General features: G+C 55.0%; 36 protein-coding genes and 1 pseudogene. 18 read left to right on the top strand and 19 right to left on the bottom strand.

The genetic code is table 11. The annotated features are described in order from the left end of the window. Positions 1 to 234 precede the first annotated feature (234 nt). Positions 235 to 1971, bottom strand: a complete 1737-nt coding sequence (locus KYK14_RS10695; RefSeq protein WP_208308920.1) for an APC family permease — start codon at positions 1969 to 1971, stop codon at positions 235 to 237. Between the two features lie 156 nt (positions 1972 to 2127). Between KYK14_RS10695 and KYK14_RS10690 the strand changes: the two genes are divergently transcribed. Beyond that, complete coding sequence (locus KYK14_RS10690; protein WP_219158827.1) at positions 2128 to 3360, top strand: acyl-CoA dehydrogenase family protein; 1233 nt, start codon at positions 2128 to 2130, stop codon at positions 3358 to 3360. Between the two features lie 88 nt (positions 3361 to 3448). After that, on the top strand, positions 3449 to 3793 hold the full coding sequence (locus KYK14_RS10685; protein ID WP_219158826.1) for an HIRAN domain-containing protein: 345 nt from the start codon (positions 3449 to 3451) through the stop codon (positions 3791 to 3793). A gap of 10 nt (positions 3794 to 3803) precedes the next feature. Here KYK14_RS10685 and KYK14_RS10680 read toward each other — a convergent pair whose 3' ends face one another. Both KYK14_RS10680 and KYK14_RS10675 read right to left on the bottom strand, forming a co-directional pair. Further along, the gene (locus tag KYK14_RS10680) at positions 3804 to 4265 is read right to left on the bottom strand and encodes a DUF4268 domain-containing protein (protein WP_219158825.1); all 462 of its coding nucleotides are present in this window, start codon (positions 4263 to 4265) and stop codon (positions 3804 to 3806) included. Continuing rightward, on the bottom strand, positions 4249 to 5937 hold the full coding sequence (locus tag KYK14_RS10675; RefSeq protein ID WP_219158824.1) for a glycosyltransferase family 39 protein: 1689 nt from the start codon (positions 5935 to 5937) through the stop codon (positions 4249 to 4251). The genes KYK14_RS10680 and KYK14_RS10675 overlap by 17 nt, the downstream gene beginning before the upstream one ends. Positions 5938 to 6268: 331 nt before the next feature. Between KYK14_RS10675 and KYK14_RS10670 the strand changes: the two genes are divergently transcribed. After that, the gene (locus tag KYK14_RS10670; RefSeq protein WP_219158823.1) at positions 6269 to 6928 is read left to right on the top strand and encodes an HAD family hydrolase; all 660 of its coding nucleotides are present in this window, start codon (positions 6269 to 6271) and stop codon (positions 6926 to 6928) included. Positions 6929 to 6932: 4 nt separating this feature from the next. Continuing rightward, entirely contained in the window at positions 6933 to 7964 is a 1032-nt protein-coding gene (locus tag KYK14_RS10665) for a UbiA prenyltransferase family protein (RefSeq protein ID WP_219158822.1), read from the top strand. A gap of 105 nt (positions 7965 to 8069) precedes the next feature. Here KYK14_RS10665 and KYK14_RS10660 read toward each other — a convergent pair whose 3' ends face one another. Next, positions 8070 to 9065, bottom strand: coding sequence for a hypothetical protein (locus tag KYK14_RS10660; protein ID WP_219158821.1), 996 nt, complete (start codon positions 9063 to 9065; stop codon positions 8070 to 8072). 301 nt (positions 9066 to 9366) lie between these two features. On the opposite strand from KYK14_RS10660, the gene KYK14_RS10655 reads away from it, so the two are divergent. The 4 genes from KYK14_RS10655 to queG all read left to right on the top strand — a co-directional run bounded on the left by KYK14_RS10655 (position 9367) and on the right by queG (position 12686). Next, positions 9367 to 9777, top strand: coding sequence for a DUF4332 domain-containing protein (locus KYK14_RS10655; protein ID WP_185281255.1), 411 nt, complete (start codon positions 9367 to 9369; stop codon positions 9775 to 9777). 207 nt (positions 9778 to 9984) lie between these two features. Further along, a complete protein-coding gene (ruvB, locus tag KYK14_RS10650) occupies positions 9985 to 11031 on the top strand; it encodes a Holliday junction branch migration DNA helicase RuvB (RefSeq protein ID WP_219158820.1) in 1047 nt (348 codons plus the stop codon). Positions 11032 to 11251: 220 nt separating this feature from the next. Then, positions 11252 to 11599 carry a nuclear transport factor 2 family protein gene (locus KYK14_RS10645; protein WP_219158829.1) on the top strand — a complete coding sequence of 116 codons (348 nt, stop codon included), beginning with the start codon at positions 11252 to 11254 and terminating at the stop codon, positions 11597 to 11599. A 100-nt stretch (positions 11600 to 11699) separates the two neighbouring features. Further along, entirely contained in the window at positions 11700 to 12686 is a 987-nt protein-coding gene (gene queG / locus KYK14_RS10640) for a tRNA epoxyqueuosine(34) reductase QueG (RefSeq protein ID WP_185281253.1), read from the top strand. On the opposite strand, the gene KYK14_RS10635 is transcribed toward queG, so the two are convergent. The 5 genes from KYK14_RS10635 to KYK14_RS10615 all read right to left on the bottom strand — a co-directional run bounded on the left by KYK14_RS10635 (position 12675) and on the right by KYK14_RS10615 (position 16683). Continuing rightward, positions 12675 to 12866 (bottom strand): hypothetical protein, encoded by a 192-nt coding sequence (locus KYK14_RS10635; protein ID WP_185281252.1) that lies wholly within the window; start codon positions 12864 to 12866, stop codon positions 12675 to 12677. The genes queG and KYK14_RS10635 overlap by 12 nt on opposite strands. Positions 12867 to 13074: 208 nt before the next feature. Continuing rightward, positions 13075 to 13965 (bottom strand): ferritin-like domain-containing protein, encoded by an 891-nt coding sequence (locus KYK14_RS10630; protein WP_219158819.1) that lies wholly within the window; start codon positions 13963 to 13965, stop codon positions 13075 to 13077. 20 nt (positions 13966 to 13985) lie between these two features. Further along, positions 13986 to 14729 (bottom strand): ferritin-like domain-containing protein, encoded by a 744-nt coding sequence (locus KYK14_RS10625; protein ID WP_219158818.1) that lies wholly within the window; start codon positions 14727 to 14729, stop codon positions 13986 to 13988. Between the two features lie 160 nt (positions 14730 to 14889). Continuing rightward, a complete protein-coding gene (locus tag KYK14_RS10620; RefSeq protein ID WP_208308933.1) occupies positions 14890 to 15903 on the bottom strand; it encodes a ferritin-like domain-containing protein in 1014 nt (337 codons plus the stop codon). Positions 15904 to 15945: 42 nt separating this feature from the next. Continuing rightward, positions 15946 to 16683: a ferritin-like domain-containing protein gene (locus KYK14_RS10615; protein ID WP_208308934.1), complete on the bottom strand. Its 738-nt coding sequence runs from the start codon at positions 16681 to 16683 to the stop codon at positions 15946 to 15948. 491 nt (positions 16684 to 17174) lie between these two features. Here KYK14_RS10615 and KYK14_RS10610 point away from each other — a divergent pair, with 491 nt between their 5' ends. Continuing rightward, entirely contained in the window at positions 17175 to 18683 is a 1509-nt protein-coding gene (locus KYK14_RS10610) for a BatD family protein (protein ID WP_219158817.1), read from the top strand. Between the two features lie 109 nt (positions 18684 to 18792). After that, positions 18793 to 19884, top strand: a complete 1092-nt coding sequence (gene aroC / locus KYK14_RS10605) for a chorismate synthase (protein WP_219158816.1) — start codon at positions 18793 to 18795, stop codon at positions 19882 to 19884. Between the two features lie 183 nt (positions 19885 to 20067). Here aroC and KYK14_RS10600 read toward each other — a convergent pair whose 3' ends face one another. Then, a complete protein-coding gene (locus KYK14_RS10600) occupies positions 20068 to 21396 on the bottom strand; it encodes an HTTM domain-containing protein (RefSeq protein ID WP_219158815.1) in 1329 nt (442 codons plus the stop codon). 36 nt (positions 21397 to 21432) lie between these two features. Continuing rightward, the gene (locus KYK14_RS10595) at positions 21433 to 22773 is read right to left on the bottom strand and encodes a sodium:proton antiporter (protein ID WP_219158814.1); all 1341 of its coding nucleotides are present in this window, start codon (positions 22771 to 22773) and stop codon (positions 21433 to 21435) included. 242 nt (positions 22774 to 23015) lie between these two features. Between KYK14_RS10595 and KYK14_RS10590 the strand changes: the two genes are divergently transcribed. Continuing rightward, a complete protein-coding gene (locus tag KYK14_RS10590; protein ID WP_185281241.1) occupies positions 23016 to 23636 on the top strand; it encodes a NifU family protein in 621 nt (206 codons plus the stop codon). 150 nt (positions 23637 to 23786) lie between these two features. Then, entirely contained in the window at positions 23787 to 25187 is a 1401-nt protein-coding gene (locus KYK14_RS10585; RefSeq protein ID WP_246601787.1) for a sulfatase-like hydrolase/transferase, read from the top strand. A gap of 134 nt (positions 25188 to 25321) precedes the next feature. Here KYK14_RS10585 and secDF read toward each other — a convergent pair whose 3' ends face one another. The 4 genes from secDF to rdgB form a co-directional block, all read right to left on the bottom strand. Next, positions 25322 to 28312 (bottom strand): protein translocase subunit SecDF, encoded by a 2991-nt coding sequence (gene secDF, locus KYK14_RS10580; protein ID WP_185281240.1) that lies wholly within the window; start codon positions 28310 to 28312, stop codon positions 25322 to 25324. 134 nt (positions 28313 to 28446) lie between these two features. Then, entirely contained in the window at positions 28447 to 28818 is a 372-nt protein-coding gene (locus KYK14_RS10575; RefSeq protein WP_219158813.1) for a hypothetical protein, read from the bottom strand. Between the two features lie 228 nt (positions 28819 to 29046). After that, positions 29047 to 29667 (bottom strand): uridine kinase family protein, encoded by a 621-nt coding sequence (locus KYK14_RS10570; RefSeq protein ID WP_185281238.1) that lies wholly within the window; start codon positions 29665 to 29667, stop codon positions 29047 to 29049. Between the two features lie 98 nt (positions 29668 to 29765). Next, the gene (gene rdgB, locus KYK14_RS10565; protein ID WP_219158812.1) at positions 29766 to 30350 is read right to left on the bottom strand and encodes an RdgB/HAM1 family non-canonical purine NTP pyrophosphatase; all 585 of its coding nucleotides are present in this window, start codon (positions 30348 to 30350) and stop codon (positions 29766 to 29768) included. A gap of 241 nt (positions 30351 to 30591) precedes the next feature. On the opposite strand from rdgB, the gene KYK14_RS10560 reads away from it, so the two are divergent. The 6 genes from KYK14_RS10560 to KYK14_RS10535 all read left to right on the top strand — a co-directional run bounded on the left by KYK14_RS10560 (position 30592) and on the right by KYK14_RS10535 (position 36338). Then, entirely contained in the window at positions 30592 to 30837 is a 246-nt protein-coding gene (locus KYK14_RS10560; protein ID WP_185281236.1) for a type B 50S ribosomal protein L31, read from the top strand. A 285-nt stretch (positions 30838 to 31122) separates the two neighbouring features. Continuing rightward, a complete protein-coding gene (locus KYK14_RS10555) occupies positions 31123 to 32358 on the top strand; it encodes a GlmU family protein (protein ID WP_219158811.1) in 1236 nt (411 codons plus the stop codon). Between the two features lie 73 nt (positions 32359 to 32431). Next, positions 32432 to 33568 carry a DNA polymerase III subunit gene (locus tag KYK14_RS10550; protein WP_219158810.1) on the top strand — a complete coding sequence of 379 codons (1137 nt, stop codon included), beginning with the start codon at positions 32432 to 32434 and terminating at the stop codon, positions 33566 to 33568. Between the two features lie 210 nt (positions 33569 to 33778). Continuing rightward, positions 33779 to 34714: a hydroxymethylbilane synthase gene (gene hemC, locus KYK14_RS10545; protein ID WP_219158809.1), complete on the top strand. Its 936-nt coding sequence runs from the start codon at positions 33779 to 33781 to the stop codon at positions 34712 to 34714. Between the two features lie 34 nt (positions 34715 to 34748). Next, positions 34749 to 35405: a peptidylprolyl isomerase gene (locus tag KYK14_RS10540; RefSeq protein WP_219158808.1), complete on the top strand. Its 657-nt coding sequence runs from the start codon at positions 34749 to 34751 to the stop codon at positions 35403 to 35405. Between the two features lie 15 nt (positions 35406 to 35420). After that, a complete protein-coding gene (locus KYK14_RS10535; RefSeq protein WP_219158807.1) occupies positions 35421 to 36338 on the top strand; it encodes an SDR family oxidoreductase in 918 nt (305 codons plus the stop codon). Between the two features lie 528 nt (positions 36339 to 36866). On the opposite strand, the gene KYK14_RS10530 is transcribed toward KYK14_RS10535, so the two are convergent. From KYK14_RS10530 to KYK14_RS10515, 4 genes and pseudogenes are all read right to left on the bottom strand, one after another. After that, a complete protein-coding gene (locus tag KYK14_RS10530) occupies positions 36867 to 37529 on the bottom strand; it encodes an ABC transporter permease (protein ID WP_219158806.1) in 663 nt (220 codons plus the stop codon). Between the two features lie 134 nt (positions 37530 to 37663). Beyond that, positions 37664 to 38707, bottom strand: a complete 1044-nt coding sequence (locus KYK14_RS10525; RefSeq protein WP_219158805.1) for an ABC transporter permease — start codon at positions 38705 to 38707, stop codon at positions 37664 to 37666. A 16-nt stretch (positions 38708 to 38723) separates the two neighbouring features. Beyond that, complete coding sequence (locus KYK14_RS10520; RefSeq protein WP_219158804.1) at positions 38724 to 40436, bottom strand: ABC transporter substrate-binding protein; 1713 nt, start codon at positions 40434 to 40436, stop codon at positions 38724 to 38726. A 74-nt stretch (positions 40437 to 40510) separates the two neighbouring features. After that, positions 40511 to 40792 (bottom strand): annotated as a pseudogene (locus tag KYK14_RS10515) (hypothetical protein); the annotation flags it as partial.

Here is a 40792-nt window from a genome sequence, read left to right as displayed (position 1 = left end):
GGCTACGCGCAATTTCCTAGCGTCGGTAGGCGTCAACTTCTAGACCACGGATTCGCTCGGCTTTATCGGATGACACGAATTTTGTGGACGGTTTTCCTTTCCGAAAAAGCGCCCATTATCAACAAAAAAGCCTCGCAGTTTGCGAGGCTTTTTTGTTGTCTCCTGTACGGTGATAAGTTGGAGGAATCGTCCACAAAATTCGTGTCATCCGATAAATCCGAGCGAATCCGTGGTTCAGATAATCAAGCGCACGCCGCCCAACTCAGAAATCTGGTAGGGGAACCGGTCGCCGGGGGAGCCGATAAACATGAAGTTTTTGGGGATGTTCCACTCCTGCGAGAGCTGGTCGATGAGGGCGGGTCCGAACTGGCCTTTGAGCGGTACAAAGTCAATCACGATTTCCTCGTAGGCACGGTCTAACACTTTAATATCGCGGAGCAAATCCTGGGAAAATGTTTCGCCCTCGCGTAGCAGCGTCACAATTTTAAGACGGTTGGTAAACTCGTTTTCGACCACGTAGGACATGACTTTGTTGAGGTTCGATACGTTGTCGCCCTTGGTGAAGAATACGAATTCCTGGCGATTTAGCTCGTGTAGCTGCCGCTTAATGGTAACCTGCGTGAGGCGCGAAACGCGGGGCGAGTGTTTGGCAAACGACTCGGCGCCGGCTAGAATAAGGTTTAGAATGGCCGTGCGATTCAGCATGGCCGCCACCACTAGCATGGATGGCACGAAGTATTGCAGGAAAACCACTAAGTAATCGGGCCGGATGCGGATGTTGCCGTACAGCGCCGTGACAACGCCCACCAGCGCCAGCGCCACCGTAACGACACCTGCGTACACCGGCCGGGGTAGGTTGGGCCGCTTGCGCTTGAGCAGGAAGTTACCCAACGCGAAAAAGGCCATTACCGACAGGAACGAAATGGTGTATACGCCCGCCAGCGGCCCCAACTCGCCGTTCGTAATCAGCAGAACCGATATACACAGCAGAAAGAAGGTAATGAGGATGATGTAGTTGCTTTGGCGCTTGTTTTCTTTCAGAAAGAACTGGGGTAGGATGCGGTCCAGGGCCATGCGCTTCATCAGTCCGCTCACGCCCACAAAACTGGTGAGCACGGCACCGCTGAGCACCGCCACGGCATCCACCGAAATAAGGGTAGCCAGCCAAGGGCCGCCAGTAGTGGTGCCAAGGTAGGAAAGCAAAGTTTCAGTGTGCTCACCCACCTCGCCTAGCGGCAGCGCAGCCACGGCCAGCAAGGCCAGCAGGGGGTTGAACACCGTAACCACCACCCACATATTGCGCAGCGTTTTCTGAAATACGCCCTCAGCTTGCTCCTCCACAAAGTTGGCCGAGCTTTCAAAGCCCGAAATGCCCAGCATAGCCGCGCTGAAACCCAGGAAAAGCGCCGATGAGAGGCTCCCTTGCAATGGCATGTGCCAGTTTTCAACTAAAGTGCTCAGCCCATGCGTAAACAAATACCACCCTGTGACGCCCACCAGCAAGGTGAGTGAGAACAAATGCAGCACAAAAATGCCCACAGCCACCACCGCCGACTCAGAAATGCCTAGGATGGTGAGTAGTAGAAAGAAACCCAACAGCAGCACCGTGGCCGTGATGATAGGTAGGCCGTGCCAAAGCGTGTGCAGGTAGTGCATAGCCTCGGAGGCCGAAATAACGGCCGTAGCCATGTAAGACAAGATAGTGAGACAGGCGGCCACGGCCGCGTTGCGCTTGCTGGTAGTGTTCAGGAGCACGTTGTAGGCGCCCCCATTGAGGGGTAGGGCGCCCACGACCTCGCCATAAATGCGACGGAATAAAAACAGCACGCCTCCTACAATCAGCAGAGCTACCCACGCGTATTGGCCCGCATACGCAATAGCCAATGCCGACACGTATAGGCAGGAAGAGGATATGTCGTTGCCACAGATAGCAGTGGCTTCCAATTCGTTTAGTTTTTTCTCGTGGCTCATCGGGTATAGCGTAGGAGGGGATAGAAGGTGTACGGGGGTAGGCGGGTAAAAGGTGGGAAAAGCTCGGCCGGCACTTGCTTCCTGCTTGGTTTACGGGAACAATTTGCCCCTTCGCAATTGCTTATATTTGACAACTAAACCCCACCCCGCTAGTCTATGTCTTCCCAAGCCGATATCCTCTCGCCCCAAAAGAAAGCCGACCGCGCCCACGGCTCCACCAATGCTGCTGGCTTCACCGACTATTTCGACCTCGATGGGTTGCTCACAGAGGAGCACAAGCTCATTCGCCAGACCATTCGGGACTTTGTGAAGCGGGAGATTTCGCCCAATATCGAGCGCTGGGCGCAGGAGGCGCATTTTCCCTCCGAAATCGTACGCGAGTTTGGCGAGGTAGGTGCCTTCGGCCCTACCATCCCCACGGAGTACGGCGGCGGTGGCCTCGATTATATCAGCTACGGCCTGATTATGCAGGAAATCGAGCGCGGCGACTCGGGGATGCGCTCCACGGCCTCGGTGCAGGGCTCGTTGGTGATGTTCCCGATTTACCAATACGGTTCGGAAGAGCAGAAGCAGAAGTTCCTACCCAAGCTGGCCTCGGGCGAATGGCTGGGCTGCTTCGGCCTGACGGAACCCGACCACGGCTCCAACCCCGGCGGTATGGTCACGAAGTTGGAAGACAAAGGCGACTACTACCTACTAAACGGGGCCAAGCTCTGGATCAGCAACTCGCCAGAGTGCCAGGTGGCCGTGGTGTGGGCCAAAAACGAGGAAGGCCGCATCAAAGGCGTGATTGTGGAGCGCGGCATGGAAGGCTTCACTACCCCCGAAATCCATAACAAATGGAGCCTGCGCGCCTCCTGCACCGGCGAGCTGGTGTTCGACAATGTGCGCATCCCCAAAGAAAACGTGCTGCCGAACGTGGAAGGCCTCAAAGGCCCGCTCTCCTGCCTCGACTCGGCCCGTTTCGGTATTGCCTGGGGTGCCATTGGCGCGGCTATTGATTGCTATGAGTCGGCTCTGAAGTACTCTTTGGAGCGCGAGCAGTTTGGCAAGCCCATCGGTGGCTTCCAGTTGCAGCAGCGCAAGCTGGCCGAAATGCTCACCGAGATTACCAAAGCCCAATTGATGGCCTGGCGCCTGGGCGTGCTCAAAAACGAAGGCAAGGCCACGTCAGCACAAATCAGCATGGCCAAGCGCAACAGCGTGCACATGGCGTTGGAGGTAGCCCGCGAGGCCCGCCAGATCCACGGCGGCATGGGCATCACGGGCGAGTACCCCATCATGCGCCACATGATGAACCTGGAATCAGTAATTACCTACGAGGGCACGCACGATATTCACCTGCTGATAACGGGGGCGGATATTACGGGGATTCAAGCGTTTAAATAACGTTTGAATGGGCGTTGGGGAAGTTGGCGTGGCTGTACTTCCCAGCATCCGCCTATATTAGCCCATCCATTTATTTGATCTGACCTCTATGGCTGCCGCACCTGCTACCCCTGCTTCGCCCTTGGTTTTGCTTGAATGCCTGATTGCCGGCACCTCCCACCGCGAGGGGCTAAAGGCCTACGAGCCGCAGCTACAGCTAGGCCAGGCCCTGACGCTGGAACGCGAAGCCGATAGCTCTTACGACGACTGGGCCGTGCGCGTGTACACGGCCGGCCCCGAGCCGATGTGGCTCGGCTACCTCCCCGAAGGCCGCAACGAAACCGTAGCCCGCCTTCTCGACGCCGATTTCGCGCTGGCTGGCCGCCTCACCCACAAAGCCTGGGAAGACGAGTGGCTGTACCTGGAAATGGAAGTAGTCCTACCCATTCAATAGGTGTAGTGCCTCACCGCAAGTCGTCGAAGGCGTACTGCGCAGTGCTCCAGAACTCGTCTAGGGCTACCAGACGCGGTTTGAAGAAGGAAATCAGTCGGGGCCAGTCGTCGCGGTTGAACAGGTTGACGGGCGTCAGCTCCTGATAGATGCGTGCTATAGGCTGGCCGTTGGCGTCCTGCGTTGCGGGCTCCCAGGTCCAGGCTTCGCCGGTGGCTTCCTCCAGCCACCGGCGCACCTCCTTCAATTGCTCGTAAAACAGCTCCCGGATGCCGGCATCTGGGTGGGTAAGCTCAATGCCAATGCTGGCCCGGCGGCCGTCGGCGTGCATGCGGAAGTAGACGTGCTTCAGGCCGGTTTTGTAGTTGATCCAGTTGGTAGGCAGCCCTTCGGCCGACGGAACCGGGGCCATGTATTGCCCAAAGGTGGTCCAGAAAGCCTGCCGGAGCTGCGTAACTTCAGTTTTGCTGTACATGGGGGGTAGAGCGGCGGCGGGGTAGGCCAAACAGGTTTGCGTGCGTAGTACGCATCTGGTAGGAGGCCTGCCGCGGCCGGTGAGTGGTCGTCATGATACGGCGGTTGAGCCGCTGAAACAGTACGGTGTCGCTTTCTAAGTAGTACCAGGCGGGCTTGCCATCGTAGTCGCCAATAGTACCCTTGTACAGCTCATCGTACACCAGCCAACCCCGGTGGCCCTGGGTGGCAGCGGCAAACTCATCAGCTGTTTTATCGATGTAGGTAGGAATGCTGCGCGAAGCCGGCCGGTAGTCGTGGCCCAGTACGGCGTTATATTTCAAAGGGTAGGCGAGCTTATAATAGCGGTAAGGCGGCACGTGGTTCCAGTTCAAGTACACCACATCGCCGGGCTGATACCGGTCATTTATGAACTGAAAAGCCTCCCGGAAGTACGATTTCTTATAGCCGCCAAACAATCCTGGGTCGGCTAGCTGGCGGGCCGAAGCCGCTAATGGCGGCAACAGCAGCAGCAGAGGTAGCACCCACTGCCAACTCGCTTTCACACGATTCCCAATAGCCGCGCAGCCACTGGCAATAAACAGAATAAACACCGGCGCCAGAAATACAATCAGACGCTCATACACCGGATACTTGCGTAGCGCCGAGGCAACCACCGTGAGCAGAATGGCAAACAGCAACACCAGAAACAGTTGCCGCTGCCGCCGAAAAAGCACAAAAGCACCCACCGCCAAACACCCCAGCGGCACGAGGCGCAACACCAGGCGCGGCAGCGTGCTGCCAAGGGTGCGCAGGTCTAGCAGCAGACCAAGGGGGTAGTCCAGCGCCATGTAGAGCTGGTAGAAAGGCCACCGCACAGCAGCCCGCGTAGCGGCTACGGGCATAAAGGCGTCCAGCGTTTCAAACCAATACACCAGCCAGCCCGACTCAGTATAGCGGCCCGTGAAGAGCAAATAGTTGAGCGCGAAGCTGAGCAGCCAAGCGGTAAATGGCACCAACTGTCGCCAGAAGCGCGGCCAGTCGCGGTGCCACAAGTGCCATAGGCTTAGGGCACCGGCAATGGCCATCAGTATAAAGATGCTGGCGTAGGAAAACCACACCAGCGCCGCCCCACCCACGGCCCACAGCAGCAATGGCCGCCATTGCTGCGCCGTATAAAAACGCAGGTAAAGATATAAGGCTACAACGGTAGCCAGCAGCTCGGCGCTATACTGCTTGATTTCGACGCTATGGTACACCAGCGGGGGTGCCAGCGCGAGCATGCCCATGGCCACAGCCGCACCCAGCGGCGACAGTACCCGGCGGCTGACCGGTACAAACAGCGCCAAAGCACCCAGCGAACAGAGCAGCGGAACCAGTCGCAACGCCATTTCCTGCTTACCAAAGAGCAGCACCGACAAGCGGCAGAGCCACAGAAACAGAATGGGGGCTTTCTGCTCGTATTCCAGTTCAGGCTGCGCTAGCCGCCCGAAATCCATCCGAATCAGGCTATTGGCCACGTACACTTCATCAATCCACAGCGAGCGGTTGTCGAAGAAGTGAAACAGCCGAAGAGCCACGCCACAGCCCAATAGCAGCCAAAAAACGACCTGCCAACTGAGCACGCGGTGGGTAGACCGCTGCCGGGAAAAATAAGTGCTGGTTGTAGGAGAAAAAGTAGTGCTTATGGCCATGAAGCGATGCTCAGAGGATACAGGTATAAATATTTCTGCTTGAAACGAGTAATATTTTATATGAGTTATATGCAAAAAATGGGTGTGTAGATCGTCGATTTACTACCCGCTGAAAGGTAGAAGAATGACAGCTTGCAGTCGATAGGCGCAGAATGCACACCTACCAAGCCGTCTGTCCAGCTCAGCAATAAGGGCTTCGGAATATGCAAAACGGAGATAATTGTTGCTATTTTTATATTGAACTGTATTATGACAATAATCGTAAATTATCCGCAATTCATACAAAACCGCCTGTTCATTGCCTACAAATCTACTACCTACGATACCCACAGTGAAGGCAGTTATATTCGATGTAGACGGGACGCTCTATGAGCAGTCCCGTCTGCGCCGCAAGATGCTGTATGCGCTGTTAGGCTATTATGCACTACGTCCCTGGCGTGCGCAGGAACTGTTAATTCTGAGCAAATTTCGGGCAGAGCGGGAAAAGCGCTCTGGTGCTGTTGGCCCCGATCTGGAAAATGCCCAGTATACGTGGTGCGCCGAAAAAGGCGGGTATTCCATTCCTAAAATTAAGCGCACAGTAGAGCAGTGGATATTTCGCAGCCCCAATCGGTATTTGGCGCAGTGCGTGTATCCGGGCACGCAGACCTTTTTTGAGACTCTACGGCAGCGCGGGGTTAAAATCGGTATTTACTCCGATTACGCCGCGCACGACAAGCTGGCGGCAATGGGCTTGCAGGCTGACATCGTAGTAAGCTCCACCGACCCCTTTATTGACCGCATGAAGCCGAACCCAGAAGGCCTGCTCTACATTGCTCAGCAACTAGAGGTAGCACCGGAAGAATGCCTGTTCATTGGCGACCGGCAAGAGTTAGATGGCGTGTGTGCAGAGCGCGCCAACATGCCCTACCGCATCGTGGACAAACAGCCGTTTGCCCAATTCGATTTCTATCACACTCTGAAAAATCAGTTGTTCCCCTCCACCAACTAGACTTATGGAAAACACTTTTATCCTTTCTGACACTGACAGTCAGGAGACAACTACGTTGCAGCCAGCGGGCCTACGCGACTACATCGCCATTGCACGACCCGATAACTGGGCTAAGAATGTCTTCATGATGCCGGGTGTACTGTTCGCCCTGCTTATTTACAGGCCAGGTCTTGACTCGCTTTTCGTGCTGAAGCTGGTGCTGGGCATTGTGAGCACCTGCCTGATAGCCTCGGCCAACTACGTCATCAACGAGTACCTAGACGCCGAGTTCGACAAGTTTCACCCCCTCAAGAAAAAGCGCACGTCGGTGGTGCGCGTGGTGAGTGCCAAGCTGGTGTATCTGGAGTGGGCCGGACTGGCCACCGTGGGCCTCACACTGGCCTACCAGATTTCTATGCAGTTTTTGCTGGTAGCGGCCTTTCTGCTGTTCATGGGCGTGATGTACAACGTGCGCCCCTTCCGCACTAAGGAGCGGGTGTTCCTAGATGTACTATCCGAGTCCATCAACAACCCTATTCGGTTTGCGCTGGGCTGGTTTATTGTGGCGCCGGCTCTCACCATCGGCACCATCAATTGGGCCGATCTGTTCCAGAGCCTACCCCCCTCCAGCATTCTGATTGCTTATTGGATGGGCGGCGCTTTCCTGATGGCCACCAAGCGTTTCGCAGAGTACCGCCTCATCGGCAACTCCGAGCTGGCCGGCCTGTACCGTCGCTCCTTTAAGTTCTACACCGAGCACAGCCTGCTGATTTCGATGTTCTTCTATGCCCTTACATCGGCTTTCTTCCTGGGTATTTTTCTGATCAAAAACCGGGTAGAGCTGCTAATTAGCTTCCCGTTCTTTGCGCTGCTATTTGCTTGGTACCTCCGCCTCGGGCTATTGCAGAATTCGCCGGTGCAAGGCTCCGAAAAATTGTATACTCGGAAGTGGTTTATGCTGTACGTTGTTTTGTTCTGCATTTTACTCACGGCTCTTATGTTTATAGACATTCCGTGGTTGCATTTATTCCTGCAGGAAACGTACTCGCTTAATTAATTCTGAAATTGCGGTAGTCAGGTTATTAAAATAAATGACCTGTATATAGTCAACCGATACAACATACTGGCGCCCCGTTAAGCTTAACGGAGCGCCAGTATGTTTTTACCCCAATAGCTCAGCCAGCGCCGCTATTTCCTGCCGTGCCTGCTGCACGGTGGGCTCTTGGCCAAATTCCCGGTCAACCCAACCAATAAAACCCGTTGCCAGGGCGGCCACGGCCTGGCGGCTGGTGCCAGGGGTAGCCGCCACAGGATAGTCGGCGAGGGGTAGGGCATCCTCTAGTCCCAGTGTGCCCAGCACATCCGATACAAAAGCCAGCGCGCACACGTGCAGTACCTGGTAAAGCAACACCAGCTCCGGTAAGCTTAGCGGGAGCCGCTCGCCGGCTTCCACTGCGCTCAGCCGCGTGGTAATGGCTTCTATGGCCGAGTCGGATAACGTGGTAAGTGAGGGTAGGGCTTTTAGAAAAGGGTGCGCTGAGGCCGCCGTGGTATGACGCAATTCCTGCGTGAGTAGCAGCGCCAAGCGCAACAATTGCAAACGCCCCTCATCGAAACCCAGGGTAGCGGCCGGTGGTAACGCCGGGCGCAGGCTGGCTTCGTGCTGCTCAAAAACCGCCTGTATCTGCTGCTGGCGGCGGCGCAGCGGTGCCAGGGCCGCCGGGCCACTCGGGCCGGCCAGAAACTGCTCTAGCGCATTTTCCAACTCAGCGCTAAGCTGTAGGCAATACGTGAAAAGGCTTTCCAATTCCTCATCCGAGAGTTGCATGTGCTGCCGCAGGTAGGCGCGCACTGCCGCGCCTAGCGGGCTGATTAGTGCCGCCCTACCCAGCAGTACATAGTCGTAGAAGCGGAGCGGCCGGGTGGCTATTGTTTCTTCCAGCTCGGCATTGGAGGCTAGCCCCGCCAGTTGGGCTACGGTAGGGGCATCTAGACGAGTGAGTGCGGTAATGGCTTCCTGAGCCGTTGCTGCCGCAGGCACTTGGAAAAAGTGCTGCGTAGCCATGCCCAGCGCAGATAAGGCTGGCGCTAGTTGGGCATAGGTAGTAGGCGGCAAAGGCCGCAGAGAGTGGTCAGGCGAGTGCGTGAAGGAAAGCATGTGCAAAGGTGGCGAAGAAGACTGAATTGTTGCTTCAGTATATCTTTTTAATAAATAAAAACATGGGTTATATATTTATTATTTACTCTTCTTTAATTAAAGCATGATATAAAATTGTAAAAATAAATTATAGTGAATAATATGAATTTATAGTGCTTTGTAACAGTTATTTATAATGATAAAAAGGCTGTGATGTGTAATTTTTATTTGGCAATGCGGTCTATTTAAATTGCATTTATATATTATTTTTTGTACCTTTGTATTATCAATTTTAAATAAATCATTCACCTAATTCATACACATGCACTATCAAATCAATTCTATCAAAAGTATTTCGGCTAAACAAGCAGCTACCCTCGAGCAGGAAGGCATTATGACGTCAGACGCGCTACTGCGCGCAGCACGTACACCCGCCGACCGCCGCGAGCTGGCCCGCAACACGGGTATCGAGGAAATGAAGATCTTTAAATGGGTAAACTACGCTGACTTGTCGCGTATCGACGGGCTGGAGCCTGGCCTGACCGCTCTCTTAGAGCAAGCCGGCATCACCACCATGCTCGATCTGCGGGGCCGCTCGCCGTTCAGCCTGCACAGCAAGCTCGTAGCCCTCAATAAGGAACACCAAGTAGTAAATGCTGTGCCTGATATGCTGCAAATGGCTGATATTGTGAATCATGCCAAGAGCCTGGAGCCAGAAGTTTCCTATCAATAAGTAATACGGGCACAGCTGTTGCCCTAGATCCCACCCAGCAGAAAACCGCGTTGGCGCTTCATATTCGAAACGCCAGCGCGGTTTTTTGTTTCATTTATACTATTGGTATTAGTAATGTATGTGCCGGTTGAAAAAATGCTAATGTAATGGGACAAATTACGGAATGGTGCTGTTCTATAGCCAACCACAATCCGCTTACCTTTGCATATGCGTGAACCCTTCCTCACTGGCGGCGACGAGCACTACGACGCCACGGACAAAGATATTGACAAGGCCCTGCGCCCGCTTAGCTTCGACGACTTTGCCGGACAGGACAAGGTAGTCGAGAACCTGAAAATCTTTGTGGCCGCCGCCAAACGCCGCGGCGATGCCCTCGACCATGTGCTGTTGCACGGACCTCCCGGCCTGGGCAAAACCACGCTGTCGCACATCATTGCCAACGAGTTGGGCGCAGGCATTAAAATGACCAGCGGCCCAGTGCTCGACAAGCCCAGCGACCTAGCCGGCTTGCTCACCAACCTCGACCCACACGACGTACTCTTCATCGACGAGATTCACCGCCTTAACCCGGTGGTAGAAGAATACCTGTACTCGGCTATGGAGGACTACCGCATCGACATCATGCTCGATTCGGGTCCGAATGCGCGCTCGGTGCAGATTTCGTTGTCGCCCTTCACGCTCATTGGTGCTACTACCCGTTCAGGCTTGCTCACGTCGCCGTTGCGGGCACGTTTCGGCATCAATTCGCGCCTGGAATATTACGACGCCAAGCTGCTGACCAGCATTGTGCAGCGTTCAGCCGAAATCCTGGGTACGCCGATTTATGAGGATGCGGCCTATGAAATTGCGCGCCGCTCACGCGGTACGCCCCGTATTGCCAACAATCTGCTGCGCCGCACCCGCGACTTCGCCCAGATTAAGGGAACAGGCACCATCACCGTCGATATTGCCCAATTTGCTCTCAACGCCCTCGACGTAGACGCCCGCGGCCTCGACGATATGGACAAGCGCATCCTGAGCACCATCATCGACAAGTTCAAAGGTGGCCCGGTGGGCATCAGCACCATTGCCACGGCTTGCGGTGAAGAAGGCGAAACCATTGAGGAAGTGTACGAACCGTTCCTGATTCAGGAAGGCTACATCAAGCGTACTTCCCGCGGCCGCGAGGCCACCGAAGCTGCCTACTTGCATTTGGGTAGGCAAATGCCTCAGCATTTGCGCGGCAATACGAGTACGGGGGAGTTGTTTAGTTGATCTGCACGCTCAGGTACTAGTCAAAAAGCGCTCTAAAATAGTATGACAAGCTATTTTAGAGCGCTTTTATGTGTTAAGGATGTTAATTAGCACAGATCACCGTGTCGAATACAGTTATATACGTCAGTGACTGCTAAACTAAAATTCGGATCATACGCAGACTATCTTGTCGCTAAGAAGAACACCTGTAAACTGGTATCGTAAAATCAAAAACATAGCGATGCAAAACCAAGAATTAATCACTAAAGCGTACGCTGCTTTCAATGCTCGGGATATTGACGCGGCGCTTACAACCATGCATTCTGAGGTTCAGTGGCCTAAGGCGTTTGAAGGAGGCTATGTGAGTGGCCATGCGGCTATTCGGGGTTATTGGACACGCCAATGGTCGGAAATAAACCCTAGGGTTGAGCCAGTTGAATGCACGGCCAGACAAGATGGAACCCTGGAAGTTACCGTTCACCAGGTAGTCAGGGACTTGCAGGATAAACTGCTATTTGATGGAGTAGTGAAGCATATATACACGTTGCAGCAGGGTCTACTACGTCGCATGGACATCGAACTAACCTAAGGTAGATGTTGCTGACCGGAACGGGAAAACTGGTTTTGCTTTTGGAACGCTTCACCACTGGTGGGGCGTTTCGGCTTTTCAGCCGACCTTTGTTATCCTCATGCTTCCTACCGCTCAGTATACTGCCTTCATTAAACGCCGCGCTGCCGAATTGGGCTTTATGTACTGCGGTATCTCGAAGGCGGAGTTTCTGGAAGAGGAAGCGCCGCGGCTGGAAAACTGGCTCAACCGCAACGCCCACGGCAAAATGGCCTACATGGCCAACCACTTCGACAAGCGCCTCGATCCGCGCCTGCTGGTAGAGGGCGCCAAATCAGTGGTGTCGCTGCTGCTGAATTACTACCCCGCCGAGGAAGACCAGCAGCCCGACGGCCCAGACGCGCTCAAAATTAGCAAGTACGCCTACGGCCGGGATTATCATTTTGTCATCAAGGATAAGCTGAAAACCTTGCTGGCTGATATCCAGCAGGAGGTAGGGGAGGTAGGCGGGCGCGTGTTCGTGGATTCGGCGCCGGTGATGGATAAGGTGTGGGCCAAAAAAAGCGGCTTGGGGTGGGTAGGAAAAAGCAGTAATCTAATCCGACCTGGCACCGGCAGCTTTTTCTTCATTGCTGAGCTGATTTTGGACTTAGAACTGGACTATGACGGCCCCATCAAAGACTACTGCGGCACCTGCACCAAGTGCGTGGATGCCTGCCCGACGGGTGCCATCACGGAGCCCTACGTGGTAGATGGCAGCAAGTGCATCAGCTACTTCACCATCGAGCTAAAAGACCAGATACCGCAGGAAGTAGCCGGTAAATTTGGCAATTGGGTGTTTGGCTGCGACATCTGCCAGGATGTGTGCCCCTGGAACCGTTTTGCCCAGGCGCACAACGAGCCGCAGTTTCAGGCGCACCCGCAGTTCAAGCACCTGCGCGCTACTGACTGGCAGGAAATCACGCATGAGCTATTTTCTGAGCTGTTTCGGCAATCGGCAGTGAAGCGCACGGGCTATGCGGGCTTGCAGCGCAACATCCTGTTTGTAACGCAAACCGCCGATGCTGGGGCATCGGCGGGTAGGGGGGTGGCGGAATCAGATGGCTAGTTGACCAAAGGCGCGATTTAGAATAACGCGGTAGACTTTGGCAAACTGGGCGTAGCACCATTCCTTAAACTGGGCTACTTCTTCGGGTAGTATCGTGCGAAGCGCTTTGCGTAGCTCCTTTTCAAATAAAAACTTGTCGAAACTAACCTTGGATAGGATGGTTTTGGTGTACTCTAACATGGTGGGTGGTTTTCAATAGCGGGTGGATTACTGGGTGGGGAGGGCGAACCGTTATACGAACAAGCGTTAGGTAGAGTGGTAATTTATGCAAGGCTAATTGCTAACCATCAGACAATCCGGAAATTAAATTTTAAAGCCACAAAAAAGGGACGCCATACACGTCCCTTTTTTGTGGCTTTATCTTGAAAAACCGCCTTTTTGCTATATTCTAGTATATAAATAGGTCTGCTAAATTGCTGGCGGTAGTGGCCGTCATGGGCTCATCGAAAGCGGCTTGCACTTTCTGTAAGGCGGTCTGCCCTACCCCCGCTGCATCAATGGGTAATTGATCGAACGGAATGGTTTGACCGGCTACGCGCTGGGTGGTGTTTTCCTCGCCCGCATACACGGCATCGGTCAGGCCAGCCGTCGTGATGGATTGGTCTGTGGGGCTGACCCAAGGCTTTACGGTGGCGTTGCGGTTGCGGCGCAGGGTCCGGATGTGGGCCGCGTGCCGGGCCTCTACCGAGTGAATTCGAGCGGCCGCAGTTAGAAACACCCGGTCGCTTTGCACAGTGGCAAGTTGGCCTTTGTAGGCGCGAACTCCGGTGTCTTCCAACAATTGAGCTACTTGCAAGAACGTGTCGAAGTTGCTGAATACGTCGGCAAACGGTGCGCTCTGCGTACCGTTTTTACTACCCGTAAAATCGAAGTTAAGGTTGGTAGGTATATCAGCGCCGGATGCCTGGAGCGCCCGCGTGAGGAAGGCAACGTGCTGCTGCTCGTGCTGCTGCACCGTAACAATACCCGGCCGCAAATCAGCAGGAATAAACCCGGCAGGCACGGCGGGCGTGTTGGGTACTAAACCCAGCGCCCGCGAATAAAAGTTGTTTTCGAGCAGCTCCAGGGTAAGCGCTAGCGAAAGCGAGTCGGTAATGGTTTGTGCTCCACGCCCGTAGGCCTGGCGCAGCGCCGAGCCCAGCACTAGAGGCGCCGTGGCTACGGCCGCCTTGCCGGTGAGGGAGCCCAAGCGGGTAAGAGCTTCGCGGCGCGAGCCCAGCCGAGCAAGCAGTTCCGGATCGGCTTCGGTCAGGTTGACCAGTAGTTTTAAAATATTCATACGCGAAAGGGCAGACGAGACTAAGCTAAAGCGGCTGTATCGGAAGTAACAACGGTTACTTTGAAGTAGGGGACCAGTTCCGTAACCACTGCCGATGGAGCCAGCATGATATCAAGTCCAGCCAAGTCGCCGCTATTGCTTACTACATCGGTACCGGCAAAAGAGCCAGATACCTCCAGGTCGCGCACGTAGGCGGCGTGGCGGGCCTTCACGGAGGCAATCTTACCCGCAAATAGCAAGTACTCCTTACCAGTATTATCCGTGGAGAATCGCACGACAACGTCGTTATAGGCCGCTACGGTCAAATCCTCGAATTTTTTAGCCGCAGCCAGCACGCCGGCACGAGTAGTAAGAGTAAGGGTAGCAAACGTGAAGTCTAGTGGGGCAATTCCGTTGGCGCCTAACAGATACTTGTACGACTCTGTATAGATCAACTCATGGTCGCGCAGATCGGTGAAGCCAGCCTGTTCCGCTGTCGTCATACCCGTAGGGAAAGCCGCTACCACTGCCTGATAAAAAGCCAGCGTTAACTGGTGTAGGCTATACAAATAGTTGAATACAACATTGTTGGCAGTGATGTTCCGTACGTTATTGGTATAGGACAGCTGAGGCGTGACAGGCGTAGCAGGCGTGTTTTCATCATCATCGTCACTGCAACCCGCCAGTACCAGCGTAGAGGTAGCAACCGTTGCGCCTGCCGCCCGCAAAAACGTACGACGTGGCAGGGGAGTAGATGTGAAGAAAGGAGTAAGCTTATCGGACATACACAAAGGCGAAACAGGCTTTCAACGCAGATTCACTATAAATCTGATATAGGCGCTGGTAAAGTTACTTAGTTCCGACTGAATAGCGGATGGAACCCACAAAAAGCACAAAAGGGTACGCCACGCGGCATACCCTTTTATATAGTCTCTTTCCTAAAGATTAGGCGAAGAAGGTACTACCCGTTACTGTGAAAGTGCTAGCAATGGTTAGCACTGTTGGTACAGGTAGGGGCTCGTCGAACGCTTCCGAGAAAGCCGAAGCTGGGAAATTCAGCGAAGCCAAAGTGGATTGCAAATTCACGCCGCCCTGAGTTACGTTATCTTCAGCAGGGAACGTGATACCCGCTGGAGTATAGGCTGGGGCATTACCAGCACCATAAATGGCAGCAGTCTGTGCAGGTGAAGCTCCACCACCGTCTTGGCCCGAAATCCAGCTCTTAGGTGAGGTGGTTGGGTCAGTGCCAGCAGCTACTGTAGCAGGAGCCGTACTCATAGCACCAGCACGTCGCATAGCACGCAGACGAGCAGCGTGACGAGCCTCTACCGAGTGAATATTGAGCGCTGCTGTCAAGATATCATCATTCGAAGCTAGATAAGGAGCACCACCCTTATATGCACGAACGCCAGTGTCTTCCAAAGACTGAGCTACAGCTAGAAATGTTGCTGGGTTGGAAAATACATCCGCAAAGGGGCCGTTGCCATTACCTTTGCCGCCCGTAAAGTCGAACTGCGACACCATTGGGGCAGTAATAGGAGTAGCACCTGCTTTCTTAAGAGCATCAGTTAGGAAATTCACGTGGTTGTTTTCGTCCGTGCGAATTTTCAGCAGAGCAGCTACATTCTGAGCACTCATTTTTCCACGCAAAGAAGTCTGAGCAGCCGAGGTTGTATTATTGCCAATAGTGCCGTCACCCTGCAAACCAATATTGTAGAAGTAAGCCTCTAAGTATTCCAGCTTCAACGCGAAGTTAAGTACATCTGGTATAGAGGGAGCACTCGTAGTTTGACCGTATGCTTTATTGAAAATGGAGCCCATTGCTAAAGGCAAAGCAGCGGCTGTCATCTTTTTGCCGAAGCCAGTCATGTGTTTAAATACACGCCGACGGGAATCGAAACGTTCGAAAACTTCTGGATCAGTCTTCTCGATTTCGGATAGTATTTGGAAGAAGTTCATATTGAAGGCAAATTTTAGATAGGAGAAAGGATACTGTGTAGATTACACAAGGTTGGAAACATTGAGTTTCGAGCCCTCCTTCAAATACTGATTGGCTGCTGCTACCACTTCTGTCGGAGTTTTAGAAATCTCCAAGCCGTTTGTGCCAATGGTTACTACGTCAGAATCAACAAACGAGCCTTCCAATACCAAGTCGCGAATCAAGGATGCATGACGGGCCTCTACAGATACAATCTTGCCGGCAATAACCAAGTACTGTAGTCCGGTGGCATCAGTAGCTATATAGCGTCCAGCACCATTATAAGCAGCTACTCCCAAGTCTTCAAACGTTTTGGCTGCTCCTAATACAGAAGCACGTGAGTTGAAATCAATGGCAGAAAAATCAGGCTCTAGTGCCTTGATGGCATTAGTACCCAACGCAGCCTTGAAAAATTCGCGGTGAATCACTTCGTGGTAATACAGGTCGTCCAGAATCTGCTTTTCAGCGGTGCCTGATGCCAAACCTTTATAATACGTACCTTCCCGAAGGCTAGTGTAGAAACCAGCTTCAAGTTGTTCCAAAGCATAAGCGTAGTTCAAAACGCCAAGGCTGCTAGAGCCAACATCCACCATGTTAGGCATAGAGGTGTTGTCGCTGTCATCGTTGCAACCAGCTAGTGCTAGAGCGGTTATACCGGCAGTAGCGCCAGCATACATGAAAAAAGAACGACGCTTAATGGGGGCATACAGCGGCTTAGTGAAGCCCACTTCGTCTTCACCTGGTTTGATAATGTTGGACATAAAAAAGGAAGTTTGGGTGAAACAGGGGAGCTAGGGCAATAACAGAGCTACGACAGATATTTCCTGCCTTTCTTCAAATATTGGATTTCCCGGAAGCTTATTATTTGATGTGATTTACGGCTGATATTGTAAAATGGATTGGTTAATGGTACTTTTTTTTGTTCAATTCCTTTCGAATGGACCATTTGCTGCCTGTCAGCGTGTTGTGCAAGGTTTTAACTGAATAATCCGGCTGTTACACCAACTGCCGAACGGAAATTGCCAGCAGTAGCTTTTACTGCATCTGCGTTTAATAGCTCGTCAAAATATTCCGCTGCCGCTGCTACCGCGAGCGAGAGTAAAGCCTGCGGGAGGTTCTGTACGTTGATGCTGGCTTGCGTCACATTGCTATAAGTTACTCAGTAGAAAAGCTGTGCATCGCATTCTGGTCCGAGAGACTATGCACAAACCCTTCTTTGGCAGTAGGCTGTCAGTTTTGCCTAAATTTGCGCGTGATACGACTCCAAGCTCTTCTCTGCTTTCTGCTGTTGCTGCTCGCAGAAACAAGCCGTGCGCAAGCTGTTCCGCCTGCCACTAGTACAGGCCAGGCGGTGGTGGTGCTGGGCCGCACGGAGTTTCCGATCAACGAATACTTCACCATCAGCTTCACCCTACGGGGGGCACCGCTAGACCGCTATTCGGCTTTTCCGGATATCGAGGGATTCAAGAAAAGCGGTAAGCTGAACACCACGACCACGCGCACGGTAGGCGGGCAGAGTTCAATTGAACTGACTATTACGCAGCGGTACGCCGCCTACCAGGAAGGAGAGTTCGAACTACCGCCCTTCACAATTACCGTGAACGGCAACCCCATCCGCTCGCCCGGCGCTACCCTGGAGGTAGGGCCACAACAAACAGCCACTACCCCGCCCGCCACCGGTACTAACCCCAATAACCAGCCCCTGCAAGGTATTGGGTTGCTGGATGAACTGTTCGGGAAGCCCAAGCCCGACGCGTACGTAGAGCCGAAAGACCACGCGTTTCTGGCGCTGGTAGCCGATAAGAGCAGCGTGTACGTAGGCGAAGGCGTGCACGTGAGCATGTATTTCTATCTCACGCCAGCCGACCAGGGCCTGCTAGACTTCTATAATTTTGCCGGTCAGCTGCCGGGCATCATGCAGCAATTGCAGCAGCGCACGGCCTGGGAAGAGCATTTCGAGGATCAGGAAATAACTCCCGAAACCATAACGGTAGGAGGTAAAAGCTACCTGCGCTACCGTCTCTACGAAACGGAACTGTATCCTCTGACGGCTGAGGCGTTGCGCTTCCCCATTATTTCGCTGCAAATGGTGAAATACAAAGTAGCAAAGGACCCCACTGCCGACCCCACCGACCGCCTGGAAGGCTACAAAACCTACTTCACTGAACCGTTGATCATAGCGGTAAAGCCCCTACCGCCTCACCCCCTGCGCGACCAGGTAGCCGTGGGGCGCTATCAGTTGCGCGAGGCCATCGACCGCACTACGTTTCAGGTAGGGCAGACCTTCACGTATACATTCTCGGTAGAAGGAGAGGGAAATCTGGCCACGTTATCGGCGCCTACCCTGCGGCCTCAGCCTGGGGTAGAGCTCTACGGACCGGATATTCAGCAAGATCTAACGCGCCAGAGTGGGCGGGTAGGCGGGCGCAAGCGGTTTACGTATCGGCTGGTGCCCCGCCAGCCGGGCCCGCTGCTGCTCGATAGTCTGCTCACGCTGGTGTACTTCAACTTGGCTACGGCGCGCTACGATACGTTGCGTCCGCAACTGGTTGTATCCGTGCAGGATGCGCCCCAGAAAGCTGCGTTTCGCCCTCGTCCCGACGACCCTTTCTACACGGAAGCCCTGCAAGCAGCCGACAACACGTTGCAGCCCTTGGATGCCTACCGTGATGTGCGTCGCTACGCCAATATAGTGCTTGTGCTGTTGCTGGGCCTGGCGGGTTTTGGCTGGTGGCGGGGAGGCCGACAAGGGGCCGCGTAGCAGGATTAACAGGGAATTGCGTGCGCTAATGAGGGCTTTTGCTGACCTTTACGGTCAACAGAACTGCGTATTGCTCATTCCTTACCTGCTTACTACTCACTGCTACCCTATGGCTAATTCCTTCGGCACCCTCTTCCGCATCACCACCTTCGGCGAATCGCACGGCGTGGGTATTGGCGTTACCATCGACGGCTGTCCGGCCGGTTTGGCAGTGGATGTAGCGGAAATTCAGGCGGCGCTAGACCGGCGCCGGCCCGGCCAGTCGGACCTAACGACCCCGCGCAAGGAGGCTGACCAGGTAGAGGTGCTTTCGGGGCTGTTTGGCGGTATGACGACGGGCACGCCCATCGGCCTGCTCATCCGCAACCAGGACCAAGCCAGCCACGACTACTCCCACATCGAGCACGCCTACCGCCCTTCGCACGCCGATTATACCTACGACCAGAAGTACGGTCGGCGCGACTACCGGGGCGGCGGCCGCAGTTCGGCCCGCGAAACGGCCGCCCGCGTGGCGGCTGGAGTAATAGCGCAGAAATTCCTGGCGCACTATGGTATCGAGGTGGCTAGCTATGTGTCGCAGGTAGGGGCCGTGGCCGTGCCGGTGAGCTACGAGGAGCTGAATTTGGGTTTAATTGACTCCAACCCCGTACGCTGCCCGCACCCCGAAACGGCCGAGCGCATGGCCACGCTCATCCGCCAAACCCGCGACCGACACGACACGGTAGGCGGCATCGTGACGGGGGTAGTGCGCCACGTGCCCACGGGCTTGGGCGAGCCGGTATTCGACAAGCTGCACGCCGAGTTGGGGAAAGCTATGCTGAGCATCAACGCCGTGAAGGGCTTTGAGTACGGCTCGGGCTTTGCCGGCACGTTGCTATTCGGCTCCGAACACAACGACCAGTTTTACACTAATGAAGCTGGTGAAGTGCGCACTCGCACCAATCATTCGGGTGGAATCCAAGGCGGTATCAGCAACGGGCAGGATATTTACTTCCGGGTGGCTTTCAAACCCGTCGCCACCATTCTGCAACCCCAGCAAACCATCAACGACCAAGGCGAGGAAATCAGCCTGGCTGGCAAAGGTCGTCACGACCCTTGCGTACTACCCCGCGCCGTACCCATCGTAGATGCCATGACTAGCCTCGTGCTAGCCGATATGATTTTGCGGGCACGGGCAAATAAGGTAGGTGAGGTGTCTTAAAGTAGGAGGGTTTTGAGGGAAGGAGGGTGTGAGGTAAGAAGAAAAGCGTCTGCCATCCTGAGCTTGCGAAGGACCTTGTCACGGTAGAACGACCATCGTAGCAACGACTCGTTCAACTGGTAAATCGCAAGCGCAGGATGACACATTTGCTGCCGCTCCTACCTTCTTACCCTGAAGATACCCTCACTCACTAATCCACTTATAAGGTGCAACCTGCCGGGGTAAAGCGGCCAGATTCACATCCGGTGATACCAGCGGCCGCGGTGCCTGCCCGTTGAGCCGTACCAGTGATATGGCGTGCACTGCCACCGGTTCGAGGCCGCGCTGCTGGTAGTCGCGGGCCAGGAAATGGGCGAACTGCAACAGCGCATCGGGGTTGCTGAGCAGGTAGTGCTGCTGCCGGGGCGTGAGGTAACGAAGAGGGTCTACAATATCGAGCTGGCCATTGAGGCGACGCACGTGGTAGTACACGCTGCCGGTTTTGCTGCGCAGCATCATGTGCCAAGCAAATTGGTGGCCTTCCTCGGTCCAGTGCACGTCGCCAGGATAGAGTAGGTAGCGCAGCGGCACCAGCAGCTGCACCACAAGGTAGAACGCCAAAAACGTGAGCAGCACGGGCGCCGTGCGTGGGATAATTGGCTTGGCTGAAAGTGCGGGCAACGGCACGCGGGCGGCCAGCCAACTACGAAGCTTTGGGGTTTGGCGAGGCCAATTGGGAGGTAGGAAGAGGCACACCGTCAGCCCCAGCGAAAACCACGGAAACGTGCCCAGCCCAAACACCAGCACATTAGACAGGTGAAAAAACGCTGCCGCTGCTAAGGCCAGAAGTCGGGTGCGGCGCCATAGCAGCAGCAGCACCAGCAGCAGATCGAAGGCCAGACCGGCGCGGCTCATCCAGACCGGTAACCACGGTTGCGCCAGCAGCGGCCCGATGAGGAAATAATGCGCTTTGGGAGCCAGCCAGATGCGAAGCGAGGCGCCCGCCCACCAGTCGGGATTCAGCTTAGCTAGGCCAGCAAAGAAATACACCAATCCCAGTTGCAGTTGCAGCAGCCAACGCGTCCAGACGGGCGTGGTGGTAGAAGCGGTAGTGCGGCCGGCGCGCACATCGGCAGACGCGGCACAGTGGGCTGGCGTGAGAGCCAGCAGCCCCGCCAGCAAGGAATAGAGGTAGAAATGATTGATATAGCGCGTTTGCTCGGCCAGAAACAGCCAGGTAAAGGCCAGGCACAACGCAGGCGCCGTAAACCGAAAACGCCAACCGGCCGCCACCGCTACGCCCAGCCCAATAATGAGCAAGTGCAGCCCTATCATACCGACTGGGGGTAGGGTGGGCAGCCAGGTGAAAAAGAGGTAGGAAAAGTGAAAAGCCGGCTCGGTGTACTCGCGGATGTAGCCCAGCGCTAAGCTGCCTGCCACCTCCAGCGCCAACAAGGACCCAATTAGCACGCGAGCTACTACCAGCCAGGCAATATCAATGGGGCGAAATAGGGTGGCAGTCCAGGAACGCATTCAACCAAACGCTAGAACAGGAAGTAGGCTACTAGGCTACATCCAATACAACAACACGCTCACCAAGGCTAGCACCGGCAGCAGGTAGACCAAGGAATAGCGGAAAATATACTGGAAAAACGCTGGCATATCGATTCCCTCGTCACGAGCAATGGAGCGCACCAAGAAGTTGGGGCCATTGCCGATGTAGGTAAGACCGCCAAATAGCACCGCCCCACTGGAAATAGCGCGCAGCAGCGGCATGGTAGCGGGGTCGTAGGCGAAGGCGGCCACGGAGGCTACCTTGTTGAATTCCAGCTCGTGCCCGGCCATACTCAACGATACCAGGCTGGCATAGGTAGGGGCGTTGTCGAGGAAGGCAGAAAGCAAGCCAGTTACCCAGTACAGCACGGCTGGCGTGAGGCGCGTGGCGATGGCCGGGTCGGAAGCTACGCGGGATGCCAGTTGCAGGGCGGGCATCATGGTCAGGAAAATGCCGAAAAACAGAAACCCTACCTCATAAATAGGCCCAAACGTGAAATGGTTGCCCGTGAGGGCACGGCCGGTAGCTGTGCGGTAGCAGCCCCAGGCAGCCAGTAGCTGCACCGTTTCCCGCACAAACGACACGTTCACCCCAGCAATGCTCAGGGTAGGAATCCAAGGAAACTGTTGCGGATCTATGAATACGCTAATCAGTACAACGACCAGCCAGATCAGGTTGTAGCGCCCATGAAACTCCAGCAGTGGCAGTCCGCCCTCGCGCCGGATCTGCTCCTGCTCCTCGCGCGAGAAGCGGCTTGGGTAGGGGATACGGCGGTCAATCAACCAGAAAATCAGCAGCAGTGCGCTGTTGGCTACCACCCAAGGTAGGGCCAAGTGCAAGGACGTCCAGATAAACGGGACGCCGCGCAGAAAGCCAATGAACAAAGGTGGGTCGCCAAGTGGAGTGAGTAGCCCACCTACGTTGCTGACAATGAAGATAAAGAAGACGATATGGTAAGGCTTGATGCGTTCGTCGTTGAGACGGATAAACGGCCTGATAAGCACCAGCGAAGCACCAGTAGTACCTATCAAGCTGGCCAGCACCGCACCAATGATCAGCAGAATAACGTTGCGTTGAGGAGTTCCCTGCAAACCGATGTTCAGGTACATCGTGCCGCCCACCACGTACAACGACGCCAGCAACGTTACGAAGGAGAAATATTCAGCGAGGGTTTCAACGGCCATGTGCCAGTCGTGGCGGACAAAGCCGTAGTAAAGCAGCATCAGCAGACCCAGCGCCACGGCAATGCGGGCATAGTTACGTTCCCAGAAATGCGGAAACAACAAGGGGCCAGAGGCAATGAGCCCAAGCAAACTAACAAAAGGTATCAGCAGCCAAGGAGCAACGGCTGGCATGTGCACGGCGAGTAGGAGAGAGGCAGAGAAAAAAGGCAATAGTGAAAACGCTAGGTGAAAGACAAAAGTAGCCCACCGGCCATCGGCAAGCGCAAGATGGTCGGTGGGGAGCTAAAAGAGGAGGGGAGTTGTTACCTTTATAACATCTACGGCTCCGATTGGTTGTAGATGCAATGGATTTGGCGAAATTAGCCAAAAGACATTCTTTTTTACTTCGCAACGCCTTACGTATCAATTGCCTTATGAATACCACTCCTGCCGCCTCGCCGGTTTCCATCTACGCCGAAGCCAGCCCCAATCCTGAGTCCATGAAGTTTGTGCTTAACGCCACGCTACTCAGCGACGGCGTGAGCGTGGACTATCCCAACGTGGAAGCTGCTGCCAATTCGCCGTTGGCTCAGGAGCTGTTCAACTTCGACTATGTAGGCCGCGTGTTTATTGCGGCCAACTTCGTCACCATCACCAAAACCACCGAACACCAGTGGACTCAGCTCATTCCCGAGCTGCGCACCTTCCTGAAGTCGTACGTGGAGGCAAATGGCCCCATCTTCACGGTAGATCCCGCCGAGGAGCAGCGCGCCGCCCAGCAAGCCGCCGCCACCGGCGACCACTCGGAGCAAGACCAGCAAACCAGTCAGAAAATTATCGACCTGCTGGACAATTACGTGCGCCCCGCTGTAGAGCAGGATGGTGGCAACATCACCTTCAAGAGCTACAACCAAGGTGTAGTGACCGTGAATCTGCAAGGCTCGTGCTCGGGCTGCCCCTCGGCCACTGTTACGCTGAAATCGGGTATCGAGAACCTGCTCAAGCGCATGGTTCCTGAGGTAACGGAGGTAGTAGCCGAAGGCGTTACCGTATAATATTCGCAGATTTTGCAGCGGCATACTTTATAAGTGGTGTCGCCAACGCAAAAGGGCGGTTTGACTAACAGTCAAACCGCCCTTTTGCGTTGATAGATATGTAGTTACTGATTTTGCGTAAAATGCGAAAAAGAACTACACTGTTACGCTATGAAACAGATGAATCTGCTCATTCTGGTTGTTGGGCTGTTGCTTGGTAGCTGCACGAGTAACCCACGTTCAGAGGTAAAACAAAAGGCTATTTCTGCCCAGCGCCCTAACATCATTTTGCTGCTGGTAGACGACATGGGCTTTGCCGATGTGGGCTGCTACGGCGGCACGTTTGTGCCTACCCCCAACATCGACCGGCTGGCGGCCGAAGGCATCAAGTTTACGCAGTATTACAGCGCCGCGCCCATTTGCTCGCCCTCAAGAGTAGGACTAACCACGGGCTCGGCGCCGGGGAAGTTTAACATCACGTCGTTTCTGGATACGCGCCGGCACAACCGGCAGTGCGAGCAGGCCGATTTTCTGGTGGCCGATGCGCCCTCGGTGGCTCGGCAGTTGCAAGCCGCTGGCTACGCCACCGCCCACTTTGGCAAGTGGCACATGGGTGGCGGCCGCGACGTAGACAATGCGCCCGGTATCCTACGCTACGGCTTCGATGCCTACGCCAGCACCTACGAAAGCCCCGACCCCGACCCGCTGCTGACCTCTACCAACTGGATCTGGGCGCGCACCGACAGCATCAAGCGCTGGCGCCGCACCGAGTATTTCGTTGACAAAACACTGGCCTTCCTCAAGAGCCACCCCAACCAGCCCTGCTACATCAACCTCTGGCCCGACGACGTGCATACGCCCTGGGTGCCCGACGAATCCACCCTCGACACCCACCCCAACGGCACCGAAAAGCCTCGGGAGTTTAAGGGGGTGCTAGCCGAGCTGGACCGGCAGGTAGGCCGCCTGCTGGCGGGTCTGCGCGAGCAGGGCATAGACGATAACACGCTCATCATCTTTACCAGCGACAACGGCCCGTTGCCGAATTTCGATGGGAGCCGGGCCACGCCTTACCGGGGTAGCAAGCTTTCGTTGTACGAAGGGGGTATCCGGATGCCGTTTATTGTGCGCTACCCGGCCCGTACCCCGGCGGGGCGGGTAGACCAGCAGTCGGTGCTAAGTGCTACGGATTTGTTCCCTTCGTTTGTGACGCTGGCGGGTGGGGCAAGCAGCCCGCAACCCCGCACCGATGGCGAAGACGTGACGCCCGCCCTCTTAGGCAAGCCGCACTCGCACACGGCGCCGCTGTTCTGGGAGTATGGCCGCAACAGTAAGTCGTTCCGCTACCCCCTCGGCCGCGACCGAAGTCCCAACTTGGCCATGCGCCAGGATAATTGGAAGCTCTTACTCAACGACGACGGCTCCCAGCTGGAGCTATACGACCTCGCCCGAGACCCTAAAGAGGTAACCAATGTTGCCGCCCAACACCCCACCGTGGCTGCCAATATGCGGCAGCAAATCCTAGCGTGGCGCGCCGCCCTACCCGCTCCCCCAGAAGCGCCATTAGCAAAGTAAAGTGCTCTGAAAGTAGCCCAGAAATAGGATAAGAATACACACAAAGAAGCCCGGCCAAGCGGCCGGGCTTCTTTGTGTGTACCGAGTAGGTTTCTTCAACTCAGCGAAATCCAGATAATCAGCAAAATCTGCGATCATACGTTGGAGGTCGACAGCTTGGGTGCGCCTGTATCGCCAATGTGCGTGGAGATGTCGGTGCCCCGCTCGCGAGCCTCTTTGCGGCCGTAGGTGTCGAGGATAATGGGGGTAGCAATGAACAGCGACGAGTACGTACCGAACACAATGCCTACCAGCATGGCAAATGAGAACGAACGTAGCGTTTCGCCCCCGAAGATGTAGAGCACCAGCACTACCAGGAATACGGTAGTAGAGGTAATCATGGTGCGGGAGAACGTGCTGTTCAAGGCTGGGTTAGCAACCTGGGCAAACGTGAGGTGCGGGTTTTCGCGCAAGTATTCCCGGATACGGTCGAAGATTACCACCGTATCGTTCATCGAGAAGCCCAGCACCGTAAGCACGGCCGCCACGAAAATCTGGTCCATCTCATAGTTCAGACCAAACAGGCGAGCGATAGGGTAGCAGGCAATAACCAGCAGCGCATCGTGGAACAGGGCGATAACCGCAGCCATCGAGTACTGCCAGCGCGAGAAGCGCAGCAACACGTACACGAAGATGCCTAGCAGCGTTAGGCCCAAGCTGAGCACCGAGGTCTTCTTAATGTCGTCGGCAATGGTAGCACCTACCTTAGAAGTAGATTTGATAACGGGTGCGTCGCCGCTGAAATCCTTCTTCAAGCCATTCAACAGGGTGGTTTCCACCTTTTTGTCGGCAGTTACGCTTTCATCATCGGCAAGGTAGCCAGTGGTGATGCGCAGGCGGTTGGGAGTACCGAAGGTTTTCACCTCCGTGCCGCTGCCACCAAAGTCGGCCACCAGTGCATCGTGCACTTTAGAAGCGTCCATGGCTTTGTTGAAGTCTACCACGTAGGCGCGGCCACCGCGGAAGTCTACACCCAGGTTGGGGCCGCCTTGGATGGCCATCAGCACGAAGCCTACTACGATTACTACCGTCGAGAAAGCGTAGGCGATTTTGCGCTTGCCCACGATATCGAAGTTCACGTTGGTGAACAGCTTGCGCGAGAGGAAGGTAGAGAAGGTGATTTTGCTCGTCTCTTTGCCTTTCACCAGCCACTCAATAATGAGGCGTGACACGTACACGGCCGACAGGAACGAGGTGAAAATACCGATCAGCAGCGTAACGGCGAAGTTCTGAACCGGACCCGTACCGAAGATAAACAGCGTGAGGGCGATGATGAGCGTGGTTACGTTGGAGTCGAAGATGGCCGAGAAAGCGCGTGAGTAGCCCGCGTTGATGGCATCCTTCAGCAAATGGCCATGGTCGAGTTCTTCCCGAATACGCTCGAAAATCAGCACGTTGGCGTCAATCGACGAAGCGAATACAAGAATCAAACCGGCAATACCGGGCAGCGTAAGGGCAAACTGGAACTGAGCCAGAATACCCAGGATCAGAAAGATGTTGAACAGCAGCGAGGCATCGGCTACCAAGCCAGCGCGACCATAGTACAGCGCCATGAAGCCCATGATAATCAGCAGACCAGCTACCGACGAGTACAGACCCTGGTTGATGGCTTCCTGACCCAGCGACGGACCTACTACAGCTTCTTCCACAATGCGGGTAGGAGCGGGCAGCTTACCGGCTTTCAGTACGTTAGCCAAATCCTGGGCTTCCTCGATGGTGAAGTTGCCCGAAATGCTGGTGTTACCGCCGGCAATTTCAGCTTGCACCACGGGGTCGGAGTACACGTTGTCGTCGAGTACAATGGCTACCTGACGGCCTATGTTGTTGCTGGTCAGCTTCTGCCATTTCTTAGCGCCGGTGGGCGTCATGCTCATGCTCACCTCAGCACCGCCGCGCTGCGGGTCAATGTCGCCGCGGGCGTCGGCTACTACGTCGCCTTCCAGCGGAGCCGTAGCACCCGAAGCTTTACGTACAGCCACCAGGCTCAGGTATTCCTGACCGCCCAGCTCCTGCGGCTTCACATTCCACATGAACGTGAGGTTGGGGGGGAGAGCAGCACGGGCCTCCTGCGAGCGAAGCATCTGGTTTACACGGGCCGTGTCGCGGATGTTGGCACCCAACTGGCCGGGCATCGTAAACAAGCGGGCCAGCACCGAGCCTTGTGGGCCTTTAGCCGAATCGGCAGCGGCAGTAGCGGTGTTTTTCTTAGCCAACTGGCTAGCCAACGACGACGTATCGCCAGGAGCAGTGGTGGTGGTAGCAGCGGCAGTAGGAGAAGCAGCTTTTTCAGCGGTTTCCTTGGCTACCAGAGCTTGGTCGAGTTGCTGGAGGTAGGGGCCGAACTCATCCTGACGCCATACTTCCCAGAACTCCAGCTTAGCCTGGCCTTGCAGCAGCTTACGCACACGGTCGGGGTTGTCTACGCCGGGTAGCTCTACCTGAATGCGGCCGGTACCCTTCACGCGCTGAATGTTGGGCTGGCTGGTGCCGAACTTGTCGATACGCGTGCGCAGAATGTTGAACGAGCGGTCGATGGCATCCTCAATCTCGGTGTCGATAGCACCAATCACCTTGGCGTCCGACGAGTTGATATCGATTTTGCGGCTCTTGTTGGTGGTGTTAGCGAAAATGCGCGCCAGGTTGTCGTTGGGCGCTACATTGCGGTAGGCTTGCAGGAACAGCGTAGTGAACGGTGCCGAAGGGTTGGCCTTCTGCGCCTGTTGCGCCTGCTCCAGCGCCTGGTTGAACTTAGGGTCTTTGGAGTTGCCGCTCATGGCGCGCACAATCTCCACCGGCGACACTTCCAGCGTCACGTGCATACCGCCCTTCAAGTCGAGGCCCAGGCCCAGCTCCGAGGCGCGTACGTCGCGGTAAGTGTAGTCAACACCCAAAATGCTGGTTACAGGCGCACGCCACACCGAGTCGAGGTAGCGCTGGCGGGCCTGTTGGTTCACAACGCCATTCTTGGTGGCGTAGCTCACCGCGTCGGACTGTACCCGGCGCGAGATGAACGTGAACGTGAGAAAGTAGATACACAGGGCCGATACCACGATGGTCAGCCCAATGATGAGTCCTTTATTACGCATCAGAAAAGATTTTTTGGAAAGGCAACAAGCAATTAAAAATCAATCTTCGGGAAGCGTGCAGCGGCGAAAACGCTGATAGTCAATTGCTAGAAAAACAACCGCACTATTTTGATTCCCGAAACTTCGATTTTTTTCTAGGGCGCCTGCGGCGAAAGCGCCGCTACCAACAGCCGCACCCGAAAGATGCTGCTGGGCAAAATGCCCGCCAGGGGGCGTGGCACCGCCAACGCCCGACGCACGGCCGGCAGCCAATGCTGTGGGGTAGGGAAGGGGAGCCAGGCATCGGCATCGGGTGCCACGTGCAGCACCAGCGGCCCCACGGCCTCCAGATTTACTTTTTGCTTGATGACGGCCGCCTTGGGCCGCACGCCTACCCGCGTAGTCTTGCCCGGCGCCACCCGAAAGGTCGTCACCGTCTGGTGGTTCAGGCCCAGCACAAACAGCACCGTAGCTGTGAGCAAGGCGAACCGCAAACGAGATAAAAACCGGGTGCTCAGCAAAAACATAGGTAGGGCAATGGCTACAAATATACTAAAAGGTGAAGTTGTGAGAAGTGAAGTTGTGATTTTGTGAAGTTGTGAATGCAAAATGTCTGTCATCCAGCTTGCGAAGGACCTTCTCACGCGTGAACGAGTCGTTAGTACGTCATTCGTTCACGCGTGAGAAGGTCCTTCGCAAGCTCAGGATGACAGACATTTTGCATTCACAACTTCACAAAATCACAACTTCACCTCTTACGCCTTCACCTTTGCTTTCAGGAAAGACACCAGCACTTCCAGGCCCATATCGAAGCGGCTGTTGTTGGGGATGATGATGTCGGCGTCGTTGCGGTAGGGCTTGATGAACTTGTCGTAGGTAGGGGCCACGTGGTTGATGTAGCGGTAGAGCACGTCTTCCAGATCATAGCCCCGCTCGTCCCGGTCGCGCACAATGCGGCGCAGTACTTTCACGTGCTCCTGGGCGTCGATAAACACTTTCAGGTTGAGCAAGCGCGCCACTTCCTCGAAGTGAAACACGAAAATGCCCTCTACCACTACAATCGGGGCCGGACGAAACACCAGCTCCTGCACCGGCGCATCGGGATTGTTGAAGGTGTACTCCGGCCGACGCACTTCCTTGCCCTGGCTGATGCTGAGCACATCGGCGGCATAGGAGGCCGAGTCAATGGAGGTAGGCAGGTCGAAATTGGTAACGCCTTGCGCGTCTACCAGCTGGGTTTCGCGCGGGTGGTAGTAGTTGTCCTGCGAAATCAGGCAGATTTCTTCTTCGGGAAACGAAGCCAGCAGGCGGCGCAAAAAAGTGGTTTTGCCCGAGGCGCTGCCCCCCGTAATGCCGACGATGAAAGGTTGTTGCATGGGTAGAAAAGTGGCCCGTACCGGCGGGGCCAACCCTGCAAAAGTAAGCACTTCGCAGGTTTGGCAGTGGCAAAACCAAAATTTTGGCCGAAAACGGTTTATTTTTCTCTGGATTCAAAAAACGCAACCAACTGCTGCACGGCGCGGGCACGGTGGCTGAGTGTGTTTTTCTGCGCCAAGGGCATCTCGGCAAATGTCTCCTGAAAGCCAACGGGCTGAAAAATGGGGTCGTAGCCGAAACCGGCGTCCCCATGGGGCTCCGTCGTAATTAGCCCCTCTACTACCCCGTTGAAGGTATGTTTCTCCGAATCGGACAGGATAAGAGCAATGACGGTACGAAACTGGGCCGTGCGGGAGGGAGCATCCGCCAGCTCGTCTAATACTTTGGCCACGTTGTCGGCGGCGAGGCGCTGGGGCCCGGCATAGCGGGCCGAGTACACGCCGGGTGCCCCATTCAGCGCATCGATTTCCAAGCCGGTATCGTCGGCGAAGCAGGCCACGCCGAAGTGGTCCCACACGTACTGCGCTTTCTGGTGGGCGTTGCCGGCCAGCGTATCCTGGGTTTCGGGTAGGTCGTCGGGACCACCAATATCAGCCAGACTCACTAGTTCAATGGAACTGGGTAGGATGGCCCGGATTTCATCGAGTTTATGAGCATTGTTAGAAGCAAAGCAAAGGCGCATAGGTTGAAGAAATGAAATGGTTGATGGTTGATTCGGCGGGCAACGAATGATGCTGCCAGAACCGTGAGGAAGCAAGCACAGAAAGTTTATTCAAAGGTAATCCAGCAATACAACTAGCGTAGCCACCCAACCATTCAGCAGAAAAACCGGGCTAGGCTTTTGAATGTCAGCCCGAAAACGTACTTTTGCAATCCCTTCCGCAAAATCGGCAGGGCCAGAAGGTTTTAACGGCATCCCGACCATGAAAAAAGACATTCACCCCGAGTACCGCGAAGTGGTATTCCAGGACACGTCCAGCGACTTCAAATTCATCACCCGTTCGACGATGAACTCGAGCGAGACTATTACGATGGAAGACGGCAAGACGTACCCCGTTATCAAAGTAGAAGTGAGCAGTGCCTCGCACCCCTTCTACACCGGCAAAAACGTGTTTATCGACACCGCCGGCCGTGTGGAGAAATTCCGCAACCGCTACCAGAAGAAATAACGGCCCTCAGCCCTTGGCTGCCGGCTTTTCTGAAAGCTCCTTCCGCTCGCGGAAGGAGCTTTTTTGTTGTGGGGTAGGGTAGAATAAAAAAGACCGTCATGCTGAGCGCAACGGAGTGGAGCCGAAGCATCTCTAACGCTTCGACAGGTGATAAAGGAATTACTCACGGTAGAGATGCTTCGGCTCCACTCCGTTGCGCTCAGCATGACGGGCGGGGAAGTCAGTAGAACGCCCACGCGCCCCGCACCGGCAAAAGCCGTAGTTTCGCGGTAGAATTCTACCGCTATGCATATTCTACTGTTCGACGACCCGGCTATTCAGCCTAATCTACTACCCTTTACGTTCACCCGGCCCGTAGCTGCCCTACGCTGCGGCATCCTGACCATTGCGGAGAAGTGGCAGCACCACTTGCAACAGCCGGTACACTACCTCACGCAACCCCACTTGCGCGAAAAATTCCCGGCTGGTCCCACCGAAGGGCCGGCACTAGTTATCAACGGCGCCGTGTGCCCCGATGAAAAGCTGATAGAGCAAGTACAGGCCTTGCAGCCCGGCGAAGCCTTGCTGAGTGAAGAGCTGTTGGTAGCGGCCTACCTGCCGGATGCGTCTAAAGTGGCCGAGCTAATTCAGGATGGCTACCGCGATGTGCGGCAGGCAAAAGGTAGTCTTACCATCATCAGCCAGCCCTGGCACTTGTTTCAACAAAATGGTGATCAGATCCGGCAAGACTTTGCCCTGTTGACCAAAGGCCGCCAGTCGCAACCCGTGAATGACGCGCATACCATTGTGTACGGCGCAGAGAATATCTTTATAGAGGAGGGCGTGAAAATTCGGGCGGCCATCCTCAACGCCGAGGACGGCCCCATCTACCTGGGCAAAGACGTACAGGTGCATGAAGGCGCCGTTCTGAAAGGTCCGTTGGCCGTTTGTGAAGCGGCACATGTCAACGTGGGCGCCAAGCTGCGCGGCGACAATACGGTAGGCCCCTACTGCCGGGTAGGCGGCGAAATGGCGAATAGCATTCTGATGGCCTACTCCAACAAAGGCCATGAAGGCTACCTCGGCAACTCGGTGGTAGGTCAGTGGTGCAACCTGGGCGCCGATACCAACACGTCGAACCTCAAGAATAACTACGCCCCTGTTAAGATCTGGAGCCACGCCGCCGGGCGTTTCGTGAATACCGGATTGCAATTTTGTGGCCTGATGATGGGCGACCATAGCAAGTGCGCCATCAACACGATGTTTAATACCGGTACCGTGGTAGGGGTAGGGGCCAATATTTTTGGGGCAGGTTTCCCGCGCAACTTTGTGCCATCGTTTAGCTGGGGTGGCTCGTCGGGCTTCGAAACCTTCCGCTTACCCAAAGCTGGCGAAGTAGCCGAGCGGGTGATGAGCCGCCGCAATCTGCCCTACGACCAACCGGAGCAAGACATCATGGCCTATGTGTACGAAGCCACGGCCAAGGACCGCGTGTGGGAACGAGCAGCAGGCAATAGCACCGCGCCAATAGTAATAGAGTAAATATTTGATCGGTACGTGCCGGCTAGCGCTAAATAGTTTGCGCTAGCCACGCAAGTAGAAGGAAGTCAACTGTATGCGTTTTGCGGATATTCCGGGTAATGAGGAGGTGAAGCGGGTGCTGGTGCAGTCGGTGCAGCGGCAGCACGTGGCGCACGCGCAGCTATTTCGCGGGGCAGAGGGTTCGGCGGCGCTGGCGTTGGCGCTGGCGTATGCGGCCTACCTTAACTGCGAGGGTCGCGAGCCACAGGATACCGATTCGTGCGGGCACTGTGCCAGCTGTCAGAAAATCGACAAACTGATTCACCCCGACCTCAACTTCATCCTACCTGTTACGACCACCAAGGCGGTACCGAAAGATGCGGTAAGCAGTAAGTTTGCCGGCGAGTGGCGCCAATTCGTGCTCGAAAATCCCTACCAGGGCCTCAACGACTGGATGCAGCACATTGGGGCCGACAACAAGCAAGGGAGTATTTCCAAGGAAGAAAGCCTGCAACTGCTGCGGCTGGTGTCGCTTACGGCATTCGAGGCGCGCTACAAAACCGTGGTTGTCTGGCTGCCCGAACTAATGCACCCCGCCGCTGCTAACGCCGTGCTGAAACTGCTGGAAGAGCCACCACCCGCTACCGTGTTTCTATTGGTCAGCAATGCGCCCGAGCAGTTACTACCCACCATCATTAGTCGGGTGCAGCCTATTGTGGTGCGCCCCTTGCCCGAGGCGGAGCTAACCGCCCACCTCCGCGACCAACGGCATCTGCCCGAGGCCAAGGCACATCAGGTAGCGCAGCTAGCTGAAGGCAACCTGGGGGCGGCCTTGGCAGCAGCCACTACTTCAGGACAAGACCACGACTACCTTACGTTTTTTATCGACTGGATGCGGCAGTGCTATGGCTATAAGGTAGACAAGCTGCTGGGCAAAAGCGACGAGTTTCAGAAGCTGGGCCGCGAAAACCAAAAAGAACTGCTGCACTACTCGCTGGGCGTGCTGCGTAAGGTGCTGCTCTTCGGCCTCGATGCGCAACTGGTGCCTCACCTAGCCGCCGGCGAGCAGCAATTTGTAACCGGCTTCAGCAAGTTTGTGACGCCTCGCAATGCCGACCCGCTCACCCGCGAGCTAAACGACGCGCACTATCACATTGAGCGCAACGCCAACCCGCGCATGGTGTTCGTGGATACATCGCTACGCGTGGCAGAGCTACTTCGGCAAGCTTGATAAAGGCCCACAAAACTCGCTCTACAGGCTATAAAGGCATTAAATACACTTTGGTAAATTGATATAGCTAGTGCTAAAAGTGCTATAGCTAGTATCGCCGGGGCTGGCTTTCGTACCTTTGCAGGGCACAAGAAACACGATTTACGCAAGCTCTCCAAGAGCGCCGGTACGGCCCTTTAGTGCTTGACTTACTTATTTAATTCTCGAAGGATGAAGCCTATTCGCATCGGTACCAGGGGGAGCAAGCTGGCACTGTGGCAGGCCAACCACGTAGCCGACCGCTTACAGCAGCGCGGCTTGGCCACGGAAATTGTCATCATCACCACCAAGGGCGACGTGGTGCTGGACCGCTCGCTCGATAAGATTGGGGCCAAGGGCGTGTTCACGGAGGAGCTGGAAATCAGCCTCCGTACGGGTCATATTGACTTGGCCGTGCACAGCGCCAAAGACGTGCAGAGCACCATTCCCGACGACTTGGAACTGCTGGCCTTTATGGAGCGCGAGCAGGTGAACGACGTGGTGGTGAGCTTCGACCCCAACCTAGACCTTACCCGCCCCGACCTTGTGTTGGGCACCAGCAGCACCCGCCGCAAGGCCATGTTGCAGCGCTATTACCCCAACGCCCGCACCGCCGAGGCCCGTGGCAACTTGCAAACGCGCCTGCGCAAACTGGAAGAAGGACAATACCACGCCCTGGTGCTGGCCTACGCCGGCGTGCACCGCATGGAATACGACGACCTGATTCGGCATGTGTTACCCGCCACACAATTTGTTCCGGCCGCCGGGCAGGGTAGCGTCGCCATTGAGTGCGCCCGAAACTTGCAGCCAGAGCTGAAAGAGACGTTGCACCAGGCTCTCGACCACTTGCCTACCCACACGGCCTTGCTGGCCGAGCGGGCTTTCCTCCGCACGATGGAGGGCGGGTGCAGCATTCCGTCGTTTGCGCTGGCAACTTACACGCCCGAGGGGGCCTTGAAGCTCCACGGCGGCCTCATCAGCCTCAACGGGCAGCAGTACATTGAGGAAACGAAGTCGATTACCAATCAGGCAGAGGCTGAAGCGCTAGGTGTTCAGATTGCCGAAAGCGTACTGCAACGCGGCGGGCAGGAAATTCTGGATAATATCCGGGCGCACCGCGTAGCGTAGCGTATCTTCTATTGTTGGGTTGAAAACAAAGTATATGATTCATCTGAAATCGTGGGGCGCATGTTGGCTAGTGCTGCTATTGCTAAGCGCCGGCTGCGCTTCTACCCGTTCCGTAGCGCCAACTGCATCAACCAAAACCAGCAAGAAAGACCAGGTCGTGACCATCAGCACGCCGCAGGGCGATATTCGGCTGATTCTGTTTGATCAGACGCCCCGGCACAAGGCCAATTTCTTGAAGCTGGCGAAGAAAGGTTCCTACAATGGCACCACCTTTCACCGGGTCATTCCCGACTTCATGATTCAGGGTGGCGACCCAAATTCCAAGGACGACAACCCCAACAACGACGGGGCCGGCCAGCGTAATGAGAAGATGATTCCGGCTGAAATCCGGCCCGAGTTGCACCACCGCTACGGAGCCGTGGCCGCTGCTCGCACCGGCGACGCCGTGAATCCGCGCCGGGCCAGCAGCGCTTCCCAATTCTACATCGTAGAAAACCGGCAGGGCGTGCCCCGCCTCGATGGTGCCTACACTGTGTTCGGTCAGGTAATCAGCGGTATGGATGTGGTGGAGAAAATAGCTGCCGTGCCCAAAGACATCCGCGACCGGCCCATTACGGACGTGAAAATGAAGATGAAGGTAGACAAGCTGAGCAAGCAGAAAATAGCGGAGCAATACAACTATCAGTACTAAGCCTGAATTACTGCCATGGCCAAACGCATCCTGATTACCGGTTCCAACGGCTTGCTCGGCCAGAAGCTGGTAGCACTACTCCGCACGCAGCCCGAAATAGAGGTAGTAGCTTCATCGCGGGGAGCCAACAAACTGGCTGCTCTATATCCGGATGTGCGGTTCGTGCCCCTCGACGTGACCAATGCCACGCAGGTGGCAAAGGTGTTAGCCGACGTGAGCCCATCTCACCTCATCCACACAGCCGCCATGACCAATGTGGACGAGTGCGAGGTGAATCGCGCGGCCTGTTGGCAGCAAAATGTGACGGCCGTAGAGAATCTAGTGGCCGTGTGCGAGGTTCTAGCAGTGCATCTTATCCACGTCAGCACCGATTTTGTGTTCAGTGGGGAAGCCGGACCACTGACCGAAGAAGCCCTACCCGCACCCGTTAATTACTACGGGGAAAGTAAAATGGCCGCTGAGCAGGTTGTGCAGGTAGCTACTTGCCCCTGGAGCATTGTGCGCACAGTGCTGGTGTACGGTACCGCCCACGACTACAGCCGCACCAACATCGTGCTATGGGTGCGCGACTCGCTCCGGTCCCATACCCCCATAAAAGTGGTAGACGACCAGCTCCGAACGCCTACCCTGGCCGAGGACCTAGCCCAGGGCTGCTGGCTGGTAGCCCTACAAAACGCCACTGGTATCTTTCATATTAGCGGCGATGAACTGCTTACACCGTACGACATGGCACTGCGCGTGGCAGATTTTTTTGATTTGGATAAGCAGTTGATTACCAGTGCTAATAGTAGTACGTTTTCGCAGCCGGCTCGTCGGCCACCGCGTACAGGATTCATTATCACTAAAGCGCGGAAGGTACTGGGATATAAGCCACATTCCTTTGAAGACGGGATACGTCTATTGGCTCAACAAACAGCCGAAACCACCCAGTAGAATCTTGAAATGCAAAAAAAAACCGCAGACAGCATCTGCGGTTTTTTTGTACACCTAATTTATTGCAACAATCCTAAATCCTCGACCAACGCCGCTCGCAACATATTTCACGGCGAAGTAAGATTCATTAAGCTCTATAAAGCCTCGACCTGCGTATAGGGTAGGCTGTGAAAAAGGTCTCGAACGTAAATCAATCAAACGAGTAGTATCTTTATAAACAGCGCTTTAATGGCCGCTAAAAGAGATGAACAAGCTTGTTTTTATATGATATCTCGCTAGTAAGGCGCTTTCCTTTTAGCAAAGCTATAGGGAAAGAGTGGTCTCAAAAAGGACAGTATTGTCTAAATAATGACTTGATATATTTTGAAGAATATTTGTATAATTCTAAGTGTATTTGATTGAGTTCAGGTGGATAATGACGAAAAATGTCCTAATCTTGTAAAAAAGTACACATATAGGGCGAGCTCGGCGATGCTGAAATTATAAGATTTTGTGACATTTCACCTGCAATCGAACCAGAGGTAATAATCACTTACTGAGCTGACGTAGGGCTAACGAAGTAATGAATAGAATAGCGGCCGGATAGAGCAAGAGCCACCAAGCACTAGGGTCAATACTGAAAGCAGCCAACAAACGGCCCCAGCTCGCTATTTCGGGTGGCAGCCCTACGCCCAAAAAAGAGAGCGTAGTTTCGAGCGCGATGAGGGACGCAACACTGAGCGGAAAAACGGCTAGTGCTGGCTGCCAAGTGTTAGGCAGTGCGTGACGTATTAGTATACGATGGGCAGGAATGCCGGCAGCCCGAGCTGCTTCTATGAAAGGTAATTCTCGGGTCCGGAGCATTTCAGCACGTACCAGCCGGGCCGGACCAATCCAATATGTACATAAGAACAGCATCAACAACGTATTGATGGAAGGGGGCTGCACTGCTGCCAGTGCTAAGACCAAGATAAGCCGCGGGATGGAGGAAATAACGGCCATCAGCCCCGTAACAAGACTGTCGATAGGGAGAGGTCGATTACGGTAGAAGCCGGCTGTGGCACCCAGCAGCGTGCCTAATATTGTTGTCAGGATAGCGGCTGGTAGGCTGAGACGCAAGGCAGTACGCGCCCCAAATAGTAGCAGCGCCAGTACATCGCGGCCATACGGGTCAGTGCCTAACCAGTGGCCATCCGTACCGGGCGGTTGCATTGTGGCAGATAAATTCAACTGATCGGGTGCAAAAGGGAGGGGTAGCCAAGGGGCAGCCACGGCACTTACCAGCAAAAGGCAAAGCCACCCAATCGCCATTCGTCGGCGCCAGCTAGCAAAGTAGAAAGATACACTCATGCACGCAGCCTGATTCGAGGGTCAGCCAACAGGTACAGGCCATCCGTGAGAAACTGCGCCAGCAACCGTACCAGTGCTGTAAGCAACACTCCCCCTACTATCACCGGATAGTCGTGCGTGGCTGCCGCCTCGGCAAGTAGGCGGCCTACCCCCGGCAAAGCAAAAATAACCTCCACCACCACCGCGCCTGCTACCAAAGCTGGTAATAAATCGGTGAGTTGGGCTAAGCTAGGTAGTAGTGCGTTTCGCAGAGTATGGTGCTGTATGACCTGCTTTTCGGGAGCACCTTTGGCACGGGCAGTAGCTGCGTAGGCGGTGCGGCGCTCCTGTTGCAGCGCCGCATCCAGCTGTATTACTAGATGAGGTAAATTCACAAGAATCAGAGAAATCGACGGGAGCGCGAGGTAGTAAAGCAAAGTGCCAATGCGCTCCAGCACAGAGGTATTTACTAGCTCTGCCTCTTCCCCCAGACCATATGCTGGAAACCACGTCAGCATATCCGGGTTGGCAAACAGCAACAGCAGCAGTAGGGCAAGTACGAACAGCGGTAATGCATCCAGCGCATACAAGAGCCGAAGAGCAAGCAAACGAATCTGATGATGCACTGCCAAACGTGTAGCCAGCCACAGCGCCAGTAGAACAGACATCGTAGCGGCCAGCGTGGTGAGCGGCAACGTGTAAGTCAGAGCCGCTGCTAATAAGGTCGTCACGGGTTGGCCGTCGCGGTAAGAACGGCCCAGGTTGCCATGGAGCAGCTGCTGTACCCACCGGTGGTATTGGTTGCGTCGGCCGTGCCACTGCCATTGCTGATGTGTGGCGGCGGTAGGTAGGGAGAAATAAAATAGTGGGATATCCAAGCCCAACCGATGCCGAAAGCGCTGCTCCGCAATACGTTGCTGCTGCAGGCTGGATGCAGTAGCACTTATCTCATCCACGGACAGCCGCTGTAGAATAATATCAGCGGGTAGGGAGCGGCTTAGTAAAAAAACGCCGGATGCTGTCAGCCAAAGAGCAAACAGTAGCCGGAGTAGACGAAACAACAGGTAGCGCACCATATCAACTGCCCTTTCGGAGGCGCACGGTCGATACGTTATAGCCGGGCTTTAAAGGGGAGAGTTCCAAACCGGTTAGCTTCGCATTAGCAGCCGTTTGATAGCGTAGAAAATAAAGTACTACCTCTGGGCTTTCTTCTTGCATCATCTGCTGAAATTCTTTCACCAACTCGATTTTTTGCGTCTGGCTTTCAGCGGCCGCCAGTTCCTCAATTAGCTTATCACTCGTCGGAGTCCCGAAACCACTATAGTTGCCTGCGTTAGTGTATTGCGAGTGAAAAAGCGGAGCAAAGTTAAATGCCGTCGGGTTGCCAGATAATGAATGTAAGAACACATCCGATTCACCATTGCGCAGTTGCGCTATAAATATAGAGCGCTCGGCAGGGCGTAGTGTTACCGGAATATTCAGCGTAGCAGCAGCACTCCGAAACTGGAGGGCAGCTGCTTCATAAGCGGGGTCGCCGGTCCGATATGAGATGGTAAGTTTTAAGTGTTGAGTTGCGGCCCCTACTGTTGCTCGGTGCCAGCCCGTAGCCGTCTGACGCCAGCCCGCCTGCCTTAATAATACAGTGGCTTCGGGTAAGCTATAAGGTATAAAGGGTAAAGTGCTGTTATAGTAGGGTTTTGTTTGAGGAGCTATTATACCTACACTGCGATAAGCTAGGCCCTGCTGTGTACCAGCAATGAGAGCTGGCACATTAAACAAGCGGCTGAGGGCTTGGCGAGTCAGCCGATCATGCAGCATAGGACGGCGCGTATTGAACCCTACCGTAACCATTTCGTACGAACCGGTTGAGTAAAACGACAGCCACTTGGCCGCCGCCGACTCTTTCAGGCGTATGTAGTCCTTTGCGGGTAGGCGAGGATAGATATCGAGTTGATGGCGGCGTAGGGCCAATACAGCCGTATTCTCATCCGGTATAATATCAAAGACTATTTTTTTTGGATAAGCCTGTAATTGTGTTGGTGCAGACTGCACCTTATCACCCCACCACATAGGCTTGCGCTGAAGAGAGAGGTAGCGCCCGCTTTGCCACTGGTGCAAACGGTAAGGGCCACACCCTGGTAGGTTACCAGGGTGCCGGTTGAGTTGAGCGCCCACATAACGTTGTACAAAGCGCGTAACGGCGGGTAGCTTAGCGGCCTCAGACATGCGCAATGTGCGCAATGAAAGAGCCGCCAGGCTACCGGTTGGGTCAAGAGCGTATTCTGGTAAAATCGGAAAATCACCCGAGGCAGAATAGAACTCGGGTGACCTACCCCGGCACACAAACGTGAAGCGCCGCTGATCAGTGGAATCGTATTTTATTTTTTCGATGAAGTCAAATTGTGCTTCCGCCGCTTCGTTTGGAAGACCAGGGCAGTTCATCACAGCCAGCGTAAACGCTACATCGCGGGCCAACACTGGGCAGCCGTTATCCCACGTAGCCGCCGGATGTATTCTATAGGTAATAAACGTTAATGAATCAGTGTAACGAACGCTAGGTAGAGCTTCGGCTAATAGTGGAACTGTTTCCTGTCCGTTGTCTAATAAGCTGAAGTACAATAAATTGATAGTCTGAGTTGTATTAACTGAATTAAGATAAAGCAAAGGATCCAACGTCTCCAGATCAGCCGCCCAACGAACGCGTATCGTATCCGGGTTAGGAGCCGAAGAAGAACAGGCTCCTAACCCGAGGGCAACAAGAAGAAGAAGTCCGTGTAGAAATTGCCTCATCAACTAACAGTCACATAAGCATACTGTCAGGCAAGGTAGCAAAGTAAACACACTCGTTTTTGAGCAGAAGGTTTTTAGCATACATCGCTATTGCCCCAACCGCCGCTGCCAGTGCGTGCTACGTCGCTATTGCCCCAGCCACCACGACCTGAAAAGGCTACATCGCTATTGCCCCAACCACCGCTGCCAGTGCGTGCTACATCGCTGTTGCCCCAACCGCCGCTGCCAGTGCGTGCTACGTCGCTGTTGCCCCAACCACCGCTGCCAGTGCGTGCTACGTCGCTATTGCCCCAACCGCCGCTGCCAGTGCGTGCTACGTCGCTATTGCCCCAGCCACCACGACCTGAAAAGGCTAC

Source organism: Hymenobacter profundi, from assembly GCF_019334315.1.
In the GTDB taxonomy this organism is placed as follows: domain Bacteria; phylum Bacteroidota; class Bacteroidia; order Cytophagales; family Hymenobacteraceae; genus Hymenobacter; species Hymenobacter profundi.
This window is presented reverse-complemented; position numbering and strand designations above follow the sequence as displayed.

Coding starts and splice junctions, on each gene's coding strand:
- KYK14_RS10695 (WP_208308920.1), bottom strand. CDS start 1,971: ATGAGCCACGAGAAAAAACTAAACGAATTGGAAGCCACTGCTATCTGT.
- KYK14_RS10690 (WP_219158827.1), top strand. CDS start 2,128: ATGTCTTCCCAAGCCGATATCCTCTCGCCCCAAAAGAAAGCCGACCGC.
- KYK14_RS10685 (WP_219158826.1), top strand. CDS start 3,449: ATGGCTGCCGCACCTGCTACCCCTGCTTCGCCCTTGGTTTTGCTTGAA.
- KYK14_RS10680 (WP_219158825.1), bottom strand. CDS start 4,265: ATGTACAGCAAAACTGAAGTTACGCAGCTCCGGCAGGCTTTCTGGACC.
- KYK14_RS10675 (WP_219158824.1), bottom strand. CDS start 5,937: ATGGCCATAAGCACTACTTTTTCTCCTACAACCAGCACTTATTTTTCC.
- KYK14_RS10665 (WP_219158822.1), top strand. CDS start 6,933: ATGGAAAACACTTTTATCCTTTCTGACACTGACAGTCAGGAGACAACT.
- KYK14_RS10660 (WP_219158821.1), bottom strand. CDS start 9,065: ATGCTTTCCTTCACGCACTCGCCTGACCACTCTCTGCGGCCTTTGCCG.
- KYK14_RS10655 (WP_185281255.1), top strand. CDS start 9,367: ATGCACTATCAAATCAATTCTATCAAAAGTATTTCGGCTAAACAAGCA.
- ruvB (WP_219158820.1), top strand. CDS start 9,985: ATGCGTGAACCCTTCCTCACTGGCGGCGACGAGCACTACGACGCCACG.
- KYK14_RS10645 (WP_219158829.1), top strand. CDS start 11,252: ATGCAAAACCAAGAATTAATCACTAAAGCGTACGCTGCTTTCAATGCT.
- queG (WP_185281253.1), top strand. CDS start 11,700: ATGCTTCCTACCGCTCAGTATACTGCCTTCATTAAACGCCGCGCTGCC.
- KYK14_RS10635 (WP_185281252.1), bottom strand. CDS start 12,866: ATGTTAGAGTACACCAAAACCATCCTATCCAAGGTTAGTTTCGACAAG.
- KYK14_RS10630 (WP_219158819.1), bottom strand. CDS start 13,965: ATGAATATTTTAAAACTACTGGTCAACCTGACCGAAGCCGATCCGGAA.
- KYK14_RS10625 (WP_219158818.1), bottom strand. CDS start 14,729: ATGTCCGATAAGCTTACTCCTTTCTTCACATCTACTCCCCTGCCACGT.
- KYK14_RS10620 (WP_208308933.1), bottom strand. CDS start 15,903: ATGAACTTCTTCCAAATACTATCCGAAATCGAGAAGACTGATCCAGAA.
- KYK14_RS10615 (WP_208308934.1), bottom strand. CDS start 16,683: ATGTCCAACATTATCAAACCAGGTGAAGACGAAGTGGGCTTCACTAAG.
- aroC (WP_219158816.1), top strand. CDS start 18,793: ATGGCTAATTCCTTCGGCACCCTCTTCCGCATCACCACCTTCGGCGAA.
- KYK14_RS10600 (WP_219158815.1), bottom strand. CDS start 21,396: ATGCGTTCCTGGACTGCCACCCTATTTCGCCCCATTGATATTGCCTGG.
- KYK14_RS10595 (WP_219158814.1), bottom strand. CDS start 22,773: ATGCCAGCCGTTGCTCCTTGGCTGCTGATACCTTTTGTTAGTTTGCTT.
- KYK14_RS10590 (WP_185281241.1), top strand. CDS start 23,016: ATGAATACCACTCCTGCCGCCTCGCCGGTTTCCATCTACGCCGAAGCC.
- KYK14_RS10585 (WP_246601787.1), top strand. CDS start 23,787: ATGAAACAGATGAATCTGCTCATTCTGGTTGTTGGGCTGTTGCTTGGT.
- secDF (WP_185281240.1), bottom strand. CDS start 28,312: ATGCGTAATAAAGGACTCATCATTGGGCTGACCATCGTGGTATCGGCC.
- KYK14_RS10575 (WP_219158813.1), bottom strand. CDS start 28,818: ATGTTTTTGCTGAGCACCCGGTTTTTATCTCGTTTGCGGTTCGCCTTG.
- KYK14_RS10570 (WP_185281238.1), bottom strand. CDS start 29,667: ATGCAACAACCTTTCATCGTCGGCATTACGGGGGGCAGCGCCTCGGGC.
- rdgB (WP_219158812.1), bottom strand. CDS start 30,350: ATGCGCCTTTGCTTTGCTTCTAACAATGCTCATAAACTCGATGAAATC.
- KYK14_RS10560 (WP_185281236.1), top strand. CDS start 30,592: ATGAAAAAAGACATTCACCCCGAGTACCGCGAAGTGGTATTCCAGGAC.
- KYK14_RS10555 (WP_219158811.1), top strand. CDS start 31,123: ATGCATATTCTACTGTTCGACGACCCGGCTATTCAGCCTAATCTACTA.
- KYK14_RS10550 (WP_219158810.1), top strand. CDS start 32,432: ATGCGTTTTGCGGATATTCCGGGTAATGAGGAGGTGAAGCGGGTGCTG.
- hemC (WP_219158809.1), top strand. CDS start 33,779: ATGAAGCCTATTCGCATCGGTACCAGGGGGAGCAAGCTGGCACTGTGG.
- KYK14_RS10540 (WP_219158808.1), top strand. CDS start 34,749: ATGATTCATCTGAAATCGTGGGGCGCATGTTGGCTAGTGCTGCTATTG.
- KYK14_RS10535 (WP_219158807.1), top strand. CDS start 35,421: ATGGCCAAACGCATCCTGATTACCGGTTCCAACGGCTTGCTCGGCCAG.
- KYK14_RS10530 (WP_219158806.1), bottom strand. CDS start 37,529: ATGCAACCGCCCGGTACGGATGGCCACTGGTTAGGCACTGACCCGTAT.
- KYK14_RS10520 (WP_219158804.1), bottom strand. CDS start 40,436: ATGAGGCAATTTCTACACGGACTTCTTCTTCTTGTTGCCCTCGGGTTA.